66 protein-coding genes and 1 pseudogene are annotated in these 55,896 nt (G+C 42.6%); 50 read left to right on the top strand and 17 right to left on the bottom strand.

Going from position 1 to position 55,896, the window contains the following annotated elements; translation table 11 throughout:
• Positions 1-222: 222 nt before the first annotated feature.
• A complete protein-coding gene (pdxA, locus tag NWP25_RS06385) occupies positions 223-1,353 on the top strand; it encodes a 4-hydroxythreonine-4-phosphate dehydrogenase PdxA (protein ID WP_280650537.1) in 1,131 nt (376 codons plus the stop codon).
• 40 nt (positions 1,354-1,393) lie between these two features.
• Here the strand turns inward: pdxA and NWP25_RS06380 are convergent, their stop codons facing one another.
• A complete protein-coding gene (locus NWP25_RS06380; RefSeq protein WP_280650538.1) occupies positions 1,394-2,023 on the bottom strand; it encodes a ribonuclease D in 630 nt (209 codons plus the stop codon).
• An 89-nt stretch (positions 2,024-2,112) separates the two neighbouring features.
• Complete coding sequence (locus tag NWP25_RS06375; protein ID WP_280650539.1) at positions 2,113-2,661, bottom strand: CAP domain-containing protein; 549 nt, start codon at positions 2,659-2,661, stop codon at positions 2,113-2,115.
• A gap of 645 nt (positions 2,662-3,306) precedes the next feature.
• Here NWP25_RS06375 and thrB point away from each other — a divergent pair.
• From thrB to NWP25_RS06360, 3 genes are all read left to right on the top strand, one after another.
• On the top strand, positions 3,307-4,224 hold the full coding sequence (thrB, locus tag NWP25_RS06370; protein ID WP_280650540.1) for a homoserine kinase: 918 nt from the start codon (positions 3,307-3,309) through the stop codon (positions 4,222-4,224).
• Positions 4,225-4,230: 6 nt separating this feature from the next.
• Positions 4,231-4,743, top strand: coding sequence for a hypothetical protein (locus tag NWP25_RS06365; protein ID WP_280650541.1), 513 nt, complete (start codon positions 4,231-4,233; stop codon positions 4,741-4,743).
• Positions 4,744-5,064: 321 nt separating this feature from the next.
• Complete coding sequence (locus tag NWP25_RS06360; RefSeq protein WP_280650542.1) at positions 5,065-6,678, top strand: NAD(P)H-quinone oxidoreductase subunit 4; 1,614 nt, start codon at positions 5,065-5,067, stop codon at positions 6,676-6,678.
• 149 nt (positions 6,679-6,827) lie between these two features.
• Here NWP25_RS06360 and NWP25_RS06355 read toward each other — a convergent pair whose 3' ends face one another.
• The 8 genes from NWP25_RS06355 to NWP25_RS06320 form a co-directional block, all read right to left on the bottom strand.
• Positions 6,828-7,619 carry a peroxiredoxin-like family protein gene (locus NWP25_RS06355; protein WP_280650543.1) on the bottom strand — a complete coding sequence of 264 codons (792 nt, stop codon included), beginning with the start codon at positions 7,617-7,619 and terminating at the stop codon, positions 6,828-6,830.
• Positions 7,620-7,693: 74 nt separating this feature from the next.
• A complete protein-coding gene (locus tag NWP25_RS06350; RefSeq protein WP_280699032.1) occupies positions 7,694-8,098 on the bottom strand; it encodes a dual OB domain-containing protein in 405 nt (134 codons plus the stop codon).
• A gap of 135 nt (positions 8,099-8,233) precedes the next feature.
• A complete protein-coding gene (locus NWP25_RS06345; protein ID WP_280699030.1) occupies positions 8,234-8,581 on the bottom strand; it encodes a dual OB domain-containing protein in 348 nt (115 codons plus the stop codon).
• A 37-nt stretch (positions 8,582-8,618) separates the two neighbouring features.
• Complete coding sequence (locus tag NWP25_RS06340; RefSeq protein ID WP_280650545.1) at positions 8,619-9,068, bottom strand: DUF488 domain-containing protein; 450 nt, start codon at positions 9,066-9,068, stop codon at positions 8,619-8,621.
• Entirely contained in the window at positions 9,052-9,762 is a 711-nt protein-coding gene (locus NWP25_RS06335; RefSeq protein WP_280650546.1) for a DUF488 domain-containing protein, read from the bottom strand. The genes NWP25_RS06340 and NWP25_RS06335 overlap by 17 nt, the downstream gene beginning before the upstream one ends.
• A 90-nt stretch (positions 9,763-9,852) precedes the next feature.
• Complete coding sequence (locus NWP25_RS06330) at positions 9,853-10,203, bottom strand: DUF1257 domain-containing protein (protein ID WP_200989473.1); 351 nt, start codon at positions 10,201-10,203, stop codon at positions 9,853-9,855.
• A gap of 140 nt (positions 10,204-10,343) precedes the next feature.
• Positions 10,344-11,855, bottom strand: a complete 1,512-nt coding sequence (ycf46, locus tag NWP25_RS06325; protein WP_280657260.1) for a stress-responsive protein Ycf46 — start codon at positions 11,853-11,855, stop codon at positions 10,344-10,346.
• Between the two features lie 90 nt (positions 11,856-11,945).
• A complete protein-coding gene (locus NWP25_RS06320) occupies positions 11,946-12,293 on the bottom strand; it encodes a hypothetical protein (RefSeq protein WP_280650548.1) in 348 nt (115 codons plus the stop codon).
• 279 nt (positions 12,294-12,572) lie between these two features.
• On the opposite strand from NWP25_RS06320, the gene NWP25_RS06315 reads away from it, so the two are divergent.
• The 3 genes from NWP25_RS06315 to NWP25_RS06305 all read left to right on the top strand — a co-directional run bounded on the left by NWP25_RS06315 (position 12,573) and on the right by NWP25_RS06305 (position 15,721).
• The gene (locus NWP25_RS06315; protein WP_280650549.1) at positions 12,573-13,097 is read left to right on the top strand and encodes a hypothetical protein; all 525 of its coding nucleotides are present in this window, start codon (positions 12,573-12,575) and stop codon (positions 13,095-13,097) included.
• Between the two features lie 115 nt (positions 13,098-13,212).
• Positions 13,213-14,367: an NAD-dependent epimerase/dehydratase family protein gene (locus NWP25_RS06310; protein ID WP_280650550.1), complete on the top strand. Its 1,155-nt coding sequence runs from the start codon at positions 13,213-13,215 to the stop codon at positions 14,365-14,367.
• A 238-nt stretch (positions 14,368-14,605) separates the two neighbouring features.
• On the top strand, positions 14,606-15,721 hold the full coding sequence (locus tag NWP25_RS06305) for a glycosyltransferase family 4 protein (RefSeq protein WP_280650551.1): 1,116 nt from the start codon (positions 14,606-14,608) through the stop codon (positions 15,719-15,721).
• A gap of 91 nt (positions 15,722-15,812) precedes the next feature.
• On the opposite strand, the gene NWP25_RS06300 is transcribed toward NWP25_RS06305, so the two are convergent.
• Positions 15,813-16,073, bottom strand: a complete 261-nt coding sequence (locus tag NWP25_RS06300) for a DUF7219 family protein (RefSeq protein WP_280650552.1) — start codon at positions 16,071-16,073, stop codon at positions 15,813-15,815.
• A gap of 405 nt (positions 16,074-16,478) precedes the next feature.
• On the opposite strand from NWP25_RS06300, the gene NWP25_RS18505 reads away from it, so the two are divergent.
• The 3 genes from NWP25_RS18505 to NWP25_RS06285 all read left to right on the top strand — a co-directional run bounded on the left by NWP25_RS18505 (position 16,479) and on the right by NWP25_RS06285 (position 22,059).
• The gene (locus NWP25_RS18505) at positions 16,479-18,728 is read left to right on the top strand and encodes a carotenoid oxygenase family protein (RefSeq protein WP_313959003.1); all 2,250 of its coding nucleotides are present in this window, start codon (positions 16,479-16,481) and stop codon (positions 18,726-18,728) included.
• A 195-nt stretch (positions 18,729-18,923) separates the two neighbouring features.
• On the top strand, positions 18,924-19,661 hold the full coding sequence (purC, locus tag NWP25_RS06290; RefSeq protein WP_280650553.1) for a phosphoribosylaminoimidazolesuccinocarboxamide synthase: 738 nt from the start codon (positions 18,924-18,926) through the stop codon (positions 19,659-19,661).
• Between the two features lie 151 nt (positions 19,662-19,812).
• Positions 19,813-22,059 carry a BamA/TamA family outer membrane protein gene (locus tag NWP25_RS06285; RefSeq protein WP_280699027.1) on the top strand — a complete coding sequence of 749 codons (2,247 nt, stop codon included), beginning with the start codon at positions 19,813-19,815 and terminating at the stop codon, positions 22,057-22,059.
• A gap of 11 nt (positions 22,060-22,070) precedes the next feature.
• On the opposite strand, the gene NWP25_RS06280 is transcribed toward NWP25_RS06285, so the two are convergent.
• The gene (locus NWP25_RS06280; RefSeq protein ID WP_280657265.1) at positions 22,071-22,487 is read right to left on the bottom strand and encodes a hypothetical protein; all 417 of its coding nucleotides are present in this window, start codon (positions 22,485-22,487) and stop codon (positions 22,071-22,073) included.
• Between the two features lie 49 nt (positions 22,488-22,536).
• Between NWP25_RS06280 and lpxC the strand changes: the two genes are divergently transcribed.
• The 4 genes from lpxC to lpxB all read left to right on the top strand — a co-directional run bounded on the left by lpxC (position 22,537) and on the right by lpxB (position 26,301).
• Positions 22,537-23,373 carry a UDP-3-O-acyl-N-acetylglucosamine deacetylase gene (lpxC, locus tag NWP25_RS06275; RefSeq protein WP_280650555.1) on the top strand — a complete coding sequence of 279 codons (837 nt, stop codon included), beginning with the start codon at positions 22,537-22,539 and terminating at the stop codon, positions 23,371-23,373.
• Positions 23,374-23,442: 69 nt separating this feature from the next.
• The gene (gene fabZ, locus NWP25_RS06270; RefSeq protein WP_280650556.1) at positions 23,443-23,952 is read left to right on the top strand and encodes a 3-hydroxyacyl-ACP dehydratase FabZ; all 510 of its coding nucleotides are present in this window, start codon (positions 23,443-23,445) and stop codon (positions 23,950-23,952) included.
• A gap of 208 nt (positions 23,953-24,160) precedes the next feature.
• A complete protein-coding gene (lpxA, locus tag NWP25_RS06265; protein WP_280650557.1) occupies positions 24,161-24,979 on the top strand; it encodes an acyl-ACP--UDP-N-acetylglucosamine O-acyltransferase in 819 nt (272 codons plus the stop codon).
• A 161-nt stretch (positions 24,980-25,140) separates the two neighbouring features.
• On the top strand, positions 25,141-26,301 hold the full coding sequence (lpxB, locus tag NWP25_RS06260; RefSeq protein ID WP_280650558.1) for a lipid-A-disaccharide synthase: 1,161 nt from the start codon (positions 25,141-25,143) through the stop codon (positions 26,299-26,301).
• Between the two features lie 9 nt (positions 26,302-26,310).
• On the opposite strand, the pseudogene NWP25_RS06255 reads toward lpxB, so the two are convergent.
• Positions 26,311-26,472, bottom strand: a pseudogene (locus tag NWP25_RS06255) (CHAT domain-containing protein); the annotation flags it as partial.
• Between the two features lie 519 nt (positions 26,473-26,991).
• Between NWP25_RS06255 and NWP25_RS06250 the strand changes: the two are divergent.
• The gene (locus tag NWP25_RS06250) at positions 26,992-28,302 is read left to right on the top strand and encodes a DNA cytosine methyltransferase (RefSeq protein ID WP_280699025.1); all 1,311 of its coding nucleotides are present in this window, start codon (positions 26,992-26,994) and stop codon (positions 28,300-28,302) included.
• A 33-nt stretch (positions 28,303-28,335) separates the two neighbouring features.
• Here NWP25_RS06250 and NWP25_RS06245 read toward each other — a convergent pair whose 3' ends face one another.
• Complete coding sequence (locus NWP25_RS06245; protein WP_280650560.1) at positions 28,336-29,289, bottom strand: aldo/keto reductase; 954 nt, start codon at positions 29,287-29,289, stop codon at positions 28,336-28,338.
• Positions 29,290-29,586: 297 nt separating this feature from the next.
• Positions 29,587-29,820 (bottom strand): nitrate/nitrite transporter NrtS, encoded by a 234-nt coding sequence (nrtS, locus tag NWP25_RS06240; protein ID WP_280650561.1) that lies wholly within the window; start codon positions 29,818-29,820, stop codon positions 29,587-29,589.
• Positions 29,821-30,099: 279 nt separating this feature from the next.
• On the opposite strand from nrtS, the gene NWP25_RS06235 reads away from it, so the two are divergent.
• Positions 30,100-30,861 carry an AMIN domain-containing protein gene (locus NWP25_RS06235; protein WP_280650562.1) on the top strand — a complete coding sequence of 254 codons (762 nt, stop codon included), beginning with the start codon at positions 30,100-30,102 and terminating at the stop codon, positions 30,859-30,861.
• A gap of 26 nt (positions 30,862-30,887) precedes the next feature.
• On the opposite strand, the gene NWP25_RS06230 is transcribed toward NWP25_RS06235, so the two are convergent.
• Both NWP25_RS06230 and ndhN read right to left on the bottom strand, forming a co-directional pair.
• Entirely contained in the window at positions 30,888-31,427 is a 540-nt protein-coding gene (locus NWP25_RS06230; RefSeq protein ID WP_280650563.1) for a DUF3172 domain-containing protein, read from the bottom strand.
• A 150-nt stretch (positions 31,428-31,577) separates the two neighbouring features.
• Positions 31,578-32,066, bottom strand: a complete 489-nt coding sequence (gene ndhN / locus NWP25_RS06225) for an NAD(P)H-quinone oxidoreductase subunit N (protein ID WP_280650564.1) — start codon at positions 32,064-32,066, stop codon at positions 31,578-31,580.
• Positions 32,067-32,985: 919 nt separating this feature from the next.
• Between ndhN and rplC the strand changes: the two genes are divergently transcribed.
• The 34 genes from rplC to NWP25_RS06055 all read left to right on the top strand — a co-directional run.
• A complete protein-coding gene (gene rplC / locus NWP25_RS06220) occupies positions 32,986-33,621 on the top strand; it encodes a 50S ribosomal protein L3 (RefSeq protein ID WP_280650565.1) in 636 nt (211 codons plus the stop codon).
• 31 nt (positions 33,622-33,652) lie between these two features.
• Complete coding sequence (gene rplD, locus NWP25_RS06215) at positions 33,653-34,291, top strand: 50S ribosomal protein L4 (RefSeq protein WP_280650566.1); 639 nt, start codon at positions 33,653-33,655, stop codon at positions 34,289-34,291.
• Positions 34,284-34,598, top strand: coding sequence for a 50S ribosomal protein L23 (locus NWP25_RS06210; protein WP_280650567.1), 315 nt, complete (start codon positions 34,284-34,286; stop codon positions 34,596-34,598). The genes rplD and NWP25_RS06210 overlap by 8 nt, the downstream gene beginning before the upstream one ends.
• A gap of 7 nt (positions 34,599-34,605) precedes the next feature.
• Positions 34,606-35,469 (top strand): 50S ribosomal protein L2, encoded by an 864-nt coding sequence (gene rplB, locus NWP25_RS06205; protein ID WP_280650568.1) that lies wholly within the window; start codon positions 34,606-34,608, stop codon positions 35,467-35,469.
• A 159-nt stretch (positions 35,470-35,628) separates the two neighbouring features.
• Positions 35,629-35,907: a 30S ribosomal protein S19 gene (gene rpsS, locus NWP25_RS06200; RefSeq protein WP_280650569.1), complete on the top strand. Its 279-nt coding sequence runs from the start codon at positions 35,629-35,631 to the stop codon at positions 35,905-35,907.
• A gap of 64 nt (positions 35,908-35,971) precedes the next feature.
• Positions 35,972-36,331: a 50S ribosomal protein L22 gene (rplV, locus tag NWP25_RS06195; protein ID WP_280650570.1), complete on the top strand. Its 360-nt coding sequence runs from the start codon at positions 35,972-35,974 to the stop codon at positions 36,329-36,331.
• A gap of 51 nt (positions 36,332-36,382) precedes the next feature.
• Positions 36,383-37,138, top strand: a complete 756-nt coding sequence (rpsC, locus tag NWP25_RS06190; protein ID WP_280650571.1) for a 30S ribosomal protein S3 — start codon at positions 36,383-36,385, stop codon at positions 37,136-37,138.
• Positions 37,139-37,206: 68 nt separating this feature from the next.
• A complete protein-coding gene (gene rplP, locus NWP25_RS06185) occupies positions 37,207-37,632 on the top strand; it encodes a 50S ribosomal protein L16 (protein ID WP_280650572.1) in 426 nt (141 codons plus the stop codon).
• Between the two features lie 3 nt (positions 37,633-37,635).
• Positions 37,636-37,863, top strand: coding sequence for a 50S ribosomal protein L29 (gene rpmC, locus NWP25_RS06180; RefSeq protein ID WP_280650573.1), 228 nt, complete (start codon positions 37,636-37,638; stop codon positions 37,861-37,863).
• A gap of 6 nt (positions 37,864-37,869) precedes the next feature.
• A complete protein-coding gene (gene rpsQ / locus NWP25_RS06175; protein ID WP_280650574.1) occupies positions 37,870-38,121 on the top strand; it encodes a 30S ribosomal protein S17 in 252 nt (83 codons plus the stop codon).
• A 41-nt stretch (positions 38,122-38,162) separates the two neighbouring features.
• Positions 38,163-38,531 (top strand): 50S ribosomal protein L14, encoded by a 369-nt coding sequence (gene rplN / locus NWP25_RS06170; protein ID WP_280650575.1) that lies wholly within the window; start codon positions 38,163-38,165, stop codon positions 38,529-38,531.
• On the top strand, positions 38,531-38,884 hold the full coding sequence (gene rplX / locus NWP25_RS06165) for a 50S ribosomal protein L24 (protein ID WP_280650576.1): 354 nt from the start codon (positions 38,531-38,533) through the stop codon (positions 38,882-38,884). Before rplN ends, rplX begins: the two co-directional genes overlap by 1 nt.
• Positions 38,885-38,960: 76 nt before the next feature.
• Positions 38,961-39,509, top strand: a complete 549-nt coding sequence (rplE, locus tag NWP25_RS06160; protein ID WP_280650577.1) for a 50S ribosomal protein L5 — start codon at positions 38,961-38,963, stop codon at positions 39,507-39,509.
• 20 nt (positions 39,510-39,529) lie between these two features.
• Positions 39,530-39,931, top strand: a complete 402-nt coding sequence (rpsH, locus tag NWP25_RS06155; RefSeq protein ID WP_280650578.1) for a 30S ribosomal protein S8 — start codon at positions 39,530-39,532, stop codon at positions 39,929-39,931.
• Between the two features lie 46 nt (positions 39,932-39,977).
• Positions 39,978-40,526, top strand: a complete 549-nt coding sequence (gene rplF, locus NWP25_RS06150; RefSeq protein WP_280650579.1) for a 50S ribosomal protein L6 — start codon at positions 39,978-39,980, stop codon at positions 40,524-40,526.
• A 2-nt stretch (positions 40,527-40,528) separates the two neighbouring features.
• Positions 40,529-40,891, top strand: coding sequence for a 50S ribosomal protein L18 (gene rplR, locus NWP25_RS06145; RefSeq protein WP_280650580.1), 363 nt, complete (start codon positions 40,529-40,531; stop codon positions 40,889-40,891).
• A gap of 85 nt (positions 40,892-40,976) precedes the next feature.
• On the top strand, positions 40,977-41,501 hold the full coding sequence (gene rpsE / locus NWP25_RS06140; protein WP_280650581.1) for a 30S ribosomal protein S5: 525 nt from the start codon (positions 40,977-40,979) through the stop codon (positions 41,499-41,501).
• A 268-nt stretch (positions 41,502-41,769) separates the two neighbouring features.
• Positions 41,770-42,213: a 50S ribosomal protein L15 gene (gene rplO, locus NWP25_RS06135; protein ID WP_280650582.1), complete on the top strand. Its 444-nt coding sequence runs from the start codon at positions 41,770-41,772 to the stop codon at positions 42,211-42,213.
• A 71-nt stretch (positions 42,214-42,284) separates the two neighbouring features.
• Entirely contained in the window at positions 42,285-43,598 is a 1,314-nt protein-coding gene (gene secY / locus NWP25_RS06130; RefSeq protein ID WP_280650583.1) for a preprotein translocase subunit SecY, read from the top strand.
• 5 nt (positions 43,599-43,603) lie between these two features.
• The gene (locus tag NWP25_RS06125) at positions 43,604-44,158 is read left to right on the top strand and encodes an adenylate kinase (RefSeq protein ID WP_280650600.1); all 555 of its coding nucleotides are present in this window, start codon (positions 43,604-43,606) and stop codon (positions 44,156-44,158) included.
• Between the two features lie 204 nt (positions 44,159-44,362).
• Complete coding sequence (infA, locus tag NWP25_RS06120; RefSeq protein WP_006276978.1) at positions 44,363-44,587, top strand: translation initiation factor IF-1; 225 nt, start codon at positions 44,363-44,365, stop codon at positions 44,585-44,587.
• A 116-nt stretch (positions 44,588-44,703) separates the two neighbouring features.
• Positions 44,704-44,817: a 50S ribosomal protein L36 gene (gene rpmJ, locus NWP25_RS06115; RefSeq protein WP_280650584.1), complete on the top strand. Its 114-nt coding sequence runs from the start codon at positions 44,704-44,706 to the stop codon at positions 44,815-44,817.
• A gap of 110 nt (positions 44,818-44,927) precedes the next feature.
• Positions 44,928-45,308, top strand: a complete 381-nt coding sequence (gene rpsM / locus NWP25_RS06110) for a 30S ribosomal protein S13 (RefSeq protein ID WP_280650585.1) — start codon at positions 44,928-44,930, stop codon at positions 45,306-45,308.
• Between the two features lie 75 nt (positions 45,309-45,383).
• Positions 45,384-45,779 (top strand): 30S ribosomal protein S11, encoded by a 396-nt coding sequence (rpsK, locus tag NWP25_RS06105; protein WP_271732200.1) that lies wholly within the window; start codon positions 45,384-45,386, stop codon positions 45,777-45,779.
• Positions 45,780-46,131: 352 nt separating this feature from the next.
• The gene (locus tag NWP25_RS06100; protein ID WP_280650586.1) at positions 46,132-47,079 is read left to right on the top strand and encodes a DNA-directed RNA polymerase subunit alpha; all 948 of its coding nucleotides are present in this window, start codon (positions 46,132-46,134) and stop codon (positions 47,077-47,079) included.
• A 33-nt stretch (positions 47,080-47,112) separates the two neighbouring features.
• Positions 47,113-47,463 (top strand): 50S ribosomal protein L17, encoded by a 351-nt coding sequence (rplQ, locus tag NWP25_RS06095; RefSeq protein WP_280650587.1) that lies wholly within the window; start codon positions 47,113-47,115, stop codon positions 47,461-47,463.
• A gap of 74 nt (positions 47,464-47,537) precedes the next feature.
• Positions 47,538-48,425, top strand: a complete 888-nt coding sequence (gene truA / locus NWP25_RS06090; protein ID WP_280650588.1) for a tRNA pseudouridine(38-40) synthase TruA — start codon at positions 47,538-47,540, stop codon at positions 48,423-48,425.
• A 12-nt stretch (positions 48,426-48,437) separates the two neighbouring features.
• Positions 48,438-48,896 carry a 50S ribosomal protein L13 gene (gene rplM, locus NWP25_RS06085; protein ID WP_280650589.1) on the top strand — a complete coding sequence of 153 codons (459 nt, stop codon included), beginning with the start codon at positions 48,438-48,440 and terminating at the stop codon, positions 48,894-48,896.
• Positions 48,896-49,312, top strand: coding sequence for a 30S ribosomal protein S9 (gene rpsI, locus NWP25_RS06080; RefSeq protein WP_280650590.1), 417 nt, complete (start codon positions 48,896-48,898; stop codon positions 49,310-49,312). Before rplM ends, rpsI begins: the two co-directional genes overlap by 1 nt.
• Positions 49,313-49,410: 98 nt before the next feature.
• Positions 49,411-49,653: a 50S ribosomal protein L31 gene (rpmE, locus tag NWP25_RS06075; protein WP_280650591.1), complete on the top strand. Its 243-nt coding sequence runs from the start codon at positions 49,411-49,413 to the stop codon at positions 49,651-49,653.
• A gap of 101 nt (positions 49,654-49,754) precedes the next feature.
• Positions 49,755-50,852: a peptide chain release factor 1 gene (gene prfA / locus NWP25_RS06070; RefSeq protein ID WP_280650592.1), complete on the top strand. Its 1,098-nt coding sequence runs from the start codon at positions 49,755-49,757 to the stop codon at positions 50,850-50,852.
• Between the two features lie 459 nt (positions 50,853-51,311).
• Positions 51,312-51,662: a helix-turn-helix domain-containing protein gene (locus NWP25_RS06065; RefSeq protein ID WP_280650593.1), complete on the top strand. Its 351-nt coding sequence runs from the start codon at positions 51,312-51,314 to the stop codon at positions 51,660-51,662.
• Between the two features lie 155 nt (positions 51,663-51,817).
• Complete coding sequence (locus tag NWP25_RS06060; RefSeq protein ID WP_280650594.1) at positions 51,818-54,463, top strand: DNA methyltransferase; 2,646 nt, start codon at positions 51,818-51,820, stop codon at positions 54,461-54,463.
• 563 nt (positions 54,464-55,026) lie between these two features.
• A partial coding sequence (locus NWP25_RS06055; RefSeq protein ID WP_280650595.1) for a LamG domain-containing protein occupies positions 55,027-55,896 on the top strand: 870 nt, incomplete at its 3' end.

Raw genomic sequence — 55,896 nt, 5'->3', positions numbered from 1 at the left:
ACATCTAGTCCACAAGCTGACACCACCAATTTGGTTGCCTGCTGTCGTTCCAGGTATTTGAATTTTATGTCTACCAATTGCCTGATGCAGATTCAGGTAAACTAGCTCTACAAAGGCTAATCTTGGATTAGACCCGTGTAAATAATTCTAAACCAGTTTTATGCTCAATCTCTAATTTTCAGTCAAGGCACTCCCTTGACTACAGCTTTATTCCAGAATTTTATGTATCAAATCAATCAAAATTATACCGTAAATTTGAGTAACAAAAATCCTCCACGTTTAGCCCTCACACTAGGAGATCCCGCCGGAATTGGGCCAGAAGTAATTTTAAAAGCTTTGGCAGACCAAAATATTAGTAACAATTGCCACTTAACAGTGGTAGGTAGTAGAGACTTATTACTAGGGGTTTATGAACAGCTCAATTCAACACATTTAGCCAATCCAGAGCACTTACAAGTGCTAGATGTGCCGTTAAACAGCGAAACAGCCAACAACATTATTATAGGTACAGGTAATGCAGCTAGTGGTGCAGCGAGTTTTGCCTATATGGAACAGGCCATCGCCTGCACATTGTCCGGTGAATTTGATGCCATTGTTACAGCCCCCATCGCTAAATCTGCTTGGCAGTTGGCAGGTCACAATTATCCCGGGCAAACAGAACTTCTAGCAGAAAAGTCAGCTGTTGACCGTTTCGGGATGTTATTTGTAGCGCGATCGCCTCACACCGGTTGGACACTCCGCACCTTACTAGCTACCACACATATTCCCCTTTGTCAAGTAGCCGATACATTAACACCACAGTTATTAACGAGTAAATTAAATTTACTGGTGGAGTGTTTAGCACAAGACTTTGGCATAGAAAATGGCAGAATTGCCATCGCAGGTTTAAATCCCCACAGTGGCGAACAGGGACAACTAGGAAGTGAAGAACAAGATTGGTTAATTCCCTGGTTAGAACAAGAACGAATAAATCGTCCTCACTTCCAACTTGATGGACCAATCCCACCAGATACAATGTGGGTTAACCCCGGTCAAGCCTGGTATGGTAATTCCTCAGCTCACAATCCCGCCGATGCCTATTTGGCACTGTACCACGATCAAGGTTTAATTCCCGTGAAATTGATGGCCTTTGACCGTGCAGTTAACACTTCCATCGGTTTACCCTTCGTACGCACTTCACCTGATCATGGCACAGCGTTTGATATTGCCGGTCACGGAATTGCCGATGCTACAAGTATGAAAGCAGCCATAGAATTGGCCACTGAGTTAGTTAGTCAAAGGGTATATAAAACCCAGACAGGTGTACTATCTCCCCGACCAAAACACTGGGAAAATGTCAACAAAAATCTGTAGTTTTTCAGTCAATAGTTGCTAGCAACTATTGACTGTGCAATTAATGTTCAAACAAATCCTTAAATTGCAACAAATCTAACGTCACTAAAGTCGGTAAGACTTGAAAGCATTCTTGAGCAAGTTCCCAACGCTCTTCTCGTTTGAGCATTTCCATCAGCTTTTGCTGTACACTGATTAGGTAGCGAACATCATTGGCAGCATAATTCAATTGCATCTCAGATAAATTACCCGCGTTACCCCAATCGGAACTTTGAGCGCTTTTATCCAATTCTATGTGTTCTAACTCTAGCACTACATCTTTAAGTCCGTGACGATTGGTGTAAGTACGAGCCAGCTTACTAGCAATTTTGGTACAAAAAACATTTTGAACGTGAATTCCTAGGTTATGGCGCAAACTAGCAAGATCGAAACGAGCAAAGTGAAAAACTTTAACCACATTCACCGCTTCCAAAAGTTTTTTTAAATTTGGCGCTGCGTTTTGCCCTTTAGCTATGGGAATTGCTGTTACTTCACCCATGGGATTGCATAGCTGCACCAAACACAAGCGATCGCGGTGCGGTAACAATCCCATGGTTTCCGTATCCACAGCGATGACATCGCATTTTAAATACTCAGCCAGAACAGCATCCCTCAAGTCGCCATCGCTTACTTGAAAATCTTGTAATGTCATGAATCACCCAATAATAAATGCAGTGTCTTTTAGAGAAAAATACCATGAGACACCACATTATATATTGTGCAAAAATTCAGCCAATTAATCTATCTAGTACGAAGGAAAATTTGAGTCAGGTAAACTTCCCCTTGTTGATTGGTAGCCACACCAATCCCCGTGAGGTCGTAATCACCTTGAATATTCTTTAAATGTCCGGGACTTTCCAACCAACCGATAACAGCTTGACTAGCAGGATTACTGTATCCCTGATTGACCGCGAGATTTTCTGACGCATTGTTGTAACGAAGGGGAATAGCAGAGATTCGCTGTTCAAATCCGTCATGGCTAAAAGGAACTTTACCATTAGCCATATTTTCACTATGAATTCTTGCCTGTTGAGTAATATGTGCATTTAAGTTCAACTTTGGCAGTTGATGAGAAACTCGATATCGATTAATGTCATCAAAAACGAATTTTTCTAGGGCATTAGTTTCAAATGTATTAGTTAATGTTGCAGCCTGACTAGAAGGAATTAACAACGGTTGATTACGAGTGGTTTGTTCTTGAGAAGTTTTACCTGTGATGGGAGCATTCATCAATCCACTCGTAATGACAAGCGTACTTAAAGCGATGCCAAAAGCAGGTTGTCGGAACATGGACAGTCGCCTGATGTGTGTACTTGTTTGACTTATACTCTAATTTCTTGTTCTAAGAATACATAACAGGATACTATTCGCAATTGATCAAATTCAGTCATTTTGGCAAAGAGTTTACAGAAAAAATAACTTAACTATTCCTGTGGTAAATATTTAAGTAAGTCCCCCTTAGGTGGGATGCTATTCTTAAGCAACAATTCACCAATGCTTTCTCACAATTTGGCTCAATTCTACCAGCATTACAATAGCCAAGAACTTTTCCAACTTCAATGATGTGAAAATTTAGCTAATATCAAGTTTAATTGACATACTCACCGACCTAGAACCTCCTTTGACTACTTAGCCCTCAAAGCTTTCTCTTTGTTACTCATCGCGACAAAAATTTTCACACCCAAATCCACACCTATACGTTGGTTTTTAGGAAGAAAAGTATATTTCCTAGCTTAACTACCACCGCAAATCACCCCTAATTCCAATGATTTCTATTTTGTTACTGCGGAAGTGATCCCTTACTTCTAATTCAGCCTCTAAACTGCTAGTGAACTATTGCTGATTTATTAAGCTTTGTAAAGCATACTTTTGAGCAATTGAGCAAATCAGCCCTTTACGTGAGATGCTGGTGGATTGATTGGTGAGTATTTGCAGATGTCTGTTGTTTCTAGCATCACTGTTACCGTTCCAGCCACAACTGCTAACCTGGGCCCCGGTTTTGACTGCATCGGTGCAGCTTTAACGCTGTACAATCAGTTCAAGTTCACTCGGTTAGAAGAAGATGGATTAATCATTTCTGTCACAGGTACAGAAGCGCAAAGAGTGCAAACCGATGAGAGTAATCTTTTGTATCAAGGGTTTGCAAAGTTATATCAATATATAGGAGAAACACCGCCATCGGTAAAAATAGAAATTCAGCTGGGTGTACCCTTGGCTAGGGGTTTGGGTAGTTCAGCTACAGCCATTGTTGGCGGGTTAGTTGCAGCTAATCAACTGGCGGGGGCGCCTTTGAGTCAGTTGCAGGTGATGGAATTAGCGATCGCCATGGAAGGACATCCTGATAATGTAGTACCAGCACTATTGGGGGGATGTCGTTTGGCTGCTACCAGTACCGATGGTTGGGAAATTTGCGATATTCCCTGGTGTGGAGAAATTGTACCAGTGGTAGCTATTCCTGATTTTGAGCTTTCCACTGGTGAAGCCCGGCAAGTTCTACCCACTCAAGTGAGCCGTGCAGATGCAATTTTTAACACAGCACATCTGGGATTATTGTTACGCGGGTTGCAAACTGGCAATGGCCAATGGTTAAAAGCAGCTTTGCAAGATAAATTGCATCAGCCATATCGTCAAGAGTTAATTCCTGGTTACGATGCTGTGAATACAGCCGCTGTCAAAGCCGGTGCTTATGGCATGGTCATTAGTGGTGCAGGCCCCACACTATTAGCTTTGGTAGATCAGTTATATTCCCAGGCTGTACAAGAGGCAATGTTATCAGCTTGGCACTCAGCAGGAATCATGGCAGTTGTGCGATCGCTTTCTCTGGACACCCAAGGTGCAAGCTACCAAGGATAAACCGCAATGACTAACCAACTTCATACAGAAATCAGTAACCTGAAGGCACAAATTCAGGCGCTCCAGCAAGAACGCGCTACGCTCACCACCAATAATGTATTTTCTGACAACAGTGATTCACCTTCAGCAATGGTTGAAGCTTATCGCCGCCAAGCCAGAGAAAATCCCCAATTATACGTGGAAATCAAAGGTATAGACGATGCGATGGCTGCCCTGGAAGTACAGCTAGGACAAAAACAAGCTGAGTTAGAACGTTGGCAAAATCAATCAACACAACCCACCCCAGAGCAGGAGTTAGAATCAGCCAGAAAAATAGCTCAACTTCATGCCCAACGCATTAATCAACTCGCCGGAGAACTAGCGATGGAAATCCGTCTGCTCAAATCCTGTGCTGATTATTTAAGTCCCATGTATTGGCAAGTCTACTACAAGCCCTTTATTACTGGCTTTAAGACAATCTCAGTTCCCCATGTTCGCTCAGATGGGGAAGTCTGGACCATTGTTAATCGGATTGTGTGAACCCCAATACAAACCATCCCCACCTAAAACTCCTTTAGGTGGGGAATTTTGCCAATTTTGTTTAAGTCTCACAGTGTCTGCATTGAGCCAAGACTATGAATATCATAATTGAAATCACTGGCTAAAGCCACTTTATTTATGCCATTTTTTGTTGACGTTGCAAAAATTTACAATTAAAATGGTTTCCACAGGAATGAGTAAGTATTTATTCCTATAAATTTCTCCAAAGGCAGATATTAGGGATAAATAACATTTACAAAACTACAAATTCCTTAATATAATAAAAACATAAGCAAAAAGTTGAATTGATTATCAAAAGTAATGAATGCTATTGAATTTCCTTGGCTATCAGCCATAATCTTATTGCCGTTGGTGGCAGCCCTGGCGGTACCTTTAATCCCAGATAAAGAAGGAAAGACTGTTCGTTGGTACGCTCTGGGAGTTGCCATCGCGGACTTTGCCTTGATGATTTATGCCTTTTGGTATAGCTACGACTTCCAAAACTCCACACTGCAACTGGTAGAAAAGTATTCTTGGATTCCACAGTTAGGTTTAAATTGGTCTATCGGGGTTGATGGCTTATCCATGCCCTTAGTCCTGTTAACAGGTATAATCAACACCCTCGCAATTTTCGCGGCTTGGAAAGTTACAAACAAGCCGCGATTATTTTATGGCTTGATGTTGGCGATGTACAGCGCCCAGCTTGGTGTATTTGTAGCCCAGGATTTACTACTGTTCTTCTTAATGTGGGAAATCGAGCTAGTACCTGTGTACCTACTGATTTCCATCTGGGGAGGGCCAAAGCGTCGTTATGCAGCTACTAAATTTATTCTTTACACAGCAGCAGCATCAATATTTATCCTGGTAGCTGGGTTCGCAATGGCATTCTCAGGAGATACCGTCACCTTTGACATGGCAACTTTGGGAATGAAGCAATACCCCAAAGCATTTGAACTATTAACTTATGCAGGTTTCTTAATTGCCTTCGGTGTCAAGTTACCCATTTTCCCATTACACACCTGGTTACCCGATGCCCACGGTGAAGCATCTGCACCTGGTTCTATGATTTTAGCTGGTGTGCTGTTAAAAATGGGTGGTTATGCACTCATCCGCATCAACGTCGAAATGTTGGCTAATGCGCACGTTTCCTTTGCCCCAGTCCTAGCAGTTTTAGGTGTAGTCAACATTGTCTACGGTGCTTGCTGTGCTTTTGCCCAAACTAACCTCAAACGTCGCCTGGCTTACTCCTCAATTGCCCACATGGGATTTGTATTAATCGGTATTGCCTCCTATACAGAAATCGGCGTTAGCGGTGCTGTACTACAGATGGTTTCTCACGGTTTAATCGCCGCTAGCTTGTTCTTCTTATCTGGTGTAACTTACGAACGTACCCACACCTTAATGATGGATAAAATGGGCGGTATGGCCAAGGTAATGCCCAGAACCTTCGCATTATTCACTATTGGTTCAATGGCTTCTCTAGCTTTACCAGGAATGAGTGGCTTTGTGGGTGAGTTGATGGTATTCCTCGGTATCGCCTCCAGTGATGTTTACAGTTCCAGCTTCAAAGTTGTTGTTATTCTCTTGTCAGCAGTTGGCGTGATTTTAACTCCAATTTACTTACTGTCAATGCTGCGTCAAGTGTTCTACGGTCAGCAAAGCCAAGAATTACATTTAGATGCTGTAATTGATGACATCAAACCCCGGGAATTGTTTATCACTGCTTGTTTAATACTTCCCATTATCGCTATTGGTTTTTATCCCAAATTGATTACGCAAACTTATGATGTGAAGACGGTTGATCTAGCTGTCCATGCACGTCAAGTTCTACCAGTTGTAGCACGTCAGCAACCAACAAGTTTGTACTCACGTGTTTTCACAGCACCAACGTTAGCTTCATCTCAAGTTGATACTTTAGTTAATATCTCAGAGTAAATATCATACCCAATAAGGGTGTTGCAAGTAAATTTTAAATATGAGGGGAAATAGGGTGGTCTTCTAACCACCCTTAAATTTTTATTTTTTATGTTTATGTTTTGACGGTGAATGTACAATATCCTTGTCTAAAAGCAGGGGAGTGTCAACTATTGGGCACAAATATCTCTTTCAATCAAAGATAAAAATGATAGTGGTTGGCTCATATTAGCAGCAAAGCCCAGAATTCCTCGGTCTCGATGCTCGTAAACTAACTGGCCTTTTGTGTCAAACAGAAAAGTTCCACCGCGCTGAGTTAAATAGGTAGCATCAGGTACATAAATGTGCCAATTTTTCAGCACTTCCATCATATTACGTAGGCGTAGAGTAGCTAATTCAAAAGGACGTTGAAAACCACTCCCCCCTGCTAATTGGAAAAACGAGCCTTGAAAAGCAGGTAGAGGAGCAGCTTGAATAATTTCATCATCCCTCATCAGTTGAGGGGCTTGGCGATCTCCCTTGTATCCTCGAAAAACTTCCGCCAGGGTTCCCGGACTTCCAATCCCAGCACACATCAATAGCAGATTTAGCCAAGCTTTTTGACACCGAGAAAGTCCGGGTAGAGACACATTCAGACCAGAATAAAGATTGAGTTGACAATGTAATTCTGCATTCGGTTCAACAAATAAATTTTCAGGCGGAAATCCTGTATACTCACAGAATTTTTTTCCAGAGCTTAAGTTACCAATTCCCACTGCACGAATAGCGAGTTTTTTATCTGTCAACTGTTCAGCTGCTCGCTGTAACCACCACGCATATTCTAGACTATCAAAATCCCCAAGTTGCGGCCAGACTAAAACAAGGATATGTGAGGCAGTCTCGCAATTTTCTAAAAGCGATCGCGTCATGCCATCACTAACACGCTGACGTTTGGTGTGATTAAAAATAGCGTAGGGATTCATCAGAAGGTATTAACTGCTGTTTAGCTCAATTTTACCCCAATTTATCAATATTTATGTTGACTTTACAAGGTAAATTATCGCCATTTTAAACGGTGCTTTACATCTGCTACGTTGATGACTGCTGCAACTAACTTGTAGCAAAACCTTTTTTCTTGACCAGAAGATATGAAAGGTTCTCCCAGGCTGATAGTAAGTCTGAATTGATCCGGCTCAAAGTTATCCAAGTGTAATTCTTGTATAACTGCTTGAGAAGAATATGTTCCCTCTTCAAAATAATCAAGTTTATCTGTCCACATAGGATCAGTAATCGGTAAATCATAAAAAGTTCCAGATAAACAGAAACGACATCTGAATTTCTTTTCATAGAACTTTTTTTTAACTTGCCACTCAATTTTTTCTGGTTTTATCAGTGCTAGTGAAGACTGAGCAGGTGATTTTTCTAAATTTTCATAACAAATTTTTTTATCTGAACTACCCAACAGTTCTGGATAACAAGAATGTCAGAAGTGTTGAATCCTGCAATAAAAATTTACAATTTTTGCGTTTTATCCAGATATAGAGTCATTAATTGCTCAAATTTTGTATCACCGACCCACAACTTGGACAGTCAACAGTCAACAGTCAACATTTCTGCAAGAATGTCTTTTAATTTCTTGTTTTAGCAACCTTTGAGCTTGACTTAAAGTTAAACTTCCTAATACTTGCCATAATTTAGTAGAATCTATTAACCAATTTTCAGGTTGATGACATTGAGGAGCGGGTTTAATACATGGAATTCTGATAATGTCAAAAAGTTCAGGTTCTCTGTCATCCCTGAAAGTGTAATGTTCTGGATATAAGGTACCATCTTCTTCGTTAGAAACAGGACGTAGCCACCCTGAACCATCGGTTTTTAAACCAGCAATACAAATTCCACCATGTTTAGTAGATTTAGCGAGGCAGATAATTTCAAAAACAAGCATTCTGAACCCCTAATTAGCACCCTTTTCAAGATTACGTTTAAAGGTGATGAATTTTGATTTCTCTGTCTAACTTACTTTGTAAGTACTCAGCAACTAACCTGCGATGGCAATTATGAGGTTTTGCTTCACTACACAATAGACAAGCCTTATCTATAAGGTCTAAATTAACCTTCTTCTCAATCTCTCTCTTTGTGAGCAGTTCATTGAACCTTTTTTCATATGTTGTCCAGTTAATTTTATTTTTTTTATATTCCTCCAGAATATCTTTAGTTGGAGCTAAATCTAGGATATGAATATATTCAATTTCTGCTATTTTCCCCAGAAAGTACTCCAAGTCATTCTTTTTGGTAAAGCCTGCTAATTGGGAAACATTATTCAAACGAGTATCAATAACTCGCTTCACACCCGCTTTGATAAGTGTTTCAAAAAATAACTCAGCTTTTTTTTGGGTAAAGCCAATAGTAAATAGATTAACTTGCTTGCTCATGAGAATCTTCTGTATCAGAATATTTCTGTTCTACATAGGCTATTTTTTCACCTTGTAAATGATATGCTTTTTGCAGCAATTCCTGACGGGAAAGATGTTTTTCTACAGTATCTGTGGGTCTGATATCAAAAAGAGAAAGCTGTTTGACATGATTCTGATCATCCGGCAAAAATTTATATAAATTGTGCTGCTTTAAAAGTCTATTTTCTAAACATTCATGTGATTCCAAATCACCATTTTTATGAATATGGTTAATTTCTAAATCAGTTTCTTGCAAATGTGGACAAACTAAAATAGCTCTATGGCAAACAATAGGGTCTTGTTCAGCACACATTAAAGTAATTTGATATTTTTTAGCACCTTGGATGAGACGATTTAACCCGGTTGCAAAACCTTTTGTCGCACTAATTAAATCATAACGAGCCATACCATCTACATAGCAGGTTCGATCATCAGGACGAGCGCCTAAATTGTCGCCAAGGTTAACATATGCAATACCTACAGTTTGGAGTGCTTTTTTAAAAGTAGATTGATTGAAATGTGGCCATCTGCGGCTATAAGGGCTAGAACGAACATCTGCTACAGCAGTAATTCCATGTTGCTGCAAAAGTGCAATAAAATTTGCAATTGAATGATTGGAGTGTCCAATCGTGAACATTTTCATAAATTTTGATACTGTTTGAGTAATGGACAAATTTCCCAGCGTACTGCCACAATAAAAAAGCGGGCTAACCGCTCATAATGTGGTTAACCCGTTCAGTTTTGGGAACGCGTTGGGAAATGTTTATTGCAATACCAACTTGACGTTGGCGTTTTGCAGGCCGCGCTGTTTTACTTCAGACAAAGTTTTGTTAACAGCGTACTTTTGGTTGATGGAGTTGATCAACTCGGTTTGGTTATGCTTCTTAGCAACGCCCCACAGGTCAGCAATTAGGTCAAAGGAACCATCGCTATTGCGAGACCAACCTAAATCATATTCACCTTCCAAAACAGCTACGATGTCGGAACGAACGCGCTGACCATTATAACCACGAACATCAGCTTCAGTCTTCACGGTAATACCAAGGTCGCGCAAAGAAGACTTGAGGATTTCAGCATCAGTGATTTTGGTACGCAGTGTGCTAAAATGAGACATTTGGTTTTCCTCCAGTGAGAAGAGTGAGAAAAAAGACAACGGTTTTTTGCGGAAGCCGCTGTGAGCGGAATGCGGCTTTTTCTCGTAACTGCTAGCTTTTTGGGCTAGCCTTTGCCCCTGGTGTTAGCAGGGGAAAGCTTTTAAAACTCCATGCGCTGATATTCAGCAACGGAGGCTGCTGCGGGTCTTGCCCGTTGTCTAGCCCAATCCCTAAGGGCTGTCACCTGTTCTTGCATAGTCCGAGACAACGGCAGAGTTGCTTTCAGTGCAGCAATAATATCTAATTGTGTAAACTCGCGGTCCTGGGCGAAGGCTTCATACATTGCCGCCACAAGTGCTTGTTCAATTTCTGCCCCAGAGAAGCCGTCAGACATCTTGGCTAATTGCTCAAGATCGAATCGGGAAATGTCTTCACGACGCTTGGTGAGGTGGATTTTGAAAATATCCTGCCGTTCTTCGGCTGTGGGCAGATCCACAAAGAAAATTTCGTCAAAACGTCCTTTCCTTAAAAATTCTCCAGGCAAGCGTTCCACTCGGTTAGCAGTTGCCATGACAAACACCGGAGATTTTTTATCTTGCATCCATGTGAGGAAAGAACCAAAGATTCTACTTGAAGTACCACCATCAGAATCAGATGAACCTGAGCTACCCGCAAAGGATTTATCTAATTCATCTATGAACAGAATCGCTGGAGAGATAGATTCTGCTGTTTTTAGGGCATTACGTAGATTCGCTTCACTTCGTCCCACCATTGAGCCGTCATATACTCGCCCCATATCTAGGCGTAATAATGGCAAACCCCATAGTCGGGAGGTGGTCTTGGCAATTAATGACTTTCCGCAACCAGGAACACCAAGAATTAGCATTCCCTTGGGTTGGGGCAAACCATACTCTCGCGCTCTTTCCGTAAAAGCGTTAGAGCGCTGTTTTAGCCACCTTTTTAGTTCTTCTAACCCACCTACAGCATCAATGGTTTCATCTTCTTCTATGTATTCTAAAATACCATTGCGCCGAATAAGTTGCTTTTTCTCAGATAGAACTATATCCACTTCTTCTTCCGTGAGGCGCCCTCTAGTTACCTGTGCCTTACGGTACACCTTCTCAGATTCGTCTTTTGTTAAACCCAAAGCCGCTCTGAGAAGCTTTTCTCGCGCCTCGGTTGTTAGCCGTCTACCTCGATTTTGCTCTAAATGGTAAGTTAAAACTTTGTTTAGCTCTGCCATATCTGGCAATTTGAAGTCCAGGACTACAACTTCTTTTTCAAGTTCAATGGGAACTTGTTGCATGGGTGACATCAAGATGATGTTTTTCTGCATTCCCTTGAAACTAGCGATAGCATCACGCAGCGACCTTGTTGTTGCAGGTGCATCAATAAACGGATGTAAATCTTTAAGAATAAATATACCGGGTTCCCTTTGCCGAATGATCCACTCAATAGCAGCTTCGGGAGAAACAGTATTGTGTTGGGTGACGTTCCGGGGTTGACCATATTCCACGATGCCGTGAGTTACTGTCCAGACGTATACGCGGCGTTGGGGCTTTAATAATTGGGCGATTATGGAAATTGCCTGTTCCGCCCGTTCTTCCTCGGAGGTCACAAGGTAGATCAGAGGATATTGAGCTTGAATTAAGATATTGAGCTCTTCTTTCATACAATCGACCTGCTTGAGACCTTATACAGTAAAGACATCGTTTCTTGGTTGCGGCAACCGAATTGTGAATTGTTCATTCACCATTCTTACCTAGCAAGGAACCAATTCTTCCTCACCCTTGGGATGAGTTTCATCTTTTTCCATTTCGTCAATGGATAGATGCTCGGTAAGCACTCCTGGTTGACTGCTCATGGCAATCAGTTCTCCATCACGTAATACTAATGAACTCTCACAATCTGGACAGGAGTAAATGCGGTGCGTTCTTCCACAAGCAGAAGCTTCAACGGTTTCCTCAACTAGTTCTGAATTAGCTAAGTAGAACACTAGGGCACGTTCCGCAAGGTTTGACATCGGTTCGGAATCAATAACTGAACGAATCTTCAGTTTCTTATGAATTTCTGGCGACAGATACAAAGTAACCTTTTGCTTAGTTTGCATATCACTCTTTAACGGCCTTACCCGGGTATGTATATTACGTTATCCGTTGCTTCCTCTGTTGTCAAGACGTTAAAACGGTTTGACGGTATTTTTGTTACATTTATTTACATTTAATCAATGATTTGCGAGGGCAATAGTGAAAAAACTGAGTTACTTCTGAAACCTTTGCTCATGATTTACCGTATAATTAGGCAGTAATAAAAATACAGCGATTTGTTCATAAAAATCAAAATATATCTTAATTATGCAAAATAAATGACTTTAACAATAAATATAATCATGTCTATTACTACAGTAAAAACCTGTAGGTTAAGAAAAAATATTTATACTAAAATTCAAAGATTGTGCAGTAACACTGTGCTGTTATTGAGTCTGTGGAGTTGTAGTACAACCACCTTCTCCATTACTCACGTGACATGGAACACTTATAATAATTCCCGCTATGGTTTTCAGTTTCCATATCCCAGCAATTGGAACCCTTTGCCATCAACGGCAAATAATGACGGGATTGTATTGGTATCACCAAGAAATAACTCTGTGGAAATTCGGGCATGGGCTGGGAATCGGCTACCTGAATCCATAAGACAAAATAGTAAAACGACAATCAACCCCAACTTTCACACAGCCCAAGGTGTACCCGGAGTGCTACTGGTGGAAAGTGACCAGCAAATAACTTCAATGAAATTGAGCCTCACTCAAGATCAAGTGGAATATCACTGGCAAGCACGAAGCCAGAACCAACAATTTTCAGATTATTATCATTTGTTCTACTACATTGCCCATCAGTACCAAATTCGGCGGTAGGAGTAGATGAGAAGGTCACGACAAAGCCCAGAGTGATGGATTTTTACAAGAATCATGGTTAATAAGGTACACAAACCTGGTAGATTTAGCTATCAGCGAGTAAAAACTGGTAAAGATGAAAGTCCTGGTTATTGGTGGTGATGGTTATTGCGGTTGGGCAACTGCACTTTACCTTTCCAACCGAGGTTATGAGGTTGGAATTTTAGATAGTTTGGTGCGGCGGCACTGGGATAATGAATTGGGGATCGAAACTCTGACTCCCATTGCACCAATTCAGCAACGCCTCCAGCGCTGGCAAGATTTGACAGGTAAATCTATCGACCTATTCGTTGGCGATATTACTAATTACGAATTCCTCAAGAAAGTTTTACACCAATTTGAACCTAACGCCCTAGTGCATTTTGGTGAACAACGATCTGCACCCTTTTCCATGATTGACCGAGAACACGCCGTTCTCACTCAGGTCAATAACGTAGTCGGCACATTAAATTTGCTCTACGCCATGCGAGAAGATTTTCCAGATTGCCACATGGTCAAACTGGGAACAATGGGTGAATATGGAACACCCAACATTGACATTGAGGAAGGGTACATCACAATTGAACACAACGGTCGCAAGGATACACTACCCTATCCAAAGCAGCCTGGTTCAATGTACCACCTGAGCAAAGTACATGATAGTCACAATATCCATTTTGCTTGCCGTGTTTGGGGACTGCGGGCCACAGACTTGAATCAAGGGATAGTTTATGGCGTTCTCACCGAAGAAACCGGCATGGACGAAATGTTAATTAATCGCCTTGATTATGATGGGGTGTTTGGCACAGCGCTAAATCGTTTTTGTATTCAAGCTGCCATCGACCACCCTCTTACCGTCTACGGTAAAGGTGGACAAACTCGTGGATTCTTGGATATTCGCGACACGGTGCGATGTATAGAACTAGCGATCGCCACCCCAGCCCAAGGGGGGGAATTCCGGGTATTTAACCAATTCACTGAATTATTCAGCATTGGTGACCTAGCGTTAATGGTCAAAAAAGCTGGGAATGCTCTGGGACTGAATGTAGAAATCAATCATCTGGATAACCCCAGAGTTGAAAAAGAAGAACATTACTTCAACGCTAAAAATACTAAACTCTTAGATTTAGGTTTGCAGCCCCACTATCTCTCTGATTCCTTGCTTGATTCTTTGTTAAACTTTGCTGTCAAGTATAGAAAACGAGTTGATACCAAGCAAATTCTGCCCAAGGTTTCTTGGCACAGAAATTAAGTTAAAGCCTACTAAAAACTGTTTGTCATGTCTTAGCAAAACATGATAAACAGCTGATTTTTCCTGTTCATCAACTAATCAACTATGTATTTTCTGGGCATCCTCCCCATTTTTATGTATTTTGTGGGCAGGATGCCCACTTTCACCTCACAGGCCTGAGTTAACCATAGACCTGTGGTCTGCGGACTATTGAAGGCAATGCCAAAAAATCTGGGATTATCTGCTTGTATATTTTTTTATGAGAATTGCCCTATTCACTGAAACCTTTCTCCCCAAGATTGACGGAATAGTAACGCGCCTGCGCCATACTGTTGACCATCTTCAGCGTAATGGTGACCAAGTACTAGTGTTTGCTCCTGATGGTGGGATTACTGAACATAAAGGAGCCAAAGTTTACGGCGTTAGTGGCTTTCCTCTGCCATTGTATCCAGAGTTAAAAATGGCCTTACCCCGTCCTGCTATTGGACAGGCTCTAGAAAAATTTCAACCAGATATTATTCATGTCGTCAATCCAGCTGTTTTAGGATTAGCTGGGATTTTTTATAGCAAGATGCTCAATACCCCCCTGGTAGCTTCCTACCATACCCACTTACCTCAATATCTCCAGCATTACGGTTTAGGAATGCTCGAAGGCTTTCTGTGGGAATTGCTAAAAAGCGCTCATAATCAAGCAGCTTTGAATCTTTGCACCTCCACAGTGATGATGGAAGAATTAACAGGACACGGTATTGAACGGGTAAATCTATGGCAAAGGGGTGTGGATACAGAATTATTTCATCCTGATTTAGCTAGTTTAGAGATGCGATCGCGGCTGTCTCAAAATCACCCAGACAGTCCCTTGCTGTTGTATGTTGGTCGTCTTTCCGCCGAAAAGGAAATTGAGCGTATTAAGCCTATATTACAAGCCATTCCCGGTGCCCGGTTGGCATTGGTAGGTGATGGACCCCACCGTCAAGAACTAGAGAAACATTTTGCAGGCACTCCCACCCATTTTGTTGGCTATCTGACTGGGAAAGAATTAGGTTCTGCCTTTGCTAGTGCTGATGCCTTTATTTTTCCTTCTCGTACAGAAACACTAGGCTTAGTTTTGCTAGAAGCAATGGCATCTGGATGTCCAGTGGTAGCAGCCCGTTCTGGGGGAATTCCTGATATTGTCACAGACGGTGTAAATGGCTGTCTTTTTGAACCAACAGCAGATATTCAAGATGCCATTAATGCTACTGTCAGTTTGCTAGAACACAAACAAGAACGAGAAGTTATCCGTCAAAATGCCCGTAGGGAAGCAGAAAAGTGGGGATGGTCAGCCGCCACTTCTCAGCTCCAAAATTATTATCAAAAGCTGTTATTTTCATGACATATTGAACCACGAAAAAACACCACTCCAAAGTGTGGAAATGGTGTATGAGTAGTCATAGTTATGAAATAACCCTGCTAATTGTTCTGTCTCAACTCTTACTGTCCTTATCATTATCTTCAAAGGGATTGTCGCCAATTTGCAGTTGTTGTTTTGTTCTTTTCAACTGTTGCCACAAAGCTTTGATTTCTTCGTAAGCTTCATCTGGGGTTAATTTACCACCTGTTTCTAAATTACAGATGTAACTGATACGTTGAGCAAATTCCTGCAAATTGGCATTAAAAACCAAGTTTTCAGGCTTTACATGACCATAGTAGCGTCCACGAGGATAGAGAAAATCATCTTTGTTCATTACTTTTTCTCCATATTATTTAAATATTGTTACTCTTCGAGGTATTTCCCAGAAATAGATTCTCCAAATTCCATATGCAACATAAATTCTATTTTTTTGTCTTCTTGTTGGTGACACCGGGAGAGTTAAATAAGCTCAAAGGTATATAGGACAAGGTTTTTCACCCTATATTTCCCTTTTCCCAGGTCTCGGATCAATGGCTACCAGAGATTGTAGAGAACTTAAAGCATAAGGAATAGCAGACGTTGCAGTATATTAACATAACCTTTTCCACTAAGCGACCATTTTCAGTGGGTAGTCTATGCCATGGTTTCTGCCTCTCCTACATTAGAAATTATAGTATATATATATACTGTAACCTTATTTACCCATAGAGTGGTTGTCGTTCTTAAGGAGAGATTTCTAATGTCATATAAAATTACGGGGAAAGTTTACGACTCTGAGACCGGTTTAGGTATCCCTAATCTTATCGTTCAAGCTTTTGATAAGGATATGTTCAAGGATGATAATTTAGGGAAAACAATCACAAATAGCGAAGGCAAATTTGAAATAAATTACACCGAAAAAGACTTTAAAGGCATTCTTGAAGGCGAACCCGATTTATATATCATCATCAAAACAGGCGATGGTGTCAATACCTTATATAACGGCGAAAAAAACATCCGTCGTCGAGCCAAGCGCCACGAAAATTTTGACATAGGGATTCCCAAATCAGCTTTTGTTGCTCAAATCAAAGATGATAAACAATTGTTAAAAGTGCTCTTTGGTGTTGCCTGGTTAGATGGAGTCCTGGAACCAGGAGAACTACTATATTTGCAGCAACTAGCCCATCAAAAAGGACTAGCAGAAAATTCAGAAATCAAACCTTTATTAGCAGGTGAACCAGTCCAGTGTCAGGAAGCTTACAGCTGCTTACAAGCATACTTAGGAACTAATCCCAGTGATGAAGATTATGATGAACTATGTCAATTACTGGAAACATTAATTGCCCTCGATTCAGTATTAGAAGGTATCGAAACAGAACTTTTAGTCAGCATACCCAAAAGAGAAAATCGCCAACTAGCCCTTAGACAACGCCTACTAAGTGCTTTTCTCGATCCGCAATTTCTAGCGAAATTAGCTACACCGAAAATCCCAACTAGCGATGCAGTACAAAAAAAAGGTGCCTATTCAGATACACCTTACCGTGTGATGAGTCAGCTGATTGATAAAATTGAACCTCCGGAAATCAAGGAGATTCAAAAAACCTTAAATAGGTTGTTTTTACAAGAGAACTTTGCCCCGGTTAAAGAAGAAATTACCGCTGATGATTTGCCCGTCATTGGCCAAATTCCCCAAGAATTATCGGGAATGTTTTTACGCATTTCCCCCAATCCTCTCTTCCCACCGATTGGACTATATCACTGGTTTGATGGTGATGGTATGTTACATGGAGTAAACATCAAAAATGGTCAAGCTAGCTACCTTAACCGCTACGTTGAGACGGAAACCCTAAAAATTGAAAAACAACAAGGCAAAGCAATTTGGCCAGGTTTACTCAACCTACCTCGGTTTGACTCGCCTTACGACATCATGATTAAAAATCCTGCCAACACATCTGTAATTTGGCATAGTGGGAAACTTTTAGTCTTGTGTGAGGCGGGAGTACCCCATCATGTTCGAGTCCCAGACCTAGAAACCGTTGGCGCCTACACCTTTAACAATCAACTCACTTGTGCTTTTACAGCTCATCCCAAAATAGATGCTGTCACCGGAGAAATGATGTTTTTCGGCTTTTCTCCCATTGCTCCACCTTACCTATCCTATGGGGTAGTCACAGCAGAAGGGGAAATTACTCGCATTGTCCCCATTGAGTTACCTGCGCCTGTAATGATGCATGATTTTGCTATTACGGAAAATTACTCAATTTTCTTGGATATGCCCCTCACCTTCAAGCCGGGACAAATGATCAAAGGTGGAATTCCCCTAGCATTTGATGCCACACGTAAAAGTCGTATTGGCATTATGCTACGTCATGGGAATAACAGCACTCTACGCTGGTTTGAAGTGGCAACTTGCATGGTTTATCATACTGTCAATGCTTACGAAGAAGGAGAGGAGATAGTTCTGTTAGGTTTGCGGATGCCTTCAACTAATCTCTTAATTCCCGATGATAGTGACAGCGGTAACAGTTCTGAGAACGAAATTGCGAAAATGTGTCGCTGGCGCATTAATCTGAAAACAGGAGCTATCACGGAACAATTGCTTGACAATCAAGTTACAGAATTCCCCCGAATTAATGATCAGTTCGTTGGGCGCAAAATGCGTTACATCTACGCTGGACAAGGGGCAGTTTACGCCAGTCCCAAACCCTTGCTTGATGGGGTCAAAAAATATGATTTAGAAAAAGGCACTACTGAAAGCTGTTTCTTTGGGCGTGGTCGTTTTGGCGGTGAATGTGTGTTTGTTCCTCGTCCTGGAGCAACTGTTGAAGATGATGGTTGGGTAATCACTTACATTCACGATACTATTGCCAATCAGTCAGAATTACTAATTTTAAATGCCCAAAACATCACATCCGAACCTGTAGCCCGGGTTATTCTTCCTCAACGTGTACCCTTTGGTTTCCATTGTGCTTGGGTTTCCTCTGAACAAATGGCAACTCAGAAAATTTAGCTAACTTAACTAGGGAGCAACACGATTTTGTTAGATCATCGCTCCCTAGCCTCTGCCCTCATCCTTTGATACGTACTGGATATCAGCCAAGAAACCATAGCCAACTCACTGCCAATGGCGGATATTCAATAACTAAAGATAAAATAGTTAGGCCTGAAACGGCGAAAATAGCCCACTGCCGAAAACTTGAGTATCATGTCTGTTTATTCCAAAGCTTACGAAGGCAAAGCTAAAATTCTTTATACAACAGACGATCCAGAAGTCTTGTTGGCTGATTTCAAAGACGATGCCACTGCTTTTAATGCCCAGAAACGTGGCAGTATTATCGACAAAGGAAAAATTAACTGTAGCATTTCTAGCCAGCTATTTCAGCAGCTAGAAGCCCATGGTATAAAAACACACTATATTGACACGCCTCAACCGCATCAAATGCGAGTCAAGGCTGTCAAGATTTTGCCACTAGAAGTAGTTGTCAGAAATATTGCGGCTGGTAGTCTGTGTCAGCAAACAGGATTACCGTTGGGCACAGTTCTCAAACAACCTTTGGTAGAGTTTTATTACAAAAACGACCAATTAGGAGATCCACTGTTAACACGCGATCGCTTATTTCTGCTAGAACTAGCAACACCGGAACAACTAGATACCATTCATCATCTTGCATTGCAGGTCAACGAGTTTATGGGTGGCTTTTGGCAGCAGTGTGGCATTACCCTAGTGGATTTTAAACTAGAATTTGGTTTGGACTCACAACAGCAGATCATCTTGGCGGATGAAATTAGCCCTGATACTTGCCGTTTGTGGAATACAGCGGAAGCAGACCCCCAAGAGCGGGTTATGGATAAAGACCGCTTCCGTCGGGACTTGGGGAATGTAGAGAATGCTTACCAAGAAGTTTTACAACGAGTGCTACAAGCAGTAGAAAGTAAAACTTAAATTTGTCAAAACAAAGTTGATTTTCACTGATGTCTTTGAACTGATTAAGTAAATAGGCAATAGTAAAAACTTTATTTTGACCTGATATCTTTTGCTAAAGACCATAATTGCCTTGTGATGGTGTGTGGATGTGAAGAGGAATTTAAATAAAATGCGTTTAACTCCTGTATGGGTAGTGGCCGTAGCAATTGCAGCACCCCTAGGCGGTTCCCTCAGTGGCAATGCCCAAACTATTAATAGTTCAGAACAGATTCCAGGGGTTTTCACACCTGAAAGTGAAAATTTGGAATTTGAATTTCATTCCAACTCCACAAAGGTTCAATCCCTTGTCAAAGTTTTTCCAGGACAATCAGGGGAGAAGACAACATCAAAGGTGGTAATCCCCACCTTGACAACGCCGCCAATTGCCCAAACCTCTGAGACAGCCTCAAATTTCCTCACTCAAAAGCTTAATTCGGTTTCCGAAATACCTCCAGTCCTTGGCCAGGGGAGTACCTCACCGACACCTGAAACTACCCCCAATCAACAAAATCCTAACACTCCCAACCCTACACCCAATGGCGATGAACGTCGGGTGTTGGTATCAGAAGTACTTGTCAAACCTGAACAAGGACAACTGTCACCGGAATTGGAAAATCAAGTTTACAGAGTAATTCGTACTCAACCAGGTCGGATAACAACCCGCTCTCAATTGCAACAAGATATCAACGCCATCTTTGCCACTGGCTTCTTCGCCAACGTTCAAGCAGTACCAGAGGATACACCTTTGGGTGTGCGGGTGAACTTTATCGTCCAGCCCAACCCAGTCCTGACGAAAGTAGAAGTACAAGCTAATCCGGAAACTGATGTTCCTTCTGTATTACTTCCTAGTACTGTGGATGAAGTTTTTCGTGAGCAATATGGTCAAATCCTCAACCTGCGGGAATTGCAAGAAGGTATCAAAAAGTTAACCGAAAAATATCAAGAAAAAGGTTACGTACTAGCAAACGTCGTCGGCTCACCACAAGTCTCGCAAACCGGGGTTGTTACCCTGGAAGTAGCCGAGGGTGTGGTGGAAAATATTAAAGTGCGGTTTCGCGATCGCGAAGGTCGGGACACAGACGAGAAAGGAGAACCAATTCAGGGTCAAACACAGGAATACATAATTCAGCGAGAATTAGAGTTAAGTCCAAAAGATGTATTTAACCGCAACATAGTACAAAAAGACTTACAAAGGTTATTTTCATTGGGGCTATTTGAAGATGTCAATGTATCCCTTGATCCCGGTACAGACCCCACAAAAGTTGATGTCATCGTCAATGTCACCGAACGTAGTACTGGTTCAATTGCGGCGGGAGCTGGGTTCAGTTCTGCCAGTGGACTATTTGGTACTGTGAGTTATCAGCAACAAAACCTGGGGGGAAGAAATCAAAACCTAGGAGCAGAAGTACAATTGGGACAACGGGAACTGCTGTTTGACCTCCGGTTTACAGACCCCTGGATCGCAGGAGACCCCTATAGAACTTCTTATACAACTAATCTGTTTCGCCGCAGTTCCATCTCATTGGTTTTTGATGGACAGGATAATGAGATTAGGACATTTCAACCAGGAGAGCCGGAAGGCGATCGCCCCCGTGTTCTTCGCCTTGGTGGTGGTGTCACTTTTACCCGTCCATTATCTCCTAATCCCTATGAAAGATCGCAATGGACTGCTTCAGCAGGATTACAATATCAGCGAGTTTCTGCCCGTGATGCCGATGGTAATCTCACACCACAAGGAGCCGTGTTCCAAAATGGAGCCCCCGGAGAACAAGTGCCACTCACCTTCTCAGGGGAAGGTGAAGATGATTTAATGTTATTACAACTAGGGGCCCAGCGGGACCTCCGTAATAACCCTTTGCAAACAACTACGGGTTCTTTTTTGCGTTTTGGGGTTGACCAATCTGTACCTTTAGGACTAGGTAATATTTTCCTGACTCGATTACGCGGTAGTTATAGTCAATACATACCAGTTAAGTTTACTAATTTTGCTCCGGGGGCACAAACTCTGGCATTCAACCTGCAAGGCGGTACAGTTCTAGGTGACCTACCTCCCTATGAAGCTTTTACCCTTGGTGGTAGCAACTCGGTTCGGGGTTACGAAGAAGGAGCTTTAACCAGTGGACGTAGTTACCTACAAGCATCTGTTGAATATCGCTTCCCTGTGTTCTCAGTAGTCAGTGGGGCAATGTTTTTTGATGTCGGTAGTGATTTAGGAACTACAACTAAAGCCGCCGACGTACTCAACAAAAACGGTAGTGGCTACGGCTATGGCTTGGGTGTGCGTGTCCAATCGCCATTAGGGCCCATTCGTATTGACTATGGCATTAACAATGATGGTGATAGTCGCATCAATTTTGGCATTGGGGAAAGGTTCTAAGTCCTCATTGGTCATCTTTGACAAGAATGTACAAAAAAGTAGAGACGTTTCAAGAAGCGTCTCTTTAATTGTTTTTGGTAATGGTTTTTGGTAATTATTTTTGATTTGAGCCTGTCATTACCATTCCAAAACTCCAAGTTGCCAAACCTGTCACTTCCGGTAAAGACAGATGCGTTAGGTGATAGCTCACATTTCATTGCCAATTTCAGTCCGACTTGGGTTTCTGCCGCTTCTAATTCACAATCATTTAATATGGGTTTTAATTTTTCTTGCTTCTTCTTCCCTGTCCACTTTCCTTCCTTGTCTGCCAAGTCTAGCCCTGTTATAAATCTCTCTGTAAAAAACCCACCTCTGTGAAGGGGCATTAAGCCCTTGCTAATTGTTACGTTTTCCTCAATACTATTTCCATTGGGGGCTGGCAGTTGCATTTTGCAGTCCTATGAATCATACAAATCAAAATATACTAACTTTTACCTCATGCAACAGCACACCATAGCGGCAGAAATCAGCCAATCTGGAGTAGGACTGCATAATGGTGTGAGTACCCATGTACGCATCTTACCCGCTGAAGCTGGTAGTGGTCGCTACTTTGTTAGAGTGGATTTGCCGGATTTACCCATCATTCCCGCCCAAGTTGCAGCAGTAAATCAAACTGTTCTTTCAACTCAATTGGGTAGGGGTGAGGTTTGTATTCGCACAGTGGAGCATTTATTGGCGGCCCTTGGGGGCATGGGTGTCGATAATGCCAGAATTGAAATTGATGGCTCAGAAGTACCACTATTAGATGGTTCTGCCCAGGTTTGGACACACAGTATTGCTCAAGTGGGCTTGGTATCACAAGCAATTAGCAACCCAGTTGCTTTGGTGGTGAAAGAGCCAATATGGATCCATGACAATGATGCTTTTGTTTGCGCCCTTCCAGCATCAAAAACCCGTTTTAGCTACGAAATTGATTTTTCAGTATCCGCCATTGGTAACCAATGGCACAGTTGGTCATTGAGTGCCAATTTTGCTGAAGAAATTGCCCCTGCTCGCACTTTTGGGTTACTACAGCAAATTGAACACTTACAAAAAACAGGTTTAATTAAAGGTGGTAGCTTAAACAATGCTCTAGTTTGTGGGTATGGAGGTTGGCTAAATCCACCACTAAGATTTGAAAATGAACCAGTTCGTCATAAAATATTAGATTTAGTAGGAGATTTGAGTTTATTGGGAACTTTTCCCCAAGCTCACTTTTTAGCATATAAAGCCAGCCATAATTTACACATTCAACTGGCTCGGAAAATTTTACAACTGCAAGTGAGTAAAGTCTAAAATTTCAATTTGTTACAGGTTTGAACTCCTGCCTACTTATTTCATTAATTAAAAATCAACATACCCCTAATGGCCATCGTCACTGAAGTGAATAGTCCCGATAGTAGCGTAACCACATCTACCGCAGAACAGAACGCCGAAATTAAAACCACATTTTCATCTGTAGAAATTCAAAAACTCCTGCCCCACCGTTACCCCTTTTTATTGGTGGATAAAATAATTGACTATGTGCCAGGAAAACTGGCCGTAGGCATTAAAAATGTCAGCGTCAACGAACCCCAGTTTCAAGGACATTTCCCGGAACAACCACTGATGCCAGGAGTGCTAATTGTTGAGGCTATGGCACAGGTAGGGGGTATTATTCTCAAACAACAACCGGGGTTTGAAAATAAACTATTTGTTTTTGCCGGTATTGATAAGGTGCGCTTTCGTCGGCAAGTATTACCAGGAGACCAGCTAGTGATGACCGTGGAACTGTTGTTCATTAAACAACGTCGTTTCGCTAAAGTACAAGCCCGTGCTGAGGTGAACAGTCAACTCGCTAGTGAAGGCGAATTAATGTTTTCTCTCATTAACTAAAAACTTGCTGTGGTAATAATGGGTAAAGCCGTGATTTACTCTTGACTTAGACCTAAATAAATAAGAACAGCCGTAAAAAATAACCCACTACAGCATTTCCTCGTTTTTTGACTTTCGCCGCCCTTACACATAACTTGCTTTGCTCGACATTTTAGGCAACTGCACATTTACACACTCAGCACTTCAACAAAGTTCTGGAGATTGACCCTTGAAGACGCTTATTCATCCAACTGCTGTAATTCATCCAAAATCGGAACTCCACCCAACGGTGCAAGTCGGTGCTTATGCTGTGATTGGAGCCCATGTCAAAGTGGGCTTAGAAACAATTATTGGCGCTCATGTGGTTATAGAAGGGCCTTGTGAGATAGGGGCGCGAAATCAAATTTTTCCAGGGGCAGCCATTGGTATGGAACCCCAGGATCTCAAGTTTGTCGGAGAACCTTCCTGGGTGAAAATTGGTGACAATAACTCAATTCGTGAATATGTCACCATTAACCGCGCCACTGGTGCGGGTGAGGCTACGGTGATAGGCAATAATAATCTATTAATGGCTTATGTACACGTAGCTCACAATTGCGTAATTGAAGATTATGTAATTATTCCTAACTCAGTGGCATTGGCAGGTCATGTTCATATAGAGTCCCGCGCCAGGCTGGGTGGAGTTTTGGGAGTGCATCAATTTGTTCGCATTGGTCAACACGCAATGGTGGGGGGTATGGCACGTATTGACCGAGATGTGCCTCCCTATATGTTAGTAGAGGGAAATCCAGCACGGGTAAGAACTCTAAATTTAGTAGGACTAAAACGTTCGGGTATGAACTCCAACGACTTACAAGTTCTCAAAAAAGCTTTCCGGCTTCTGTATCGGTCTGGTTTAAGTTTTAAGGACGCTTTGGAACAGCTCGAACATCTGGGAGATACGGAACAACTGCAAAATCTGCGTCGTTTCTTGCTACTTTCTCAAATGCCGGGAAGACGGGGCTTAATTCCAGGAAAGGGAAAATTAGCCCCAAGTGATGAGTCTTAAACTTATTTGTTAGGAGTTAGAGAGTATAATTTGACAGTATCGGCGTGGGTCTTCGCCTATGAAAATGTTAGGTGGGTCAACGCCCTACTCCCACAAAGAAAAAGGTTTATGGTGTTGGCCTAGGATTGAAACGTTAAAACTTAAATTTTACCAATGATAAAATGCGGATATTTATCAGCACTGGTGAGGTATCTGGCGATTTGCAAGGCTCATTGCTGATTGAGGCAATCAAGCGTCAGGCTGCGGCGGCGAGTTTGCCATTAGAAATTGTGGCACTGGGTGGGGAAAAAATGGCCGCCGCAGGAGCCACTATTTTGGGTAAGACCAGTGGTATCGGCTCCATGGGTTTGATAGAATCTTTGCCTTATGTTTTTCCCACTCTTAAGGTACAACGCCGAGGGATGGCTTTTTTACAACAAAATCCCCCTGACTTAGTGGTGCTGATTGATTATATGGGGCCTAACTTAGGTATTGGTACTTATATGCGAAAGCATTTACCACAAGTACCAGTGGTTTATTACATCGCTCCCCAAGAATGGGCTTGGTCAGTTAGTCTAAGTAATACATCGCGAATTGTTGGTTTTACAGATAAACTCTTGGCTATCTTCCCAGAAGAAGCCCGTTATTTTCGTGAGCATGGGGCAGAAGTTACCTGGGTCGGCCATCCCTTAGTTGACCGGATGCAAGATGCTCCCAGTCGCTCACAAGCCCGGTCTCAATTGCAAATTCCCCCAGAACAAAAAGCCATTGCTCTGCTCCCTGCTTCTCGCCGTCAAGAGTTAAAATATCTTTTGCCGGTGATTTTTCAAGCTGCTCAAACTATTCAAGCTCAATTACCAGAAGTTCATTTTTGGATTCCCTTATCTCTAGAAACTTACAGACAGCCGATTACAGAGGCAATTCACAGTTATGGTTTGCGGGCGACAGTTGTATCTGATCAACAAAAAGAAGTGTTTGCCGCAGCTGATTTTGCCATTAGTAAATCTGGTACAGTGAATCTGGAATTGGCTTTATTAAATGTCCCACAAGTCGTAGTTTATCGACTCAATCCCATTACTGTTTGGATTGCTCGGAAAATTCTCAGAGGGTCTATAGTGTTTGCTTCCCCACCGAATTTAGTGGTGATGAAACCCATTGTTCCAGAGTTATTACAAGAGCAGGCCACCGCAGAAAATATTATTCAAGAATCAATGGAATTACTGCTCAATTCTCAGCGTCGTCAGCAAACTTTGGCAGATTATGCTGAAATGCGGCAATGTTTGGGAGACCTGGGAGTGTGCGATCGCGCGGCTGGAGAAATTTTACAAATGCTACCGAATTGACAAAAAATGTAGACCCTGGCGTAAAACTTGGGTGTATAATCCCTGCATTAACTCAGCAGTAGCCTGGTCATCAACCTTCCACAAAGACACCACCAACCGAGGGGAACCTGCATACATTAGCCCCCTAGTGAAGCCAATTAAACCTTCCCCCTGGACATCTTCCGCCAAACCGATGTTGTATGTAGTATGGGCTTCACCTCTCTTGTCCTCGACACCTTGGTATAGGGGTAGGGCTTGGTTGTATTATTTCAAGCCTTGTTGCTCTGTTCTCCTAAGTTGAAGTACACAGCGTCAATATTATGGAGGGTATCGGCTTCACCTTTAATGGTTATGACAATCAAAGAAAAGCTCAGTTACAATCTTTACTACCCGCACATCAAAAGATTTCTAAATAATTACAGAGTTTAACTAAAAAACCGAATTTCCCAGTAGATGATTATTTCCATAAAGCCAGTGGGTTAATTATTGCTCATTTAGTGGAGTGTGGCATTAGGACTTTAGTAATAGGTCAAAATCCATTATGGAAACGGAATGCTAATTTGGGCAGAAGAAATAATCAAAACTTTGTGTGTATTCCCTCTCTGGGGGTTATTCCCCACAAAGGAAAGACATGGGATATTTATCTATGTTTTTTGTAACTATACACACAAATGATTAATAGTCTCTCTCCAATATTGGATTAGAGGTGTCATGACTTATATAGAAAACAATCTTCAAAAACGACCGATTGCAGTGGATTTATTTGCTGGTGCTGGTGGGATGACCCTTGGTTTTGAACAAGCTGGTTTTGATGTACTTGTATCTGTAGAAATAGACTCCATCCACTGTGCAACACATAAGTTTAATTTTCCTTTTTGGACTATTTTATGTAAACCTGTTGAAGAAATTACCAGTCAAGAAATTAGAGAAAATTCATCTATTGGCCCTAGGGAAATTGATGTAGTGTTTGGTGGTCCTCCATGTCAAGGGTTTTCATTTATAGGTAAACATTGTTTTGAAGACCCTAGAAATTCCCTGGTATTTCATTATATTAAATTAGTATTAGCACTACAGCCTAAGTTTTTTGTTATGCAAAATTTCAAGGGTATGACAACAGAAAAACACCAAGAATTTATTGCCAAAATAATTAATATATTTACCACCAATGGTTACAAGCTTCATCAAAAATATCAAGTTTTAAACTCTGCTCATTTTGGAGTACCAAAAAATCGGGAAAGGTTATTTATTCTCGGTTGTCGTCATGACTTAGAATTACCAAATTACCCACAGCCAATTACTCAACCCGCTAAAGAAAATAAATTCAACTTACCTACGCCACTGACCTTAACTCCCACAGTTTGGGATGCTCTGCAAGACTTACCGGAAATAGAAAAATACGACGAATTTTATCAACGTGATTGGGTAATTGCAGACTTTGGTAAGCCCAGTGATTATGGTTGGCTACTTCGTGGAATTGGTGCTACAGATAATGACTATTCATATCAACGTCACTACGACTGTAGAATCTTGACATCCAGTTTAAGAACAAAGCACAATTCAGAGTCTATCACCAGATTTGCAGCTACCCCTTGTGGTAAAACAGAAAAAATCAGCCGCTTTCGTAAACTTGACCCTGAAGGAATTTGTAATACTTTGAGAGCAGGAACACCCAGTAATCGAGGGGCTTTTACTTCTCCTCGACCCATACATCCCTTCAGACCCAGATGTATAACTGTGCGTGAAGCAGCGCGGTTACATTCTTATCCAGATTGGTTTAGATTCCATGTGACAAAATGGCATGGATTTAGACAAATAGGAAATTCTGTTCCGCCTTTATTAGCTAAAGCCCTTGCTTTAGAAATGATGAAATCTTTAAATCTAAAAGTAGATAAACCCACAACCATTCAATGTTTAGGAGACGATAACTTACTGACTTTTAATATGAAACAAGCAGCTAAATACTTTGATGTCAATCCCCATACCATAGAGCCTAGACTCAGAAAATTAAATATGACATCATAAGTGGAATGCCACTTCCTAAATCAATGTCAGTTCTTAAGTCCAGGTACGGAAAAAAGTAGTTTCTTCCCAAATATTAGCAGTACGTTGAGCCATGGCTGCCAATTCTGCTTGACTCAGAGGTTGAAATGCACGAGCTACCTTAACATTATTCTCTAATTGTGTAGTGTTTTCCGCTGCCACCACGCAACAATGAACTCCAGGCTGAGACATGGTATATCCCAAAGCTTGCTGCATACCTGTTAAACCACCAGGTTTAAATAGCCGACCATAAGCCGGCACTTTCATAGCAATTACACCAACGTTTTTTGCTTGGGCCACCGGCATAACTACGGGAAGAAAAGGACGTGGGTGATGTGGGTCGGCTGCATTAACAGGAATTAGGGTAGCGTGGAAACTATAGCGGCGCAGTCCTTCGGCAATTATCTCTGGGTCATGATGTCCTGTAATACCTGCAAAGCGTACAAGCTTCTGCTGTATGGCCTGTTCTAAAGCTTTAATTGCACCAGAGGGACTAAAGATAGTGTCGAGTTCTGAAGCAAAAGAGACATGATGCAACTGCCATAAATCAAGATAATCTGTATTCAGACGTTTAAGCGATCGCTCCAATTCTCGCCATGCACCATCATAGTCTCTTTTATCAGTTTTGCTGGCTAAAAAAACTTTTGCGCGATGGGGTGGTAACACTTTTCCTAAATAATCTTCACTAGGTCCATAACTAGCAGCTGTATCAAAGTAGCGGATACCCAGTTGCAAGGCTTTTTGAATAATGGCTTCAGCATCACCTTGTCTGTCATGCCACGATAGAGGGGTTTGTCCTGCACCTCCCAAGCCGAAGATAGGTAAATTTACTTCAGTACCTCCTAGGACTCGTTCTGGCATAGTTGCTGTTGGTGTAGCAGCTTTTTGAAAAGCATTGGTCGCTGTAATACCCCCGGCTACAGCAACAGTGGTAATTAAAAAATTGCGCCGTGTTTGCTTTTCTGTCATGGTTCGGTGCGGCGAAATAGTTTCTTTTATGGTAGCGTGTGACCGAATAGGTAATGAAATGCTCAGGCAAAGCCCCAGGGAAGGGGGAATAATAAAGTTAAGTTGGGGAATTATTAATTTTAATTGCAATACTTTTCCAACAGATTCCTACATGCAGGACATAAGATTATTGTTGCTTATTTCCACTGGTAAAACTACTAGGATTAATGTTAATTAAAGGCAAATTGCTGAGGGTAAATTCCCTGGAATTCCTTTGAAGCAACAATCCCTCGGCTTCTAGCTGTGGGGATTGTCAACTTAATTTGAGCGGTAACGACTAACATACTGACCATGAATATTAACGCCATAGGGAACTAAGTAACTTATGGCCGCAGATATCCAGCGATCGCGGCTCATTTTTCCTTGCCATAAAGCACTTCCATGATTGATGGTAAACAAGATAGAACCAACTATCAATGCAACTTTTACTGCTGTTGGTACTAATTTTGGATCAATTAAGCTGGCAAGATATCCTTTAAAAAACTGAGACATTATTACCTAACCTGGGGATTACATAGTTGATAATCTTGAACCTACAGAAGTGAGGATTCTGCATTCACACACTCGCCGTTACACATCAGGCTGGGGATAGCTGTCCAAGAGGGCACATTTTCTGTGGTATTAGTTGCAACTGATTTAATTGTTAGCAATTGTATCAAGTTGGTGTAACCTGTTGGCAGAAAATATGATTTGGGATTGATATGGATTGATATACTTATGGTTCATTAGTAAAAAATGCTTCATATTTCAAAATACAAGGAATAAAAATTAATGTCCAGTAAACTAAGAACTCGGGAATTTTGGCAATACAGCCCATGGGTATTAGGTTTGTATGCAGTAATTTTTCTGCCCACCGGTAGTAGTGTCGCCGCACCAGTAGCTAAATTAAATAATTGGCACTTTCACCCAGAGGCTATGGAATTAGAAATTCACCTCTCAGCCAAGACAACTCCTGAATATTTCTATTTAGCCCAACCACCACGTCTGGTTGTGGATTTACCAAACACTAAGTTAGGTTACGTTCCCACCATCCAAAATTATGTGGGAGCAATTCAAAGAATTCGTGTTGCTCAATTAAATGAAACTGTAACTCGAATTGTGCTGGATTTAGCAGCGGACAAATCTGTAGATTTTCACCAAGCACAGCTGCAACCAAGTTCCCCACAAAACTCCACCCGCTGGGTGTTACGTCCCAGAATTACTAGCTATACTCCCTTGACACAAGGGGAAAATTTTCAGTCTTTGCCAAATCCATGGCCAAGTAGTCGTCTCCAGTTACCAAACACCCTAGAGGTAACAAATTTTAACCCACAGCAACCCTTTGTGAGGGTACCTCCCCTGAATCCCCGCCATGGGTCTCAATTACCGGATTCTATTGTTCCCCCCGTGACTGTTCCCCAACCTACTAATTTAAATAGCATTCCTCCTGGGACAAATCCTAATTTTTTAGTTCCCTTAGTTCCTGACTATGAGCCTAATGTGTCCAATATAAAGGTGATTGAGTTTGGTCAACCCCTACCCAAACCCAATTAGTAAATTGGCAAAATTCCTCAATTGCACTAAAACCTTTCTGTTTCTTGAGGTTGTGTAACTGCTCCTGGCTGAGAGGTGAAAAAGTTTTGCGCCGCCTGATTTTGGTAAATACATCTAATATCAGGGTTTTCTCCGTCCAAATTGCCTGTAAAACCAAAAGTGTTGAGGCGATTTCTACATTCTCGCACTTGGTTAGATGACACAAGCTTGCGTTGTTCTAAAATTGCCCAGTTATTTTGGCGCAGGACACAGCCAGGACGCATACTTGGTTGAGCAACATAAACATTAAACGGGTTAAGAGTCACGAATAGTCTCGCGTCCATCACCATGGCACTAGCGCCAAATTGCACACAAATTTCTGGATTTGGGGCTTTGGTATCTATGAATTCACGAGAAGCCACATTTGATGGAGTTAAAGTAGTTGTGGAGCTAAAGGCAATGCCAATTCCAATACCCAACACCAGCACCCCTGCCAAAATTGCAATGGTGGAGATGTTGAAAACAGGAGATTGAAAAGCAGGAGATTTAGAAGTAGTAGTGGATCTACTGGTAGATTTACGTCTCATTTTCGCTCTGGTCACCTTCACGCCTGAGAAAGTAGGGAGTTAACTAAATTATTCTTTTTTGTACAGTATGCGGATTTTGAACTGTAGTTGTTTCCATGGGCGATGACACCGCCTTTAGGTTTGAGAAGTAGCCATCGCCCGGTTAATTGATTACACAGCTTGATAGCCGACAGAGTATGTATCTTTGAGTGGTTGCCAACGGAAGATGCGATCGCCGCCTCTCTCCACCACTACTTTTACTCGTGGTTCCCAGCTAGGCATAGTTGCTAAAAACTCAACTTCCTGATCAGAAAGAATATGCCCTTCTATGATCCACAACACCAACCCCTTTGATTTTGGTGGTAGCTTTTCCAGATTATAGGTAAGAATCGGTGGAACATAATATACATAACCCACCGCCGCACCACTACCAGTACTTTTCTTGCCCAAGTGAGGTGGTCTAACTCCATGAACTCCTGTGAGATAGGCAGCTACGTCGCCCAGTCCCCTAGCAGTAATATGAAGATCGGTATAGCCCGCTGCACGCAGTCGGCGGCGATATCGACCTTCAAAACCTCCTTCCAGAGGTACGTAAACACCAAGAGAACCAAATTTTTCCAAATCACGGATTAAAGCGTTGCCAGTGGTAATCAGTGCCATAAATTTTCTTTCGTCCTATCCCACTTAGATATCTCTATTATTCACTCTGAATCAAGATTAAGTTAAAGTATTGAGCCAAGAAAGCCCACCTGGTTACCATGAGCCTAAAAATCTCTTAAATCTTCATGGACAAAACTTAATAGATAGTTTATAATAGTGGATCGTGGACTATAAGAGAAAAAACTAAATTATCATAATCTCTGTCAGTATTGGCATGGTGTAGCGTCGCCAGCTAATCATAGACTTGGAAAAAGCATAAACTTGGCTCAAAGTTATCAGAGACTGGTAAACTAGAAAAGCTCTCAGGTCAACTAAAGTTGATGGCTCAATAAACAAAGCCAATCAACGACTCTAAACTACATTCACTCCTTTAGACTTGAGAAACCAAAGAAAATCTTAAACTAAGTTTAAGGTTAAAGGTTAAGGTTAAAGTAAGTGTTGAGTGAAGTAAAAACTAAGCAGCAATGTTAGTTTAAAAGCATTGCATGGGCCTTAGTCTAAGGATACTGAGTGGAAAAAACCGCTTAAGTCCCACTCCGTCGCGGCAGTAGTAAATGATGGCGGTAAAACCACCCACAGCACTGCCTCCAGAAAGTGCCTAGGTAATTGCTTGGACGAAAGCATTACTGCACAAAGCGCAAAGCTAAAAAGCATTGCTCTGATTCCAAAAGTCATTTTTTCCCAGTGGAAAAAAGCTTGTGGCTGTTCTGGTGACCAAGTGAGTGAAAGTGAACGGATTCACCAAACAGTAAAGACACAGCTGATTGTGTCTTAAAAGACATGGTGTAGTATGTTCTGCCCCAAATTTCCGAGGGTCGTCCAACCTCAATGGGCACTTATACAAGTTATAGAACGGTAAAAGTGTCCTCAAGAGTCCGATTCCCACACCAGCAAGTATATATAAGGAGAACCAGTTACTGTGTCTGTAGGTATTCTCGGCACCAAACTGGGCATGACCCAAGTCTTTGACGAAGCAGGAGTATCCATTCCTGTTACCGTTGTTGAAGCCGGACCATGCACTGTTACACAAATTAAAACCAAACAGACCGACGGTTATAGCGCCATCCAACTTGGTTATGGCGAAGTTAAACCCAAGGCGCTGAATAGACCTCTGCTGGGCCACTTGGCAAAATCATCTGCTCCAGCTTTGCGTCATTTAAACGAATATCACACAGATAATCCTAGTGATTATGCTTTAGGTCAAGAACTGAAGGCGGATATTTTTACTGAAGGTCAAATTGTCGATGTAGTCGGTACCAGTATTGGTCGTGGCTTTGCAGGCAACCAGAAGCGCAACAATTTTGGACGTGGTCCCATGTCACACGGTTCCAAAAACCATAGAGAGCCGGGTTCCATTGGTGCAGGTACAACCCCAGGCCGTGTTTATCCGGGTAAACGGATGGCAGGACGTTTGGGTGGAACCCGCGTCACAATTCGCAAATTGACTGTAGTGCGAGTATACCCGGAACGCAACTTACTGTTGATTAAAGGAGCCATTCCTGGTAAACCGGGGTCCTTAGTGAATATTCTGCCTGCAAAAAAAGTTGGTAAGTAGTCATTAGGCAAAAACACAAAAGGACATAAAAATGGTGGAAAGTGTAGTTAAAAATTGGCAAGGCGAACAAGTCGGCGAGACGACCCTCGATTTACAAGTTGCTAAAGAATCAACAGCATCTCATATTGTGCATCGAGCCTTGGTCAGACAAATGACCAACTCTCGCCAAGGAACTGCTAGTACAAAAACTCGTGCCGAAGTTAGAGGCGGTGGTCGTAAACCTTGGCGACAAAAAGGCACTGGCCGGGCTCGTGCAGGGTCTATTCGTTCACCACTGTGGCGTGGTGGTGGTGTGACTTTTGGTCCGAAACCCAGAGATTTTAACTTAAAGTTAAACCGCAAAGAACGCCGTTTAGCATTGCGAACTGCCCTTGTTAGTCGTGCCGAAGATTTGATTGTGGTACAAGACTTTGGCAACGAGTTACCCCGGCCTAAGACCAAAGAATTAGTTTCAGCACTAACTCGTTGGGGATCAGATCCGGAAAATAAGGCATTGTTAATTTTGTCTGAGGTTCAAAAAGCCGATAACGTTTATTTGTCAGCCCGCAATATCGAAAATTTAAAGTTGATTGCAGCAGACCAGCTAAATGTTTACGATTTGTTGCACGCAGACAAAATTGTTGTCACAGCATCAGCTTTAGCAAGAATTCAGGAGGTCTATAGTGCCTAAGTTTGACCCCCGCAACCTTCCCGACTTGGTGCGTCGCCCAATTGTGACTGAAAAGGCAACCATCCTCATGGAGCAAAACAAATACACATTTGAAGTAACTCCAAAGGCCAGCAAGCCACAAATTAAAGCGGCAATTGAAGACCTATTTCAAGTCAAAGTCGTGAAAATTAATACCATGATGCCACCGCGCAAGCAGCGTCGTGTTGGTAAATTCATTGGTTATAAGCCCCAATACAAGCGAGCTATTGTCACTGTAGCCCCTGGGGACGAAGAGAAAATCAGACAAGTTCTATTCCCAGAGGTATAAAAATAAAATGGGTACTCGTTCTTATCGCCCTTATACCCCTAGTACGCGGCAAGTTACTGTTTCCGACTTTTCTGAAATTACCAAATCAGAGCCGGAAAAATCACTAACAGAATACGTACACCGCCCCAAAGGTCGTAACAACCAAGGGCGGATCACTAGTCGTCGTCGGGGAGGCGGACACAAACAACTTTATCGGATTATTGACTTTAAAAGGGATAAACGTAATATTACCGGTGAAGTCATAGCCGTTGAATATGATCCCAATCGGAATGCCCGCATTGCTCTGGTGTTATATGAAGATGGAGAAAAACGTTACATTCTTCATCCCAACAAGTTGCCAGTGGGTGCAAAAGTTATTGCCGGACCAGATTCTCCCTTTGAAGTTGGTAATGCTTTGCCACTGTCTAACATTCCCTTGGGTACCAGCGTCCACAATGTAGAATTAACTCCCGGTAAGGGGGGACAAATTGTCCGGGCTGCTGGTGCTAACGCTGAAGTAGCTGCCAAAGAAGGTAACTATGTCACACTCAAGTTACCTTCGGGAGAAGTACGGAGGATTCGCCGGGAATGCTACGCCACCATTGGACAAGTAGGCAACACCGATGCGAGAAACCTGAGTGCAGGTAAAGCAGGACGCAACCGTTGGAAGGGTCGCCGTCCCAAAGTAAGAGGTAGTGTGATGAACCCTGTAGACCACCCACACGGTGGTGGTGAAGGTAGAGCGCCTATTGGTAGACCAGGCCCCGTCACTCCTTGGGGTAAACCTGCTTTGGGTGCCAAGACACGTAAACCCAAGAAGGCTAGCAGCAAATTGATTGTCCGTCGCCGCCGCAAATCTTCTAAACGTGGACGTGGTGGTCGTCAGTCATAGAATTTGAGATTTTAAATTTTGGATTTTAAATTGGGTTGACTTGTAAGTATCCAGAATTGCTGAGACTTGAGCAGACACCTAATTAATCAAAATCCGAAATTTTCAAAAATTCTCAAATTTTTAATTCAAAATCTAAACTCTAAACTCCAAAGTCAAACTATGGGTCGTTCTCTAAAAAAAGGTCCTTTCGTAGCAGACCATTTGCTTACCAAAATTGAAAAGCTAAACGCTAAAAACGAAAAACAAGTTGTTAAAACTTGGTCGCGAGCCTCGACAATTTTGCCGTTAATGATAGGTCACACCATAGCTGTTCACAACGGACGACAACACGTTCCGGTTTTTGTCAACGAACAAATGGTAGGTCACAAGTTGGGAGAATTCGCCCCCACACGTACCTATAAAGGCCATGGCAAAACTGATAAAAAAGCAGGGAGATAGTTATTAGTCATTAGTCTTTAGCTGATGACTAATGAGCAATCACTAATGACTAAAGGAGAAAATTATGGCTATTGATACTACTGAAGTAAAAGCGATCGCTCGTTATATCCGCATGTCTCCTTACAAAGTGCGTCGTGTCCTTGACCAAATTAGGGGGCTTTCTTACCGAGAAGCACTAATTATACTGGAATTCATGCCTTACCGAGCCTGTGAACCAGTATTGAAACTTCTCAGAAGTGCAGCTGCTAATGCCGAACACAATGCCGGTTTAGACCGAACAAAATTGGTAATTACTCAGGCATATGCCAATCAAGGTCCAGTGCTAAAACGATTTCAACCAAGGGCACAGGGGCGAGCTTACCAAATTCGCAAGCCAACGTGTCATATCACCGTGGCTGTGGCTGCTGATGCTACTGCCGAATAATTATCAGACACGAAAAATTGCGTAAAGTCAGAAATTTTAGAGGAAGCATTTGTGGGACAGAAAATTCATCCAGTTGGTTTTCGCCTGGGTATTACACAAGAACATCAATCCCGTTGGTTTGCAGTTCCTGAACGCTATCCAGAACTTTTACAAGAAGACCACAAACTTCGTAAATACATAGAACAAAAGCTGGGTAGACTTGCTCAAAACAACGCCGGGATCTCGGAAGTTAGAATTGAGCGCAAAGCTGACCAAATTGACTTGGAAGTACACACAGCTAGACCTGGTGTAGTTGTGGGTCGCGGTGGACAAGGTATTGAATCACTGCGGATGGGACTGCAAGAAATGCTCGGCAGCAATCGCCAAATTCGCATTAATGTGGTCGAAGTCCAAAAAGTTGATGCCGATGCCCCCCTGATTGGCGAGTACATTGCTCAACAATTAGAACGACGTGTTTCGTTTCGGCGGGTAGTACGGCAAGCTATTCAGCGCGCTCAACGTGCTGGTGTTCTGGGAATTAAAATTCAAGTCAGTGGTCGGCTCAACGGTGCAGAAATCGCTCGCACAGAGTGGACTCGTGAAGGTAGAGTACCTTTACACACCCTACGGGCTGATATTGACTACTCTTACTGCACAGCTAAAACAATTTACGGGATTCTGGGCATTAAAGTGTGGGTGTTTAAAGGAGAAATTATCCCGGGACAAGAAGAAACTCCCCCCCCATCCACTACACGCGAGCGCGAACCTCGTCGTCGTCAACAACAACGCCGTCGTCAGCAATTTGAAGACCGCTCTAATGAAGGATAGTCATTAGTCATTAGTCCTTACCAATGACCAATGACCAGTGACCAATGACCAATGACCAATGACGAACCATGTTAAGTCCTAAAAGAACTAAATTCCGCAAACAACAGCGCGGACGCATGCAAGGCGTAGCTAACCGTGGCTCCAGTATTAACTTTGGTGATTTTGGGCTCCAAGCTCAAGAACCATCTTGGATTACCTCCCGGCAAATTGAGGCCTCCCGTCGGGCTATGACCCGTTACATTCGCCGTGGTGGACAAATCTGGATTCGCATTTTCCCGGATAAACCCATAACCATGCGCCCCGCAGAAACCCGGATGGGTTCTGGTAAGGGTTCGCCGGAGTTTTGGGTGGCCGTAGTTAAGCCGGGACGCATTATGTTTGAAATCGCTGGCGTTTCCGAAGAAATCGCTCGGGAAGCTATGCGCTTGGCTGCAAACAAGCTGCCAATCAAAACTAAGTTTATTGTGCGTTCTCAACCACAGGAGCAGGAGTAGGTTATGCCTCTTCCCAAAATTTCAGAAGCTAGAGAATTAAGTGACGATAAACTGGCTGAGGAAATTGTCGCTGTCAAAAAACAACTGTTTCAGTTGCGTTTGCAAAAAGCAACTAGACAATTAGACAAGCCTCATCAGTTCGGACACGCCCGACATCGCCTCGCCCAGTTACTAACCGTGGAGACTGAGCGCAAACGGGCAGAAAGTCAAAGGACTAAAGAAGAACAGTAAAAGATTATGGCTATCAAAGAACGAGTCGGCTTAGTAGTGAGCGACAAAATGCAAAAAACAGTGGTAGTCGCTGTGGAAAATCGCTCCCCTCATCCCAAGTACGGCAAAATTATAGTTCAAACCCGGCGTTATAAGGTTCACGACGAAGAAAGTAAATGCAAAGTCGGCGATCGCGTGCGGATTCAAGAAACTAGACCTCTGAGTAAAACCAAACGCTGGCAAGTCAAAGAGATCTTGAGTACCAAGGCAACAACGTAACACCGGTTACAAAACTAAAAACTCCAAAAGGGAGACTAATTGTGATTCAACCCCAGACTTACCTCAATGTCGCAGATAATAGCGGTGCTAAAAAAATTATGTGCATCCGTGTATTAGGTGCTGGCAACAGACGTTATGGTTTCATCGGCGACAAAATTATCGCTGTTGTCAAAGACGCCATCCCTAACCAGGCGGTGAAAAAGTCGGATGTCATCGAGGCAGTAATTGTCCGCACTCGTCATAACATCCGCAGGGATAGTGGTATGACTATTCGCTTTGACGATAACGCTGCTGTAATTATCAACAAAGACGGCAATCCCAAAGGTACACGGGTGTTTGGCCCAGTAGCTCGGGAACTACGGGATAAAAACTTTACTAAAATCGTTTCTTTGGCTCCGGAGGTGCTGTAATGGCAAACCGCAAAGCAAAGCCGAAAGTTTTCCATAAAATGCACGTCAAAACTGGTGATACTGTGCAAGTAATTGCAGGCAAAGACAAAGGCAAAGTTGGCGAAGTAGTCCGAGCATTACCCGAACTAAGTCAAGTCCTTGTCAAAGGTGTGAATGTGAAGACGAAGCACGTTAAACCCCAACAAGAAGGGGAATCAGGTCGAATTGTGACCAAGGAATTTCCCATTCATAGTTCCAACGTGATGCTCTACTCCACTAAGCAAAACGTCACCAGTCGTGTTTGCTACACCTTTACCGCAGAAGGTAAAAAAGTGAGAATGCTCAAAAAAACAGGTGAAATTCTCGATAACTAAATTCCTCACTCCCCGCTCTGCACTTCATTACTTAAACAATTTCCCTGACCAAGCCCAGGGATAAGGACAAATAACTATGCCCACCTCGAGAATCAAAAGCTTATACCAAGAGACAGTTGTCCCTAAACTGATGAATCAGTTTCAGTACACTAACATTCATCAAGTCCCGAAGTTGGTGAAAATTACTGTTAACCGAGGTTTAGGGGAAGGGGCTCAAAATGCTAAGGCGCTAGAAGCGTCTTTAAATGAAATTGCGCTGATCACTGGACAAAAACCAGTGGTGACGCGGGCGAAAAAAGCCATCGCGGGCTTTAAAATTCGTCAGGGTATGCCTGTTGGCATCATGGTAACCCTCAGGGGCGAACGAATGTATGCTTTTCTGGACAGATTAATTAGCTTATCACTACCCAGAATTAGAGACTTTCGCGGCATTAGTCCTAAAAGTTTTGACGGTCGCGGTAACTATACTCTAGGTGTTAGAGAACAGCTAATTTTTCCAGAAGTCGAGTACGACAGTATCGATCAAATTCGTGGTATGGATATTTCCATCATCACAACAGCGAAAAACGACGAAGAGGGTCGCGCCTTACTTAAAGAAATAGGAATGCCCTTTCGCGATCAATAAGTTCATCTAAAGAGGGAAAGATGGCGGCTAACGATACAGTTGCAGATATGCTGACGCGCATCCGCAATGCCAACCTGGCAAGGCATCAAACTACACAAGTGCCAGCCACAAAAATGACTCGTAGTATTGCCAAAGTACTACAAGAGGAAGGTTTTGTTGCTGACGTTGTAGAAGCAGGAGAAGGAATTAAGCGCAACCTGGTGATTTCCCTAAAATACAAGGGTAAAAATCGTCAGCCTTTAATCACTGCCTTGAAGCGAGTCAGTAAACCTGGTTTGCGAGTTTATTCCACTAGAAAAGAATTACCCAGGGTACTAGGTGGCATCGGCATTGCCATTATTTCTACATCCAGTGGCATCATGACTGACCGTGAAGCACGTCGTCAGAGCTTGGGTGGTGAAGTACTTTGCTATGTTTGGTAGTCATTAATCCTTAGGGATCAGGACTCAAGATAAAGGACAAAAAATCATGTCTCGTATTGGTAAACGTCCAATTACTATTCCCGCCAAAGTGGAAGTGACAATCGATGGCAGCAAGGTTCTAGTCAAAGGCCCCAAAGGTCAACTTTCTCGCACCTTGTCTACCAATGTCATTGTCTCCAAAGAAGGGGAAATATTACAAGTAAACCGTCGCGATGACACTCGCGTTTCTAGGCAAATGCACGGTTTAAGCCGTACCTTGGTGGCTAACATGGTCGAGGGAGTATCCCAAGGTTTTCAGCGCCGCTTGGAAATTCAAGGTGTGGGTTACCGGGCACAAGTTCAAGGTCGTAACCTCGTTTTGAATATTGGTTACAGCCATCAAGTCCAAATTGTTCCACCAGAGGGAATTCAGTTTGCTGTGGAAAATAACACTAACGTCGTCGTCAGTGGTTATGACAAAGAAATGGTAGGTAACACAGCTGCAAAGATTCGCGCTGTTCGTCCCCCAGAACCCTACAAAGGTAAAGGGATTCGTTATGTCGGTGAAGTAGTTAGACGCAAAGCTGGTAAGACTGGTAAGAGTGGTAAGAAGTAACAATGAAACTTACTCGTAGAGAATCAAAACAGCGTCGCCATCGGCGCGTTCGTGGTAAAGTTAGCGGCTCCCCAGAACGTCCGCGTTTAGCCGTGTTTCGTTCCAACGAACATATTTACGCTCAAGTAATTGATGATACACAGCATCATACATTAGTAGCAGCCTCGAGTGTTGAACCAGAGTTGAAATCTAATTTAACTACAGGCGCTAGTTGTGAGGCATCAGCCCAAGTTGGCAAGTTGATAGCAGTGCGATTGTTAGAAAAAGGAATTACCAAAGTAGTCTTTGATCGCGGTGGCAACTTATATCATGGTCGTATCAAAGCCCTAGCTGATGCGGCACGGGAAGCTGGTTTAGATTTCTAAAGTCATTAGTCATTAGTCATTAGTCATTGGCTAAGGACAAAAGACAAAAGACAAAAGACAACTGACTAATAGAGAGCATTTGATTATGGCAACTGGTCGTCGTAAAGCTAACCGCACAAAAAAAGAAGAAACCAACTGGCAAGAGCGCGTCATCCAGATTCGACGGGTGAGTAAGGTCGTTAAGGGAGGTAAAAAACTCAGCTTCCGAGCCATTGTGGTCGTTGGTAATGAACGTGGACAAGTTGGTGTAGGAGTAGGCAAAGCCTCAGATGTCATCGGTGCTGTTAAAAAAGGCGTAGCCGACGGCAAAAAACATCTCATAGACATCCCCATGACTAAATCCAATTCCATTCCCCATCCTATTGATGGTGTGGGTGGCGGTGCTAAGGTGATCATGCGTCCTGCTTCACCTGGTACTGGGGTAATTGCCGGCGGTGCTGTCCGGACTGTACTGGAATTGGCTGGTGTTCGTAACATCTTGGCAAAGCAACTGGGTTCCAACAATCCACTCAATAATGCTAGAGCCGCAGTGAATGCTTTATCTACACTACGTACTATTGCTGAAGTGGCTGAAGACCGGGGTATTCCTATTGAAAAACTCTATATTTAGAATTTTTTGTCCTCATACCCTGGGGAAATTAAGCTGCAACAGTGGATCTAGTCATGTTGTGCAGTATCAACTGAACTTCAGTTAATGTCCAAGGGGATACTGGGAGTCGTTAACAAGCCTACTAGGTCACTAGCTGTGATCAACTGCGTACACCAAAAAACGCAATAAAGCAAAAATTGAGGCTAGTGTTTTTACTCTACACTGGCTAAACCCCCAGTAAGATTACTTTCCAATCAGAGCTTTTGTGTAAACAATTACTAATTACATTATGAGACTCAATGATGTTAAGCCCCAAAAAGGTTCAAAAAAACGCCGTCGGCGCGTAGCTAGAGGTATTTCCGCCGGTCAAGGTGCTAGCGCTGGTTTAGGTATGAGAGGTCAAAAATCTCGTTCTGGTAGCAGTACTAGACCAGGTTTTGAAGGTGGTCAACAACCATTGTACCGGCGCTTACCTAAGCTTAAGGGGTTTCCGATTGTGAATCGGAAAATTTACACTACGATTAATGTAGACAAGCTGGCTTCCCTTCCTGCCAATACGGAAGTCACTTTGACCTCTCTCAAACAGGCAGGGATCATTACTGCTGCTAAGGGTCCATTAAAAATTTTGGGCAACGGCGACTTGAATGTACCCCTAAAGGTACAAGCAGCAGCTTTTACAGGACAAGCTCGTAGCAAAATTGAGGCTGCTGGTGGTAGTTGCGAGGTCTTATAAGTGAGCCGGAAAAGCGCACTTTGCATTTCTTATCGCTGCCAGCGCCTGGTTCACCATGGAGGTAGCATTCTATGATCAGTCGAGAAAAAGCCCCAACGGCTCAAGAAACTTTTATGCAGATGGCCCAAGCAGCTGGCCTCAGAGGTAGGCTGCTTGTCACTGTCGGTATTTTAATTTTGGTTCGCCTGGGCATATTTTTGCCAGTACCAGGTCTTGATAGAGAGCGGTTCGCTGCGGCTATATCCAGTAATAATGCCGTCTTTGGTTTATTGGATATCTTTTCTGGACGTGGACTTTCCACTTTGGGAATTTTCGCTTTGGGGATTTTACCTTTTATTAATGCGTCCATTATTATCCAATTACTCACTGCGGCAATTCCATCTTTAGAAAACTTACAGAAAAATGAAGGCGAGGCGGGTCGGCGGAAAATTTCCCAAATCACACGCTATGTAACTGTAGTTTGGGCAACTATTCAAAGTGTCGCTTTTTCGGCATTCTTTCTCCAGCAATTTGCCTTGAATCCAGGGATGGCTTTTGTGGCTGAAACAGCCATCGCTCTCACTGCTGGTTCTATGTTTGTCATGTGGGCATCAGAACTGATTACAGAACGGGGATTGGGAAATGGTGCATCATTGTTGATTTTTGTCAATATCGTAGCTTCATTACCTAAAGCTTTGGGCGATACCATTGATTTGGTGCAAGTTGGCGGTAGAGAAATAGTAGGCCGCGTGATCGTTCTGGTATTGGTATTCCTGGCAACAATTGTTGGTATTGTTTTTGTTCAAGAAGGTATCCGTCGCATCCCGATTATTTCCGCTCGTCGTCAAGTAGGTCGCAGAGTATTGGCGGAACAGCGCAGCTATTTACCCTTGCGGCTCAATTCCGGGGGTGTAATGCCGATTATCTTTGCTACTGCAATATTGAGTCTGCCACTGTTACTTGCTAATTTTACTGGCAAGCCCGAAATCGCCAACATTGTCAATACTTATCTCAGTCCCGGGGGTTCCGGAGCTTGGGTTTATGCTCTGGTCTATTTGGTCTCAATTGTTTTCTTTAGTTACTTCTATTCCTCATTGATTGTTAACCCAGTTGATGTAGCCCAGAATTTGAAGAAAATGGGATCTAGTATTCCTGGGATTCGTCCCGGAAAAGCTACCAGTGAGTATCTTGAGCGTGTGATCAATCGACTAACTTTTTTAGGTGCGATATTTTTGGGATTTGTTGCTATTATCCCCACGGCTGTTGAAAGTGCTCTGGGAGTACCAACCTTTAGAGGATTGGGTGCTACCTCTTTGTTGATTTTAGTAGGTGTAGCAATTGATACAGCAAAGCAAGTTCAAACTTACGTGATATCTCAGCGTTATGAAGGAATGGTGAAACAATAGTGACAGTGACGCGATTAATTTTCTTGGGACCACCTGGATCTGGGAAAGGAACTCAAGCTCAAGTTTTAGCTGAAGACTTGAAGATTCCCCATATTTCCACGGGGGAAATCTTAAGGCAAGCTATGAAAGAGCAAACTCCTTTGGGAATTAAAGCTCAAAGTTATGTCAATAGCGGCGATTTAGTCCCCGACCAGTTAGTACAGGATTTGGTACAGGAGCGGTTTAGTCAACCAGATGTTCAATCTGGTTGGATTCTTGATGGTTTTCCTCGCAAGGTCACACAAGCAGTTTTTCTGGAAAACTTTCTCTGGGAAATTAATCAGAGTGACGAACGGGTGATTAACCTTGATGCTCCAGACGAGGAGGTGGTAGCACGTTTACTAGCTAGAGGACGAAAAGATGATACCGAAGAGGTAATTCGTCATCGTTTGGATGTTTACCGTGCTGAGACTGCACCATTGATTGACTATTACCGCCATCGCCATAAACTTCTAACAGTCAACGGCCATCAGCCCCAAGAAGAAGTCACTCACAAATTGCGAACAATCATCACTTCATAAGGTAAGAGTGGGAGTAAAAGTTATTACTTACTCCCTAGTCCAGACGCGATTAATCGCGTCTATTTCCCGTGTGGACAAGATGTTCGCCAATTTTAGCTAAGATATATTAATAAACTGTTGATATATTTCTCAAAATGTGTTCTTTTGCAGATGAAAGACTGCAATTGAATCCAGAGGAGATTGTTGAATTGAGGAAAAAACAAATTGTCTAAGCAAGATTTGATCGAAATGGAAGGCACTGTGACTGAATCCCTGCCCAATGCGATGTTTCGCGTTGACTTGGACAATGGATTCAATGTCTTGGCACACATTTCCGGTAAGATTCGCCGTAATTACATCAAGATTTTACCTGGCGATCGCGTCAAAGTCGAGTTAACTCCCTACGACCTGACAAAAGGCAGAATCACCTATAGACTGCGGAAAAAATAGTTATATGTAGCAAATTTTACCATAAAACCATGTTTTTGGGTTCTACCCACTTACTAAACTGAATTAATTTTCCTAAAAATGCTATAATTTACTATTTGGAGTCAATTAGAAAAGGCATGAAAGTTCGAGCCTCAGTGAAAAAAATCTGTGACAAATGTAACGTAATCCGTCGTCGCGGACGGGTTATGGTGATTTGCGCGAATCCGAAGCACAAACAACGCCAAGGCTAACACTCTGACACATCAAAGAGTGAAATCACAGAATCACCATTAAAGAAAACAAAGGTAATTAATCAGGCCTTTGTAAGAGTAATTGCGATAACAATAGGGAGAAATTAGTTGTGGCACGTATTTCCGGAGTAGACCTTCCACGCGATAAGCGTGTTGAAATTGGTCTGACTTACATTTACGGAATAGGATTAACAAGGTCTCAGGAAATTTTAGCCGTTACAGGTGTAAACCCAGATACCCGCGTTAAAGACTTAAGTGATGCTGATGTAGCAGCCCTGCGCGGCGAAATAGAAACTAACTATCAAGTTGAAGGCGACTTGCGGCGGTTAGAAGCCATGAACATCAAGCGCTTGATTGATATTGGTTGCTACAGAGGTCGTCGTCACAGGATGGGCTTACCAGTGAGAGGTCAAAGAACTCGCACTAATGCTAGAACCCGTCGGGGGAGAAGGCAGACAGTGGCTGGAAAGAAAAAGGCTCCAGGCAAATAAACTTTCCATCCTGGCTAGTGTTGGCCTAGGTTACCCCAGGAAAGACAAATTTTACCTTAGATTAACTAAACAGATATGGCAAGACAACCAACTAAAAAAGGCGGGAGCAAAAAGCAGAAGCGCAACGTACCCAACGGGATGGCCTACATCCAGTCTACTTTTAACAATAGCATTGTCACCATTACCGATCAAAATGGCGACGTGATCTCATGGGCTAGTGCTGGTTCTAGCGGTTTTAAGGGAGCAAAAAAGGGAACTCCCTTTGCAGCACAAACCGCCGCTGAAAGTGCAGCTCGTCGGGCTATAGATCAAGGAATGCGCCAAATTGAGGTAATGGTAAGTGGCCCCGGAGCAGGTAGAGAAACCGCTATTCGGGCTATCCAAGGAGCAGGGCTGGAAATTACTCTGATTCGGGACATTACCCCCATTCCTCACAATGGTTGCCGTCCACCCAAGCGCCGTCGAGTTTAAATCCAACCTGTTGGCCATTGGCTCTACAAACTCTTGCTGATGGATTGAGCAACTAGAAGTAAATCAGCTCTTCCTGTAGGGAGGGCTGCTCAACTTCAAACCATTTCAAACCATATCCTGAGTGCTGAAGATAAACTCAGTAACCTGAGTTTGTTTGGACAATCACCATTGGCATCACCTGTGTGACTACGGCTATAAATAAAGATCTCCCCTAACTAGGATGATCAAAATATCTATACTGCCCTTGAAAATTGGCAGTTGAATACACCTAGAAAAGCTAGGAAAGTAAAAGTAAATTCGGGAGGCAATTGATTTGCCTGCTAGCAGCACCTTAAAGAAGGGAGGCTAATCCGTGGCGCAGTTTCAAATCGAATGTGTAGAATCTAATACTGAGGAAAGTCGGAGCCATTACAGTAAATTTGTGCTGGAACCTCTAGAGCGTGGCCAAGGAACAACAGTTGGCAACGCGCTGCGGCGGGTTTTACTGTCGAATCTAGAGGGGACAGCAGTGACAGCAGTCAGAATTGCAGGTGTAACCCACGAGTTTGCTACAGTTCCGGGGGTACGGGAAGACGTGTTGGAAATACTGATGAGAATGAAGGAAGTAATTCTCAGAAGCTATTCTTCTCAACCCCAAATTGGCAGATTACTCGTTAACGGTCCTGCAACAGTCACTGTGGCGCATTTTGATTTGCCCGGTGAAGTGGAGGTTATAGACCAAACCCAGTATGTGGCTACCTTGGCTGAAGGTGGCAAGCTGGAAATGGAATTTCGCATTGAGAAAGGCAAAGGGTATCGTACAGTGGAGCGAGGACGGGAAGAAGCTACCTCCTTGGACTTCTTGCAAATCGACTCGGTGTTTATGCCAGTGCGAAAAGTTAACTACAGTGTGGAAGAAGCCCGTGGGGACGGCTCAGTTACCAAAGACAGACTACTATTAGAAGTTTGGACAAATGGCAGTATCTCCCCCCAAGAAGCACTATCCTCAGCAGCCGCTATTCTGGTAGATCTATTCAATCCATTGAAAGATATCTCCCTAGAGCCAACAGAAACAGGGGCTGAAATCCCAGACGATCCCACTGCCCAAATTCCCATAGAAGAGTTGCAACTTTCTGTGCGGGCTTATAACTGTCTCAAACGAGCACAAGTTAACTCTGTGGCAGACCTATTGGATTTTACCCAAGAAGATTTGTTGGAAATTAAAAACTTTGGACAAAAATCAGCGGAAGAGGTAGTGGAAGCTTTACAGCGCCGTTTAGGTATTACCTTGCCCCAAGAAAGAGGCTCTAAACACACATAAGCCAAAACTTTTACTAATTCATAGTGCATTATTATGCGTCACCGTTGTCGAGTCAAAAAACTCAGTAAACCAGCTGACCAGCGCCGCGCCCTGTTGCGAGCGCTAACCACCGAACTCATCCGTCATGGCCGCATCACTACAACTTTAATTAGAGCTAAAGTTGTGCGTAGCGAAGTAGATAAAATGATTACCCTAGCTAAAGACGGCTCCTTAGCAGCACGTCGGGAAGCTCTGGGCTATATCTACGACAAGCAACTGGTTCATGCTTTATTTGAGCAAGCACCAACTCGCTATGGTAACCGTAATGGCGGTTATACCCGCATCTTCCATACCGTTCCCCGTCGGGGAGATCAGGCGAAAATGGCAATCATCGAGCTAGTCTAGTTCATCAGTCCTTGGTCATTGGTCATGAGTCATTAAGTTAATGACAAAGACAAGTACCAACAGACGCAATCTCTATGTTAGAAAGCCACCAGCCTACGCCAACCCATCGAGTCGCCCTGGTAATTCAATACTTGGGCACTCATTTTCACGGCTGGCAAAGACAAAAGCACCATCGTACAGTTCAAGAAGAAATCGAAACAGCCATCGCAACGGTTCTTGGTTATCATGTCACTTTACATGGAGCCGGGCGAACAGATTCTGGAGTTCATGCAGCAGCTCAAGTAGCCCATTTTGAAGCTACAGGATTTATCCCGCCTCACAAGTGGGCATCAATTCTCAACAGCTATCTGCCTCAAGATATACTAATAAGGGCTTCAGCTGGTGTAGATAATCGTTGGCATGCTCGCTTTAGTGCCGCTTACCGACGGTATCGCTACACGATATACACTGAAGAACGACCGAACTTGTTCGTTAGACCCTTCAGTTGGCATTATTATTATGCACCCCTGGATGAACGCTTAATCCAAACTGCACTCGAACCTTTATTGGGGAAGCATCATTTGGCCGCATTTCATCGTGCAGGTTCCAAGCGATCGCATTCTTGGGTAGAGGTGCAAGCAGCAGAATGTCATCGTAGTGGGCCATTTCTTCATATTGAAATTCAGGCCAATGCATTTTTGTATGGCATGGTCAGGCTGTTAGTAGGGATGCTGGTACAAGTAGGCGGGGGCAAGCTAACACTTGCTAAGTTTACCCAACTCTGGAAACAAGAACACCGGGAAAAGGTAAAACACGCAGCCCCTCCCCAGGGATTGTGTTTGTTAAGAGTAGGCTATCCAGATTTTCCTTTTCCCCCAGAAATTTGGTACGAAACCCTGCCGAAGTTGGTCTTTCCTACAGCTATTCCCCAGGAATATCCCCAAACAGATACCGTTCACCTCAATTCCACACCCATCTTGTAAACCAAAACCCTAATGACAACAAAAACATACCTTCCTCCTCAAGCATCCCTTGAGCATGAGTGGTACATAGTAGATGCCACTGATAAACGCCTCGGCCGCCTCGCTGCTGAAATCGCTATGGTTCTCAGAGGCAAAAGAAAAGCCGAATATACTCCCCACTTGGATACAGGTGACTTTGTAATTGTCATCAATGCCGAAAAAATAGCAGTTACAGGCAAAAAGCGCAGCCAAAAACTTTACCGTCGCCATTCAGGCCGTCCCGGGGGAATGAAAACAGAAACTTTTGCTAAACTGCAACAGCGCTTACCAGAACGGATACTAGAACATGCTGTTAAAGGTATGCTACCTAAAAATAGTCTGGGTAGGCAGTTGTTCACGAAACTCAAAGTTTACGCTGGACCAACTCATCCCCACGAAGCCCAAAAACCCAAAGAACTAAAAGTTAATACAATTCCTGGAGCAGAAAATTAATGGTAGTGGTAGATATCAATAGTGGTCGCGCTGTGTACTGGGGTACTGGTCGTCGTAAGTCCGCAGTAGCACGGGTAAGACTAGTTCCCGGTGAAGGTAAGTTGATTGTCAATGGCAAGCCTGGAGAATTGTACTTTCAATTCAATGCCAACTACTTGGGACTGATTAAAAATCCTCTGGAAACTTTAGGCCTGGAAAACGAATACGATATTTTGGTCAAAGCTGAAGGCGGTGGCTTGACAGGCCAGGCTGACTCTATTCGTTTGGGAGTGGCTCGCGCTCTGTGTCAACTCGACCCCGATAACCGTTCACCTTTGAAAACCGAGGGCTACCTGACTCGGGATCCTCGTGCCAAAGAACGGAAAAAATATGGTTTGCACAAGGCCCGGAAAGCTCCTCAGTACTCCAAACGTTAAGCACATTGGGGGATTGGTTATTGGTAATAGAGACAATTGTGCCCCAGTCCCCATTCTCATCTGAAAGTTATAATTGATATAGGTTAAGGACAAAAAACATGGCTAAACCCGATATTCATCCCCAGTGGTATCCAGAAGCTAAAGTTTACTGTAACGGTCAAGTTGTCATGACTGTTGGCTCTACCAAGCCAGAATTGCACGTGGATGTTTGGTCTGGAAATCACCCCTTTTATACTGGAACTCAGAAGCTAATTGACACTGAGGGTCGAGTTGAACGCTTCTTGCGTAAATACGGTATGAGCAGCACTCAAGCCTCCGACGAGAAAAGCAAAAAGAAATAGCGGGTTGGCTCTGCTGTTAACCACGACCCCGCAACCGCTGGGTCGATTGTCGTTTTTTGCTCCCGCCAACTTGTTATTTGTAAGGAGCGATTTCATTCGTTATGGCTGAAACATACCTGCTAGAAAAACTAAAGTCTGTTGAACAAACCTTTAATGAATTAACCCGTCGTCTGGCTGACCCTGATACTGCTAACAATCCTGATGAGTATCAGAAAATCGCCAAGACTCGTTCATCCTTGGAGGAGGTGGTTAATACTTACGAAACTTGGAAAACGGCTACCGAAGAATTATTAGGAGCACGTCAGGTACTCAAAGAAGCCAATGGTGATCCAGAGTTGCAAGAAATGGCGGCTTTGGAAGTAGATGAATTAGAGGAAAAACTAGAACACTTAGAAAATCGCTTGAAGGTCTTGCTGTTACCCCGGGATCCCAACGATGAGAAAAACATCATGTTGGAAATTCGCGCTGGTACTGGCGGTGACGAAGCGAGTATTTGGGCTGGGGATCTGCTGCGGATGTACTCCCGCTATGCTGAACTCCAACATTGGAAAGTCAAACTGGTGAGCGAGTCACCAGGTGAAATGGGCGGCTTTAAAGAAGTAATCCTGGAAATTCAGGGTGATAGTGTTTACAGCAAGCTGAAGTTTGAAGCGGGAGTCCATCGGGTACAACGTGTACCAGCTACTGAAGCTGGGGGAAGGGTTCACACCTCCACCGCCACAGTGGCCATTATGCCAGAGGTGGACGATGTGGAAATCCATATTGATCCCAAGGATATTGAAATGACTACAGCTCGTTCCGGCGGAGCAGGTGGACAAAACGTGAACAAGGTGGAAACCGCAGCTGACTTGTACCACAAACCTACTGGGATCCGGATTTTCTGTACGGAAGAACGTAGCCAGCTGCAAAACAAAGAACGGGCAATGCAAATCCTCCGGGCGAAACTTTATGAAATGAAGTTAAGCGAACAACAAGAAGCTGTAACTTCCATGCGGCGATCGCAGGTGGGCACAGGATCACGCTCAGAAAAAATCCGTACCTACAACTACAAAGACAACCGCGTTACCGACCACCGCCTGGGACAGAATTACTCTCTTAATCCTGTGTTGGAAGGAGACCTCGAAACGTTGATTCAATCTTGTATCTCTCAAGACCAGCAGGAACGTCTAGCAGAGTTAGCAAGTGCTACCTCTAACTAATTTGTAGTTTTCTAATTTGTAGTTTTAAACCTCCTAGAAAACCGCTAGTTTTTCAGTATCTTTCAATACAGACAGGCGGTTTTCTAACGCAATGCTAAGTGCCTATGACATTTCACTGAAATAAAATAAATTAGTAAACCAGTAAGTTAGTAAAATCCTAAGTTAGTAAACTAATATAATTAAAATTCTCTAGCTATTGCAGCAAAGGTTGAATACAAGAAATATACAGCAGATTTCGTTCTTATGAAGTACAAATCATAATCATGAAACTTTTGTGGGGTAGGCATCTTGCCCGCCAATACTGTATATCACCACACCGGAAAGTTCTGTAAACGAAGCATACCCTAAGGTACACCATTGTCCAGCCACCTTGTAAATGCCTTAAATGCCTAGACTAATCAAATATTTTGATCCGCAAAAAAGTAAACTATTAACTGTAGTGGAAGTAAGATTACACCAGTGGATTTAGAAGCTAGAAGGAAACTGATTGAAGTAGTAAAAATGGCTCGTGGATCCATGAGTCAGAGGGGTTTTGGTAAGCTTCTCGGTGTTTCTGCCACTGCGGTGCAACTGTGGGAAAAGGGAGAATCCATCCCAGATACAGAAAACTTAGCCAACATTGCCGCCAAAGCAGGCTACACCATGGAGGAATTGCTTCACTACATCGGTGTCAAGCCAATGTCGGAATCTACGGATGTAAATCAAATGGTTAAGCACATCAAGTGTATGCCATTGAATGAAGTAGCCATAGTTGGTAGAGCTGTGATGGATAGGTTAGCTGCGGCTGCGGAAGCTGGGGGTAATTCCTAATTCCTGATTCCTAATACTTATTTGAGGGGAGAAGCTCTCTCCCTAGGGTAATTGGTGATTCGTAATTAACATGGGGAAAGATTTTTTCCTATTTGTCCTGATTAATCAATAACATAGGAGTTGTTAAAACTACTTAGGACAATTACTAATTCAAAATGGCCACAGCAACCCCCGAAAGCCTAAATAAATTTGTCAACTTTTGTCAGCAACACATCAAAGGAAAAGAAAAAAGGGAAGCGCAAACATTCCTAGACCGCTTTTTCAGAGCATTTGGACATGAGGGAGCCTTGGAAGCTGGGGCGAAATTTGAAGAACCCGTCAAAAAAGGAAGTAAAAAAGGTAAAACCGGGTTTGCTGACCTAGTGTGGAAACCCCGCGTATTAATTGAGATGAAAAAACGCGGTGAAGACCTGAGTAAACATTATTCCCAAGCATTTGATTATTGGACAAGGTTAGTACCCCAACGTCCCAAATATGTCATATTATGTAACTTTGATGAATTTTGGATATTTGACTTTGATATTCAATTAGATACACCTGTAGATGAAATATCCCTAGAGCACCTACCACAAAGGGCGGGAGCCTTTAGCTTTATGGAATTTGGCAATAAAACTCCCCTATTCAAAAACAACCAGGTAGAAGTTACAGAAAGAGCCGCCCGACCCATGGGGGAATTGCTTTTAGAATTACAAAACCGGGGAATTGAGAAACTAACCGCACAAAGGTTTATTTTGCAATGCGTCTTGGCTATGTTTGCTGAAGACAGACAACTGTTACCGCGGGATATGTTTATTTCTTGCATTCAAGACTGCATTAATGGCGCAAGTTCCTATGACCTTTTGGGCGGGTTATTCCGGGAAATGAATCTACCAGGTAAAACCCCAGCAGGACGTTATCAAGGGGTGGAGTATTTTAATGGCGGGTTATTTTCTCACATTGAAGCGTTGGAACTGACCCCAGAGGAATTAAAATTTCTGGATGTTTCAGCTAAAGAGAATTGGAGTAAAGTTAGACCAGCTATTTTTGGTAATTTATTTGAGGGGACAGTAGATAAACAAGAACGTCACGCTAAGGGTATTCATTACACATCAGAAGTGGACATTATGAAAATTGTCCGCCCTACCATTAGTCGTTATTGGGAAGAAAGAATAGAAGAAGCTAACAGCCTCAAAGAATTAGAACTACTTCAGTTAGAACTACAAAGTTATCGAGTTTTTGATCCCGCTTGTGGTTCTGGCAACTTCCTGTACATAGCCTATCAGGAATTAAAAAGAATTGAAACCCTGCTCTTGGAGAAAATCCAGGAAAATCAGAAATTAACCTCTAAGCAAATGCACATAGGTTTGGTAACTCCTATGCAATTTTATGGCATGGATACTAATTTATTTGCCGTGGAGTTAGCCCGAGTAACATTGATGATTGGCCGGAAAATTGCCATTGATAAATTACAGTTAACTGAGCCGGCTTTGCCTTTAAATTCTTTGGATAAAAATATTATCTGTGGGGATGCTTTATTTAGTCAATGGCCAAAGGTGAATGCAATTATTGGGAATCCGCCGTTTTTGGGGGGTAAACATATGAGAATAGCTTTAGGGGATGAATATATAGATAAGGTTTTTCAACAATTCCCCGAAGTTGAAGATTCAGTAGATTTTTGCGCCTATTGGTTCAGGTTAGCGCACCAACACCTTGATGAACATGGAAGAGCGGGTTTAGTTGCGACTAATTCTGTCAGTCAGGGTAAAAGTAGAGCCGCGGCTTTGGATTATATTACTCAAAATCAGGGTTATATTCATGAGGCTGTATCTACACAACCATGGTCTAGGGAGGCGAAGGTTCATGTAAGTATTGTCAACTGGTGTAAGGCTCAACCGGGTAAATACTATTTAGATGATGAAGTGGTTAGCAGAATTAATTCTTCTTTGAAATCTAGTATTGATGTTTCTCAAGCTGTGGGGTTAAAAGCCAATTTGAATAAATGCTTTCAAGGGGTGATTCCCCTAGGGAAAGGGTTTTTGGTGACAGAGGAGCAAGTAAAGGAATGGATAAACGCTGATGGGAAAAATCAAGAGGTATTAAAACTATTTTCCATGGGTGCAAATCTGGCGCAAAATCCCCATGGTAAACCAGAGCGGTGGATTATTGATTTTAATGATATGAGTCTTGAGGATGCGAGTGAGTATCAATTACCTTTTGAACACATTAAAATCAATGTCAAGCCAGAAAGAGATAATAATAGAGATGCTAAAGCAAGAAAATACTGGTGGAATTTTTTTTCCCCTCGTCCAGCTATGAGAAAAGCTATTTCATCTTTATCTTATTACTTTGCAGTACCCAGAGTTTCCAAATGGGCTATATTTATTCCAGCATCATCAAACTGGCTACCTGGGGACTTAAATATTGTAATTGCATCAGATGACTTTTACATATTAGGTATTCTTACATCTAAAACACATCGCCAGTGGGTAAAAGCCCAAAGTTCTACTTTAAAGGGAGATACTCGCTACACACATACCACCTGCTTTGAAACCTTTCCCTTTCCCCAGACAGCAACAGGGGAGATAGTAGAAAAAATCCGAGCCAAAGCTGTAGAACTCCATGAATATCGCACTCAACAAATGGAGTCTAAACAGTGGGGAATCACAACATTATATAATAAATTCCACAACGAACCCAGCAGCAAATTATATAAACTCCATGAGGAACTAGATACATTGGTAATGGAAGCTTATAACTTCAAAACCAACGATGACATTTTAGAAAAAATGCTGACATTAAATTTAGAATTAGCCGCAAAATAAGAACAAGGTCAAACCATAATATTATCCGTAAAATAGATACTGTGGGCATCTATAATTTACACTAAAAAATACAGTGAAAACAGACAGGAGTTGTATCGACTTTTGTAGAGTATTTGAAATTCTTGCTAATGCACCTAGAGCAGCTAAAAATTATTAATTTTTTTTAAGTATAACCAAAACATAGAAAAACAAAAAGTTCTGAGAATTGACGGTTTATTTTACTTCAAGTTACCGCTACAATAGATTTCGTTCTTATGAAGTACAAATCATAATCATGAAACTTTTGTGGGTGGGCATCTTGCCCGCCAATACTGTATATCACCACACCAAAAAGTGCTGTAAATTACCAATTATTAAATCATATTTCACCACATATTTAATAAGCTAAATTTCTGTTAATTTTCGTAATTATACTCAAGATGAATAGGTGGTAATAGTAGTATCTAAAAAAGAAAAAGTCATTTATTGACTTCATTATTTATTTAGTGCATATAACCGCCATGATTAATTCATTCCCATGCCTCTTGACCCAGAAAGGAAACGTATCACAAATTGAGGGTACATTGTCAAATGCAACCTTGGACAATGAAGGACCAGGGGGGAACACAGCAGTACACATTAACGGTTCAGACAATTCATTTGTTTCCTTTGGTACTCAAATCGGTCAATTTGGTACTGGGGATTTTACCCTAGCTTTTTGGTTGCAAACAAAAGAGTCCTATCGTTACTTTGACATAGCTGGCAACCGTGCAGCAGGGTCTCATGGCAACTTTTTCTGCATTCGCATGACCGGCAAACACGAATCTAGACCTGGTGGTATTATTGCATCTGAAGTAGACCAAGATCAGAATGGTACTAACTATATAGGCGTAGAAACTAAAACAGACGGCTTCAATGATGGAAAATGGCATCACCTAGCAGTAGTACGCCAAGGCAAATCCCTGAAATTATATATTGACGGGGTAATCTTAGGAAATGCCACTGGAAACGGGGTAGCCAATATTGCGAATGGTCAAGCCTTTAAGCTAGGCCGCTCCCTTGTGGGGGTTCACAACAAATTCGCCCCCGATGCTCGTTATAGCGGATTGCGTGTTTACGACACAGCCTTGAATGACAGTGAGATATCCAGTTTATTTTCCACCGCCACCGCCACTAAACTACCAACAAATAGTAAAATTAAACTCAAGTCGTGGAAAGGAGATTATTTACATCGTCCTGACACAGCACAAGGTGTAACAACCTGGAATACTGGTATTGGTAACGAGTGGATAGTTGAATCAATCAGTGACAACAAAATCAAACTCAAGTCGTGGAAAGGAGATTATTTACATCGTCCTGACATAGCACAAGGTGTAACAACCTGGAATGCTGGTGTTGGTAACGAGTGGATACTTGAGTTGATTTCTACAGTTGAGCAAACAGTGGTAAACAAT

Origin of the sequence: Umezakia ovalisporum Ak1311, assembly GCF_029891685.1 — a bacterium.
In the GTDB taxonomy this organism is placed as follows: Bacteria; Cyanobacteriota; Cyanobacteriia; order Cyanobacteriales; family Nostocaceae; genus Umezakia; species Umezakia ovalisporum.
The sequence above is the reverse complement of the archived record's forward strand: the minus strand, read 5'-3'. Positions and strand labels throughout refer to the sequence as shown.

Bases quoted from the DNA above. Each gene is read 5' to 3' on its own strand.
- rplO (WP_280650582.1), top strand. From the start codon at position 41,770: ATGAGACTCAATGATGTTAAGCCCCAAAAAGGTTCAAAAAAACGCCGT.
- secY (WP_280650583.1), top strand. From the start codon at position 42,285: ATGATCAGTCGAGAAAAAGCCCCAACGGCTCAAGAAACTTTTATGCAG.
- rpsS (WP_280650569.1), top strand. From the start codon at position 35,629: ATGGGTCGTTCTCTAAAAAAAGGTCCTTTCGTAGCAGACCATTTGCTT.
- NWP25_RS06355 (WP_280650543.1), bottom strand. From the start codon at position 7,619: ATGAATCCCTACGCTATTTTTAATCACACCAAACGTCAGCGTGTTAGT.
- NWP25_RS06330 (WP_200989473.1), bottom strand. From the start codon at position 10,203: ATGTCTCATTTTAGCACACTGCGTACCAAAATCACTGATGCTGAAATC.
- rplV (WP_280650570.1), top strand. From the start codon at position 35,972: ATGGCTATTGATACTACTGAAGTAAAAGCGATCGCTCGTTATATCCGC.
- fabZ (WP_280650556.1), top strand. From the start codon at position 23,443: ATGGCCATCGTCACTGAAGTGAATAGTCCCGATAGTAGCGTAACCACA.
- rpsE (WP_280650581.1), top strand. From the start codon at position 40,977: ATGGCAACTGGTCGTCGTAAAGCTAACCGCACAAAAAAAGAAGAAACC.
- NWP25_RS06315 (WP_280650549.1), top strand. From the start codon at position 12,573: ATGTCTATTACTACAGTAAAAACCTGTAGGTTAAGAAAAAATATTTAT.
- rpmE (WP_280650591.1), top strand. From the start codon at position 49,411: ATGGCTAAACCCGATATTCATCCCCAGTGGTATCCAGAAGCTAAAGTT.
- lpxB (WP_280650558.1), top strand. From the start codon at position 25,141: ATGCGGATATTTATCAGCACTGGTGAGGTATCTGGCGATTTGCAAGGC.
- NWP25_RS06245 (WP_280650560.1), bottom strand. From the start codon at position 29,289: ATGACAGAAAAGCAAACACGGCGCAATTTTTTAATTACCACTGTTGCT.
- rpsH (WP_280650578.1), top strand. From the start codon at position 39,530: ATGGCGGCTAACGATACAGTTGCAGATATGCTGACGCGCATCCGCAAT.
- rpsQ (WP_280650574.1), top strand. From the start codon at position 37,870: ATGGCTATCAAAGAACGAGTCGGCTTAGTAGTGAGCGACAAAATGCAA.
- NWP25_RS06285 (WP_280699027.1), top strand. From the start codon at position 19,813: ATGCGTTTAACTCCTGTATGGGTAGTGGCCGTAGCAATTGCAGCACCC.
- truA (WP_280650588.1), top strand. From the start codon at position 47,538: ATGTTAGAAAGCCACCAGCCTACGCCAACCCATCGAGTCGCCCTGGTA.
- nrtS (WP_280650561.1), bottom strand. From the start codon at position 29,820: ATGTCTCAGTTTTTTAAAGGATATCTTGCCAGCTTAATTGATCCAAAA.
- NWP25_RS06235 (WP_280650562.1), top strand. From the start codon at position 30,100: ATGTCCAGTAAACTAAGAACTCGGGAATTTTGGCAATACAGCCCATGG.
- NWP25_RS06340 (WP_280650545.1), bottom strand. From the start codon at position 9,068: ATGAGCAAGCAAGTTAATCTATTTACTATTGGCTTTACCCAAAAAAAA.
- prfA (WP_280650592.1), top strand. From the start codon at position 49,755: ATGGCTGAAACATACCTGCTAGAAAAACTAAAGTCTGTTGAACAAACC.
- NWP25_RS06305 (WP_280650551.1), top strand. From the start codon at position 14,606: ATGAGAATTGCCCTATTCACTGAAACCTTTCTCCCCAAGATTGACGGA.
- NWP25_RS06360 (WP_280650542.1), top strand. From the start codon at position 5,065: ATGAATGCTATTGAATTTCCTTGGCTATCAGCCATAATCTTATTGCCG.
- NWP25_RS06310 (WP_280650550.1), top strand. From the start codon at position 13,213: ATGAAAGTCCTGGTTATTGGTGGTGATGGTTATTGCGGTTGGGCAACT.
- rplE (WP_280650577.1), top strand. From the start codon at position 38,961: ATGCCCACCTCGAGAATCAAAAGCTTATACCAAGAGACAGTTGTCCCT.
- rplM (WP_280650589.1), top strand. From the start codon at position 48,438: ATGACAACAAAAACATACCTTCCTCCTCAAGCATCCCTTGAGCATGAG.
- rpmC (WP_280650573.1), top strand. From the start codon at position 37,636: ATGCCTCTTCCCAAAATTTCAGAAGCTAGAGAATTAAGTGACGATAAA.
- NWP25_RS06375 (WP_280650539.1), bottom strand. From the start codon at position 2,661: ATGTTCCGACAACCTGCTTTTGGCATCGCTTTAAGTACGCTTGTCATT.
- ycf46 (WP_280657260.1), bottom strand. From the start codon at position 11,855: ATGAAAGAAGAGCTCAATATCTTAATTCAAGCTCAATATCCTCTGATC.
- purC (WP_280650553.1), top strand. From the start codon at position 18,924: ATGTCTGTTTATTCCAAAGCTTACGAAGGCAAAGCTAAAATTCTTTAT.
- NWP25_RS06345 (WP_280699030.1), bottom strand. From the start codon at position 8,581: ATGCTTGTTTTTGAAATTATCTGCCTCGCTAAATCTACTAAACATGGT.
- rplF (WP_280650579.1), top strand. From the start codon at position 39,978: ATGTCTCGTATTGGTAAACGTCCAATTACTATTCCCGCCAAAGTGGAA.
- NWP25_RS06300 (WP_280650552.1), bottom strand. From the start codon at position 16,073: ATGAACAAAGATGATTTTCTCTATCCTCGTGGACGCTACTATGGTCAT.
- rpsI (WP_280650590.1), top strand. From the start codon at position 48,896: ATGGTAGTGGTAGATATCAATAGTGGTCGCGCTGTGTACTGGGGTACT.
- rplX (WP_280650576.1), top strand. From the start codon at position 38,531: ATGGCAAACCGCAAAGCAAAGCCGAAAGTTTTCCATAAAATGCACGTC.
- NWP25_RS06365 (WP_280650541.1), top strand. From the start codon at position 4,231: ATGACTAACCAACTTCATACAGAAATCAGTAACCTGAAGGCACAAATT.
- NWP25_RS06250 (WP_280699025.1), top strand. From the start codon at position 26,992: ATGACTTATATAGAAAACAATCTTCAAAAACGACCGATTGCAGTGGAT.
- NWP25_RS06320 (WP_280650548.1), bottom strand. From the start codon at position 12,293: ATGCAAACTAAGCAAAAGGTTACTTTGTATCTGTCGCCAGAAATTCAT.
- rplP (WP_280650572.1), top strand. From the start codon at position 37,207: ATGTTAAGTCCTAAAAGAACTAAATTCCGCAAACAACAGCGCGGACGC.
- NWP25_RS06280 (WP_280657265.1), bottom strand. From the start codon at position 22,487: ATGCAACTGCCAGCCCCCAATGGAAATAGTATTGAGGAAAACGTAACA.
- rplR (WP_280650580.1), top strand. From the start codon at position 40,529: ATGAAACTTACTCGTAGAGAATCAAAACAGCGTCGCCATCGGCGCGTT.
- ndhN (WP_280650564.1), bottom strand. From the start codon at position 32,066: ATGGCACTGATTACCACTGGCAACGCTTTAATCCGTGATTTGGAAAAA.
- NWP25_RS18505 (WP_313959003.1), top strand. From the start codon at position 16,479: ATGTCATATAAAATTACGGGGAAAGTTTACGACTCTGAGACCGGTTTA.
- NWP25_RS06230 (WP_280650563.1), bottom strand. From the start codon at position 31,427: ATGAGACGTAAATCTACCAGTAGATCCACTACTACTTCTAAATCTCCT.
- NWP25_RS06060 (WP_280650594.1), top strand. From the start codon at position 51,818: ATGGCCACAGCAACCCCCGAAAGCCTAAATAAATTTGTCAACTTTTGT.
- rplB (WP_280650568.1), top strand. From the start codon at position 34,606: ATGGGTACTCGTTCTTATCGCCCTTATACCCCTAGTACGCGGCAAGTT.
- rplD (WP_280650566.1), top strand. From the start codon at position 33,653: ATGGTGGAAAGTGTAGTTAAAAATTGGCAAGGCGAACAAGTCGGCGAG.
- rplQ (WP_280650587.1), top strand. From the start codon at position 47,113: ATGCGTCACCGTTGTCGAGTCAAAAAACTCAGTAAACCAGCTGACCAG.
- rpmJ (WP_280650584.1), top strand. From the start codon at position 44,704: ATGAAAGTTCGAGCCTCAGTGAAAAAAATCTGTGACAAATGTAACGTA.
- pdxA (WP_280650537.1), top strand. From the start codon at position 223: ATGTATCAAATCAATCAAAATTATACCGTAAATTTGAGTAACAAAAAT.
- lpxC (WP_280650555.1), top strand. From the start codon at position 22,537: ATGCAACAGCACACCATAGCGGCAGAAATCAGCCAATCTGGAGTAGGA.
- NWP25_RS06380 (WP_280650538.1), bottom strand. From the start codon at position 2,023: ATGACATTACAAGATTTTCAAGTAAGCGATGGCGACTTGAGGGATGCT.
- thrB (WP_280650540.1), top strand. From the start codon at position 3,307: ATGTCTGTTGTTTCTAGCATCACTGTTACCGTTCCAGCCACAACTGCT.
- rpsK (WP_271732200.1), top strand. From the start codon at position 45,384: ATGGCAAGACAACCAACTAAAAAAGGCGGGAGCAAAAAGCAGAAGCGC.